This window comes from Escherichia sp. MOD1-EC5433, from assembly GCF_002966005.1.
GTDB lineage: Bacteria > Pseudomonadota > Gammaproteobacteria > Enterobacterales > Enterobacteriaceae > Escherichia > Escherichia ruysiae.
Genome location: NZ_PTRL01000002.1, coordinates 1 through 57,671 on the forward strand (window position 1 = coordinate 1; position 57,671 = coordinate 57,671).

At 51.3% G+C, this 57,671-nt stretch carries 55 protein-coding genes and 1 other RNA gene (1 of these 56 running past the window's edge); 29 read left to right on the top strand and 27 right to left on the bottom strand.

All coding sequences use genetic code 11. The features are described 5' to 3' along the window. The 6 genes from nrdR to pgpA all read left to right on the top strand — a co-directional run. Positions 1–350 (top strand): transcriptional regulator NrdR (nrdR, locus tag C3D30_RS04510; RefSeq protein WP_097363765.1); only part of this gene is annotated, 350 nt, incomplete at its 5' end. 3 nt (positions 351–353) lie between these two features. Then, positions 354–1,457 (top strand): bifunctional diaminohydroxyphosphoribosylaminopyrimidine deaminase/5-amino-6-(5-phosphoribosylamino)uracil reductase RibD, encoded by a 1,104-nt coding sequence (gene ribD, locus C3D30_RS04515; protein WP_105286530.1) that lies wholly within the window; start codon positions 354–356, stop codon positions 1,455–1,457. A gap of 88 nt (positions 1,458–1,545) precedes the next feature. After that, on the top strand, positions 1,546–2,016 hold the full coding sequence (gene ribH / locus C3D30_RS04520; RefSeq protein WP_001021161.1) for a 6,7-dimethyl-8-ribityllumazine synthase: 471 nt from the start codon (positions 1,546–1,548) through the stop codon (positions 2,014–2,016). Between the two features lie 19 nt (positions 2,017–2,035). Continuing rightward, a complete protein-coding gene (nusB, locus tag C3D30_RS04525) occupies positions 2,036–2,455 on the top strand; it encodes a transcription antitermination factor NusB (RefSeq protein WP_000801125.1) in 420 nt (139 codons plus the stop codon). A 77-nt stretch (positions 2,456–2,532) separates the two neighbouring features. Continuing rightward, positions 2,533–3,510: a thiamine-phosphate kinase gene (thiL, locus tag C3D30_RS04530; RefSeq protein ID WP_105282601.1), complete on the top strand. Its 978-nt coding sequence runs from the start codon at positions 2,533–2,535 to the stop codon at positions 3,508–3,510. After that, positions 3,488–4,006: a phosphatidylglycerophosphatase A gene (pgpA, locus tag C3D30_RS04535; RefSeq protein ID WP_000154039.1), complete on the top strand. Its 519-nt coding sequence runs from the start codon at positions 3,488–3,490 to the stop codon at positions 4,004–4,006. The genes thiL and pgpA overlap by 23 nt, the downstream gene beginning before the upstream one ends. 85 nt (positions 4,007–4,091) lie before the next feature. Here the strand turns inward: pgpA and yajO are convergent, their stop codons facing one another. The 4 genes from yajO to xseB are packed head-to-tail and all read right to left on the bottom strand — an operon-like array spanning position 4,092 to position 8,149. Next, positions 4,092–5,066, bottom strand: coding sequence for a 1-deoxyxylulose-5-phosphate synthase YajO (yajO, locus tag C3D30_RS04540; protein ID WP_105286531.1), 975 nt, complete (start codon positions 5,064–5,066; stop codon positions 4,092–4,094). Positions 5,067–5,120: 54 nt separating this feature from the next. Beyond that, positions 5,121–6,983 (bottom strand): 1-deoxy-D-xylulose-5-phosphate synthase, encoded by a 1,863-nt coding sequence (gene dxs, locus C3D30_RS04545; protein WP_021550339.1) that lies wholly within the window; start codon positions 6,981–6,983, stop codon positions 5,121–5,123. A gap of 24 nt (positions 6,984–7,007) precedes the next feature. Continuing rightward, positions 7,008–7,907 carry a (2E,6E)-farnesyl diphosphate synthase gene (gene ispA / locus C3D30_RS04550; RefSeq protein WP_105286532.1) on the bottom strand — a complete coding sequence of 300 codons (900 nt, stop codon included), beginning with the start codon at positions 7,905–7,907 and terminating at the stop codon, positions 7,008–7,010. After that, positions 7,907–8,149 (bottom strand): exodeoxyribonuclease VII small subunit, encoded by a 243-nt coding sequence (xseB, locus tag C3D30_RS04555; RefSeq protein WP_001124935.1) that lies wholly within the window; start codon positions 8,147–8,149, stop codon positions 7,907–7,909. Before xseB ends, ispA begins: the two co-directional genes overlap by 1 nt. Before the next feature lie 205 nt (positions 8,150–8,354). Between xseB and thiI the strand changes: the two genes are divergently transcribed. After that, complete coding sequence (gene thiI, locus C3D30_RS04560) at positions 8,355–9,803, top strand: tRNA uracil 4-sulfurtransferase ThiI (RefSeq protein WP_000668671.1); 1,449 nt, start codon at positions 8,355–8,357, stop codon at positions 9,801–9,803. Positions 9,804–9,856: 53 nt separating this feature from the next. Here the strand turns inward: thiI and yajL are convergent, their stop codons facing one another. Together yajL and panE are read right to left on the bottom strand one after the other, a co-directional pair. Next, entirely contained in the window at positions 9,857–10,447 is a 591-nt protein-coding gene (gene yajL, locus C3D30_RS04565; RefSeq protein ID WP_001276327.1) for a protein deglycase YajL, read from the bottom strand. Then, entirely contained in the window at positions 10,410–11,321 is a 912-nt protein-coding gene (panE, locus tag C3D30_RS04570) for a 2-dehydropantoate 2-reductase (protein WP_000705824.1), read from the bottom strand. The genes yajL and panE overlap by 38 nt, the downstream gene beginning before the upstream one ends. A 167-nt stretch (positions 11,322–11,488) precedes the next feature. On the opposite strand from panE, the gene yajQ reads away from it, so the two are divergent. Beyond that, entirely contained in the window at positions 11,489–11,980 is a 492-nt protein-coding gene (yajQ, locus tag C3D30_RS04575; protein ID WP_001138897.1) for a nucleotide binding protein YajQ, read from the top strand. A gap of 138 nt (positions 11,981–12,118) precedes the next feature. Here the strand turns inward: yajQ and C3D30_RS04580 are convergent, their stop codons facing one another. The 8 genes from C3D30_RS04580 to C3D30_RS04620 all read right to left on the bottom strand — a co-directional run bounded on the left by C3D30_RS04580 (position 12,119) and on the right by C3D30_RS04620 (position 20,985). After that, entirely contained in the window at positions 12,119–13,483 is a 1,365-nt protein-coding gene (locus C3D30_RS04580; RefSeq protein WP_001000995.1) for an MFS transporter, read from the bottom strand. Positions 13,484–13,633: 150 nt separating this feature from the next. Next, positions 13,634–14,524, bottom strand: coding sequence for a heme o synthase (cyoE, locus tag C3D30_RS04585; RefSeq protein WP_000971333.1), 891 nt, complete (start codon positions 14,522–14,524; stop codon positions 13,634–13,636). 11 nt (positions 14,525–14,535) lie between these two features. Further along, on the bottom strand, positions 14,536–14,865 hold the full coding sequence (locus tag C3D30_RS04590; protein WP_000019801.1) for a cytochrome o ubiquinol oxidase subunit IV: 330 nt from the start codon (positions 14,863–14,865) through the stop codon (positions 14,536–14,538). Further along, positions 14,865–15,479 (bottom strand): cytochrome o ubiquinol oxidase subunit III, encoded by a 615-nt coding sequence (locus C3D30_RS04595; protein WP_000179822.1) that lies wholly within the window; start codon positions 15,477–15,479, stop codon positions 14,865–14,867. The genes C3D30_RS04590 and C3D30_RS04595 overlap by 1 nt, the downstream gene beginning before the upstream one ends. Continuing rightward, positions 15,469–17,460 carry a cytochrome o ubiquinol oxidase subunit I gene (cyoB, locus tag C3D30_RS04600; RefSeq protein WP_000467154.1) on the bottom strand — a complete coding sequence of 664 codons (1,992 nt, stop codon included), beginning with the start codon at positions 17,458–17,460 and terminating at the stop codon, positions 15,469–15,471. The genes C3D30_RS04595 and cyoB overlap by 11 nt, the downstream gene beginning before the upstream one ends. A gap of 21 nt (positions 17,461–17,481) precedes the next feature. Further along, positions 17,482–18,429, bottom strand: coding sequence for a cytochrome o ubiquinol oxidase subunit II (cyoA, locus tag C3D30_RS04605; protein ID WP_001239436.1), 948 nt, complete (start codon positions 18,427–18,429; stop codon positions 17,482–17,484). Positions 18,430–18,887: 458 nt separating this feature from the next. After that, positions 18,888–20,363 (bottom strand): muropeptide MFS transporter AmpG, encoded by a 1,476-nt coding sequence (ampG, locus tag C3D30_RS04615; RefSeq protein ID WP_105286534.1) that lies wholly within the window; start codon positions 20,361–20,363, stop codon positions 18,888–18,890. A 43-nt stretch (positions 20,364–20,406) separates the two neighbouring features. Next, entirely contained in the window at positions 20,407–20,985 is a 579-nt protein-coding gene (locus tag C3D30_RS04620) for a lipoprotein (protein WP_000473500.1), read from the bottom strand. A gap of 304 nt (positions 20,986–21,289) precedes the next feature. Between C3D30_RS04620 and bolA the strand changes: the two genes are divergently transcribed. From bolA to fadM, 9 genes are all read left to right on the top strand, one after another. Then, a complete protein-coding gene (bolA, locus tag C3D30_RS04630; protein WP_000973458.1) occupies positions 21,290–21,607 on the top strand; it encodes a transcriptional regulator BolA in 318 nt (105 codons plus the stop codon). Positions 21,608–21,948: 341 nt separating this feature from the next. Further along, a complete protein-coding gene (gene tig / locus C3D30_RS04640) occupies positions 21,949–23,247 on the top strand; it encodes a trigger factor (RefSeq protein ID WP_001198386.1) in 1,299 nt (432 codons plus the stop codon). A gap of 246 nt (positions 23,248–23,493) precedes the next feature. Continuing rightward, positions 23,494–24,117: an ATP-dependent Clp endopeptidase proteolytic subunit ClpP gene (gene clpP, locus C3D30_RS04645; RefSeq protein WP_000122253.1), complete on the top strand. Its 624-nt coding sequence runs from the start codon at positions 23,494–23,496 to the stop codon at positions 24,115–24,117. 125 nt (positions 24,118–24,242) lie between these two features. Next, positions 24,243–25,517 (top strand): ATP-dependent protease ATP-binding subunit ClpX, encoded by a 1,275-nt coding sequence (clpX, locus tag C3D30_RS04650; RefSeq protein WP_000130305.1) that lies wholly within the window; start codon positions 24,243–24,245, stop codon positions 25,515–25,517. A 187-nt stretch (positions 25,518–25,704) separates the two neighbouring features. Continuing rightward, complete coding sequence (lon, locus tag C3D30_RS04655) at positions 25,705–28,059, top strand: endopeptidase La (protein WP_001295325.1); 2,355 nt, start codon at positions 25,705–25,707, stop codon at positions 28,057–28,059. Between the two features lie 190 nt (positions 28,060–28,249). Continuing rightward, positions 28,250–28,540 (top strand): nucleoid-associated protein HU-beta, encoded by a 291-nt coding sequence (gene hupB, locus C3D30_RS04660; RefSeq protein WP_254892905.1) that lies wholly within the window; start codon positions 28,250–28,252, stop codon positions 28,538–28,540. A 191-nt stretch (positions 28,541–28,731) separates the two neighbouring features. Further along, the gene (gene ppiD, locus C3D30_RS04665) at positions 28,732–30,603 is read left to right on the top strand and encodes a peptidylprolyl isomerase (RefSeq protein ID WP_000969347.1); all 1,872 of its coding nucleotides are present in this window, start codon (positions 28,732–28,734) and stop codon (positions 30,601–30,603) included. Positions 30,604–30,753: 150 nt separating this feature from the next. Beyond that, the gene (locus C3D30_RS04670; protein WP_000680286.1) at positions 30,754–31,125 is read left to right on the top strand and encodes a helix-hairpin-helix domain-containing protein; all 372 of its coding nucleotides are present in this window, start codon (positions 30,754–30,756) and stop codon (positions 31,123–31,125) included. 105 nt (positions 31,126–31,230) lie between these two features. Then, positions 31,231–31,629: a long-chain acyl-CoA thioesterase FadM gene (gene fadM / locus C3D30_RS04675; protein WP_001194524.1), complete on the top strand. Its 399-nt coding sequence runs from the start codon at positions 31,231–31,233 to the stop codon at positions 31,627–31,629. Between the two features lie 51 nt (positions 31,630–31,680). On the opposite strand, the gene queC is transcribed toward fadM, so the two are convergent. Together queC and C3D30_RS04685 are read right to left on the bottom strand one after the other, a co-directional pair. Next, positions 31,681–32,376 carry a 7-cyano-7-deazaguanine synthase QueC gene (queC, locus tag C3D30_RS04680; protein ID WP_000817223.1) on the bottom strand — a complete coding sequence of 232 codons (696 nt, stop codon included), beginning with the start codon at positions 32,374–32,376 and terminating at the stop codon, positions 31,681–31,683. 64 nt (positions 32,377–32,440) lie between these two features. After that, entirely contained in the window at positions 32,441–34,141 is a 1,701-nt protein-coding gene (locus C3D30_RS04685) for an SgrR family transcriptional regulator (protein ID WP_105286535.1), read from the bottom strand. A 99-nt stretch (positions 34,142–34,240) separates the two neighbouring features. Here C3D30_RS04685 and cof point away from each other — a divergent pair, with 99 nt between their 5' ends. The 6 genes from cof (at position 34,241) to amtB (ending at position 41,081) form a co-directional block, all read left to right on the top strand. After that, positions 34,241–35,059: an HMP-PP phosphatase gene (gene cof, locus C3D30_RS04690; RefSeq protein WP_010354098.1), complete on the top strand. Its 819-nt coding sequence runs from the start codon at positions 34,241–34,243 to the stop codon at positions 35,057–35,059. Positions 35,060–35,211: 152 nt separating this feature from the next. Beyond that, complete coding sequence (decR, locus tag C3D30_RS04695) at positions 35,212–35,670, top strand: DNA-binding transcriptional regulator DecR (RefSeq protein ID WP_000884589.1); 459 nt, start codon at positions 35,212–35,214, stop codon at positions 35,668–35,670. 29 nt (positions 35,671–35,699) lie between these two features. Then, the gene (locus C3D30_RS04700) at positions 35,700–37,472 is read left to right on the top strand and encodes a SmdA family multidrug ABC transporter permease/ATP-binding protein (RefSeq protein WP_105286536.1); all 1,773 of its coding nucleotides are present in this window, start codon (positions 35,700–35,702) and stop codon (positions 37,470–37,472) included. After that, a complete protein-coding gene (locus C3D30_RS04705; RefSeq protein ID WP_105286537.1) occupies positions 37,465–39,246 on the top strand; it encodes a SmdB family multidrug efflux ABC transporter permease/ATP-binding protein in 1,782 nt (593 codons plus the stop codon). Before C3D30_RS04700 ends, C3D30_RS04705 begins: the two co-directional genes overlap by 8 nt. A 180-nt stretch (positions 39,247–39,426) precedes the next feature. Next, complete coding sequence (gene glnK, locus C3D30_RS04710; RefSeq protein ID WP_000780338.1) at positions 39,427–39,765, top strand: P-II family nitrogen regulator; 339 nt, start codon at positions 39,427–39,429, stop codon at positions 39,763–39,765. Between the two features lie 29 nt (positions 39,766–39,794). Then, entirely contained in the window at positions 39,795–41,081 is a 1,287-nt protein-coding gene (gene amtB, locus C3D30_RS04715) for an ammonium transporter AmtB (protein ID WP_000685029.1), read from the top strand. Positions 41,082–41,129: 48 nt separating this feature from the next. Here the strand turns inward: amtB and tesB are convergent, their stop codons facing one another. Then, the gene (gene tesB / locus C3D30_RS04720) at positions 41,130–41,990 is read right to left on the bottom strand and encodes an acyl-CoA thioesterase II (protein ID WP_105286538.1); all 861 of its coding nucleotides are present in this window, start codon (positions 41,988–41,990) and stop codon (positions 41,130–41,132) included. A 217-nt stretch (positions 41,991–42,207) separates the two neighbouring features. Here tesB and C3D30_RS04725 point away from each other — a divergent pair, with 217 nt between their 5' ends. Further along, positions 42,208–42,780, top strand: coding sequence for a YbaY family lipoprotein (locus C3D30_RS04725; RefSeq protein ID WP_105286539.1), 573 nt, complete (start codon positions 42,208–42,210; stop codon positions 42,778–42,780). Positions 42,781–42,810: 30 nt separating this feature from the next. Here the strand turns inward: C3D30_RS04725 and C3D30_RS04730 are convergent, their stop codons facing one another. Then, complete coding sequence (locus tag C3D30_RS04730; protein ID WP_000409909.1) at positions 42,811–43,122, bottom strand: MGMT family protein; 312 nt, start codon at positions 43,120–43,122, stop codon at positions 42,811–42,813. A gap of 162 nt (positions 43,123–43,284) precedes the next feature. On the opposite strand from C3D30_RS04730, the gene ffs reads away from it, so the two are divergent. Further along, an RNA gene (gene ffs, locus C3D30_RS04735) (signal recognition particle sRNA small type) lies at positions 43,285–43,381 on the top strand. A gap of 118 nt (positions 43,382–43,499) precedes the next feature. Next, complete coding sequence (locus C3D30_RS04740; protein WP_000878148.1) at positions 43,500–43,853, top strand: DUF1428 domain-containing protein; 354 nt, start codon at positions 43,500–43,502, stop codon at positions 43,851–43,853. A gap of 38 nt (positions 43,854–43,891) precedes the next feature. Here C3D30_RS04740 and pdeB read toward each other — a convergent pair whose 3' ends face one another. The 7 genes from pdeB to acrA form a co-directional block, all read right to left on the bottom strand. Then, positions 43,892–45,442, bottom strand: coding sequence for a cyclic di-3',5'-guanosine monophosphate phosphodiesterase PdeB (gene pdeB / locus C3D30_RS04745; RefSeq protein ID WP_105286650.1), 1,551 nt, complete (start codon positions 45,440–45,442; stop codon positions 43,892–43,894). A 162-nt stretch (positions 45,443–45,604) separates the two neighbouring features. Beyond that, positions 45,605–46,075, bottom strand: coding sequence for a YlaC family protein (locus C3D30_RS04750; RefSeq protein ID WP_010351650.1), 471 nt, complete (start codon positions 46,073–46,075; stop codon positions 45,605–45,607). A 78-nt stretch (positions 46,076–46,153) separates the two neighbouring features. After that, on the bottom strand, positions 46,154–46,741 hold the full coding sequence (gene maa / locus C3D30_RS04755; RefSeq protein WP_105286540.1) for a maltose O-acetyltransferase: 588 nt from the start codon (positions 46,739–46,741) through the stop codon (positions 46,154–46,156). 171 nt (positions 46,742–46,912) lie between these two features. Further along, the gene (gene hha, locus C3D30_RS04760) at positions 46,913–47,131 is read right to left on the bottom strand and encodes a hemolysin expression-modulating protein Hha (RefSeq protein ID WP_001280991.1); all 219 of its coding nucleotides are present in this window, start codon (positions 47,129–47,131) and stop codon (positions 46,913–46,915) included. 4 nt (positions 47,132–47,135) lie between these two features. After that, on the bottom strand, positions 47,136–47,531 hold the full coding sequence (gene tomB / locus C3D30_RS04765; RefSeq protein ID WP_000344801.1) for an Hha toxicity modulator TomB: 396 nt from the start codon (positions 47,529–47,531) through the stop codon (positions 47,136–47,138). Between the two features lie 555 nt (positions 47,532–48,086). Continuing rightward, positions 48,087–51,236, bottom strand: a complete 3,150-nt coding sequence (gene acrB, locus C3D30_RS04770) for an efflux RND transporter permease AcrB (RefSeq protein WP_001132458.1) — start codon at positions 51,234–51,236, stop codon at positions 48,087–48,089. A 22-nt stretch (positions 51,237–51,258) separates the two neighbouring features. Beyond that, on the bottom strand, positions 51,259–52,452 hold the full coding sequence (gene acrA / locus C3D30_RS04775) for a multidrug efflux RND transporter periplasmic adaptor subunit AcrA (protein WP_010347661.1): 1,194 nt from the start codon (positions 52,450–52,452) through the stop codon (positions 51,259–51,261). Positions 52,453–52,593: 141 nt separating this feature from the next. On the opposite strand from acrA, the gene acrR reads away from it, so the two are divergent. After that, entirely contained in the window at positions 52,594–53,247 is a 654-nt protein-coding gene (gene acrR, locus C3D30_RS04780; protein WP_105286541.1) for a multidrug efflux transporter transcriptional repressor AcrR, read from the top strand. A 121-nt stretch (positions 53,248–53,368) separates the two neighbouring features. Then, complete coding sequence (gene mscK / locus C3D30_RS04790; RefSeq protein ID WP_000177767.1) at positions 53,369–56,731, top strand: mechanosensitive channel MscK; 3,363 nt, start codon at positions 53,369–53,371, stop codon at positions 56,729–56,731. Positions 56,732–56,762: 31 nt separating this feature from the next. Here the strand turns inward: mscK and rsmS are convergent, their stop codons facing one another. Together rsmS and priC are read right to left on the bottom strand one after the other, a co-directional pair. Beyond that, positions 56,763–56,930, bottom strand: a complete 168-nt coding sequence (gene rsmS, locus C3D30_RS04795; protein WP_000051150.1) for a pleiotropic regulatory protein RsmS — start codon at positions 56,928–56,930, stop codon at positions 56,763–56,765. 13 nt (positions 56,931–56,943) lie between these two features. Continuing rightward, on the bottom strand, positions 56,944–57,471 hold the full coding sequence (priC, locus tag C3D30_RS04800) for a primosomal replication protein N'' (protein WP_000858964.1): 528 nt from the start codon (positions 57,469–57,471) through the stop codon (positions 56,944–56,946). Positions 57,472–57,540: 69 nt separating this feature from the next. On the opposite strand from priC, the gene C3D30_RS04805 reads away from it, so the two are divergent. Next, on the top strand, positions 57,541–57,671 hold the 5' end (the start) of the coding sequence (locus C3D30_RS04805; RefSeq protein ID WP_001188909.1) for a DUF454 family protein. 247 nt of this gene lie beyond the right edge of the window; only the first 131 of its 378 coding nucleotides appear in the window; the start codon lies at positions 57,541–57,543; its stop codon lies off the right edge, out of view.

A 57,671-nucleotide genomic window follows, 5' to 3' on the forward strand; every position in this document is an offset into this window, starting at 1 on the left:
GTAATGAACGTTTCACCACCTTTGAAGTGGCGGAACTGGTTATGCCGCGCGTTGTAAAAAGCAACGACGTGCGTGAACCGTTTAATGAAGAGAAATTGCGCAGCGGAATGCTGCGGGCGCTGGAAAAACGTCCGGTGAGTTCCGATGACGTCGAAATGGCAATCAATCATATTAAATCGCAGCTGCGCGCCACCGGTGAGCGCGAAGTGCCGAGCAAGATGATTGGCAATCTGGTGATGGAGCAATTGAAAAAGCTCGATAAAGTCGCCTATATCCGTTTTGCCTCTGTCTATCGCAGTTTCGAAGATATCAAAGAATTTGGCGAAGAGATCGCGCGCCTGGAGGATTAAACCGTGCAGGACGAGTATTACATGGCGCGGGCGCTAAAGCTGGCGCAACGAGGACGTTTCACTACTCACCCAAACCCAAATGTTGGGTGTGTCATTGTGAAAGATGGCGAAATTGTCGGAGAAGGTTACCATCACCGTGCGGGTGAACCACATGCCGAAGTACACGCGTTGCGTATGGCGGGTGAAAAAGCCAAAGGTGCGACTGCTTATGTCACTCTCGAACCTTGCAGTCATCATGGTCGAACGCCGCCGTGCTGTGACGCACTCATCGCCGCTGGCGTAGCGCGCGTGGTCGCTGCGATGCAGGATCCGAACCCGCAGGTCGCCGGGCGTGGGCTTTACCGCCTGCAACAGGCTGGCATTGACGTCAGCCACGGGCTGATGATGAGTGAAGCCGAGCAATTGAATAAAGGCTTTCTCAAGCGGATGCGCACCGGCTTTCCTTATATTCAGTTAAAACTTGGCGCATCGCTTGATGGTCGCACGGCGATGGCGAGCGGCGAAAGCCAGTGGATCACTTCGCCCCAGGCGCGGCGTGATGTACAACGACTGCGCGCGCAAAGTCATGCCATTTTAACCAGCAGCGCCACGGTGCTGGCGGATGATCCAGCCTTAACGGTACGTTGGTCTGAACTGGATGAACAAACTCAGGCGCTCTATTCGCAAGAAAATCTGCGCCAGCCGGTGCGCGTCGTCATTGACAGTCAGAATCGCGTGACGCCAGAACACCGCATTGTGCAACAGCCGGGCGAGACCTGGTTTGCCCGAACGCAGGATGACGTCCGCGAGTGGCCGGAAACAGTGCGCACCTTGCTGATCCCGGAACATAACGGGCATCTGGATTTGGTTGTGCTGATGATGCAACTGGGCAAGCAACAAATTAATAGTGTGTGGGTAGAGGCGGGGCCAACGCTCGCTGGCGCACTGCTACAGGCTGGTTTAGTCGATGAGCTGATTGTCTATATCGCACCTAAACTTTTAGGTAGCGACGCCCGTGGATTATGTACGCTGCCAGGGCTTGAGAAATTAGCTGACGCCCCCCAATTTAAATTCAAAGAGATACGTCATGTAGGCCCGGATGTTTGCCTGCATTTAGTGGGTGCATGATCTCCCGGCTCGAAAGGGAAGCAGCGCACGAAATATTATGCTAAAATCCGCCCCCCTGCGGGGCCATACTCGAACCCGAAGGAAAAAAATGAACATTATTGAAGCTAACGTTGCTACCCCGGACGCTCGCGTCGCCATCACCATTGCGCGTTTCAACAACTTTATCAATGACAGCCTGCTGGAAGGTGCGATTGACGCACTGAAACGTATTGGTCAGGTAAAAGATGAAAATATTACCGTTGTTTGGGTGCCAGGTGCTTATGAGCTGCCGCTGGCGGCGGGTGCACTGGCTAAAACCGGTAAATACGACGCGGTGATCGCGCTGGGTACGGTTATTCGTGGTGGCACTGCCCACTTTGAATATGTCGCTGGTGGTGCAAGCAACGGCCTGGCGCATGTTGCCCAGGACAGCGAAATTCCGGTTGCTTTTGGGGTTCTGACCACTGAAAGCATTGAACAAGCGATCGAACGTGCTGGTACCAAAGCTGGCAACAAAGGTGCAGAAGCTGCACTGACCGCGCTTGAAATGATTAATGTATTGAAAGCCATCAAGGCCTGAAATTAGTAAGGGGAAATCCGTGAAACCTGCTGCTCGTCGCCGCGCTCGTGAGTGTGCCGTCCAGGCGCTCTACTCCTGGCAGTTGTCCCAGAACGACATCGCTGATGTTGAATACCAGTTCCTGGCTGAACAGGATGTAAAAGACGTTGACGTCCTGTACTTCCGTGAGCTGCTGGCCGGGGTGGCGACTAACACCGCATACCTCGACGGACTGATGAAGCCATATCTGTCCCGCCTGCTGGAAGAGCTGGGTCAGGTAGAAAAAGCAGTACTGCGCATTGCGCTGTACGAGTTGTCTAAACGTAGCGATGTGCCGTATAAAGTGGCCATTAACGAAGCGATCGAACTGGCAAAATCGTTCGGCGCAGAAGACAGCCATAAGTTCGTCAACGGCGTACTCGATAAAGCAGCACCTGTGATTCGCCCTAACAAAAAGTGATATCCAGGCCGGCAGAGTAACGGAAAGCATTTCCGTACTCTCCGGCCTTTTCTTTTTTACCTGCTGAGGCATAACGTATGGCATGTGGCGAGTTCTCCCTGATTGCCCGTTATTTTGACCGTGTAAGAAGCTCTCGTCTTGATGTCGAACTTGGCATCGGTGACGATTGTGCACTTCTCAATATCCCCGAGAAACAGACCCTGGCGATCAGCACCGATACGCTGGTGGCGGGCAATCACTTCCTCCCTGATATCGATCCTGCGGATTTGGCATATAAAGCACTGGCAGTAAACTTAAGCGATCTGGCGGCGATGGGCGCCGATCCGGCCTGGCTGACGCTGGCATTGACTTTACCGAACGTAGACGAAGCGTGGCTTGAATCTTTCAGCGACAGTCTTTTCGAGCTGCTTAATTATTACGATATGCAACTCATTGGCGGCGATACCACGCGTGGGCCATTATCAATGACGTTGGGTATCCACGGCTTTGTTCCGATGGGACGAGCCTTAACTCGCTCTGGGGCTAAACCGGGTGACTGGATCTATGTGACCGGTACACCGGGCGATAGCGCCGCCGGACTGGCGATTTTGCAAAACCGTTTGCAGGTTGCCGATGCTAAAGATGCTGACTACTTGATCAAACGTCATCTCCGTCCATCGCCGCGTATTTTACAGGGGCAGGCACTGCGCGATCTGGCGAGTTCAGCCATCGATCTCTCTGACGGTCTGATCTCCGACCTCGGGCATATCGTGAAAGCCAGCGACTGCGGCGCACGCATTGACCTGACATTGTTGCCATTCTCTGACGCACTTTCACGTCACGTCGAACCGGAACAGGCGCTGCGTTGGGCGCTGTCTGGCGGTGAAGATTACGAGTTGTGTTTCACTGTACCGGAACTTAACCGAGGCGCGCTGGATGTGGCTTTGGGACATCTTGGCGTACCGTTTACCTGTATCGGGCAAATGACCGCCGATATCGAAGGGCTTTGTTTTGTTCGTGACGGCGAACCTGTCACGTTAGACTGGAAAGGATATGACCATTTTGCCACGCCATAAAGATGTCGCGAAAAGTCGCCTGAAAATGAGTAACCCATGGCACTTATTGGCTACGGGGTTCGGGAGTGGGTTAAGTCCGATTGTCCCTGGTACGATGGGCTCGCTGGCGGCGATTCCATTCTGGTATCTGATGACCTTTTTGCCCTGGCAGCTTTATTCGCTGGTGGTGATGCTGGGGATCTGTATCGGCGTCTATCTTTGCCATCAGACGGCGAAAGATATGGGCGTGCACGATCACGGCAGCATTGTCTGGGACGAATTTATCGGCATGTGGATCACCCTGATGGCGCTGCCGACCAATGACTGGCGGTGGGTTGCCGCCGGGTTTGTGATTTTCCGTATTCTGGATATGTGGAAACCGTGGCCGATCCGTTGGTTTGATCGCAATGTGCATGGCGGCATGGGGATCATGATCGATGATATCGTCGCCGGGGTTATTTCCGCTGGAATACTCTATTTTATCGGCCATCACTGGCCGCTGGGTATTCTGTCGTAGGCCGAATAAGGCGTTCACGCCGCATCCGGCGGTTGCGCACTGATGCCTGATACGACGCTTGTTGCGTCTTATCAGGCCTGGATTTCTATTTAAATCCCACCACCGGATGCGGTTTATACGGTGTTTCCAGTTCGGCAATTTGTTCCGGCTTCAGGGTGATATCCACCGCATTCAGTAACTCATCTAGCTGTTCTTCCCGCGACGTTCCGATAATCGGTGCGGCAATGCCCGGTTTGCTCAATAACCACGCCAGAGCCACTTGTGCCCGCGTAGCACCCAATTCTTCACTCACGCCCGTTAATCGTTCTGCAATCCGCGCGTCATTTTCGTCGCTTTCGTTGTAGAGATTTTTTCCTACTTCATCGGAAACCAGTCGTGCAGTGGTCTCTCCCCACGGACGAGTCAGACGTCCCCGCGCCAGCGGACTCCACGGGATCACCGCGATGCCCTCCTGATAACATAGCGGCAGCATCTCGCGCTCTTCTTCACGATAAATCAGATTGTAGTGATCCTGCATACTGACAAACTGCGCCCAGCCGTGCTGTTTTTGTAGATCCAGCGCCTGAGCAAACTGGGAGGCGTGCATGGATGACGCGCCGATATAACGCGCTTTCCCGGCTTTTACCACGTCATTCAGGGCTTCAAGCGTCTCTTCGATCGGCGTGTTGTAATCCCAGCGATGAATTTGCAGGATATCGACATAATCCATACCGAGACGACGCAGGCTGTCATCAATAGAGCGCAAAATTTGTGTGCGGGATAATCCTTCTGGTAAATCACCAACGCGATGGAATACTTTGGTGGCAACGACCACATCTTCACGGCGGGCGAAGTCCCGCAATGCGCGACCGACGATCTCTTCGCTGCTGCCGTCAGAATAACTGTTGGCGGTATCAAAGAAATTTATGCCGCCTTCCAGCGCCCGTTTGATGATTGGACGGCTGCTCTCTTCCGGCAGAGTCCATGCGTGATTACCGCGATCTGGCTCGCCAAAGGTCATACAGCCGAGGCAAAGTCGGGAAACGCGAAGGTCGGTTTTTCCTAAGGGGTTGTATTGCATGTTGCCACTCCTGCCATGAATAATCTTTTAAGCATAGCAGGAGTGGAGTAGGGATTATGCCAGCCAGGCCTTGATTTTGGCTTCCATACCGGCGGCATCGAGGCCGAGTTCGGCGCGCATTTCTTCCTGAGTTCCTTGCGGAATAAAGAAATCCGGCAGGCCAATGTTCAGCACGGGTACTGGTTTACGATGAGCCATCAGCACTTCGTTCACGCCACTGCCCGCGCCGCCCATAATGGCGTTTTCTTCAACGGTAACCAGCGTTTCATGGCTGGCTGCCATTTCCAGAATTAACGCTTCATCAAGTGGCTTAACAAAACGCATATCAACTAGCGTAGCGTTCAGCGATTCGGCGACTTTCGCCGCTTCTGGCATCAATGTACCAAAATTGAGGATCGCCAGTTTCTCACCACGACGCTTCACAATACCTTTGCCAATCGGCAGTTTTTCCAGCGGCGTCAGCTCCACGCCGACGGCATTGCCGCGCGGGTAGCGCACCGCTGACGGCCCCTCGTTATAGTGATAACCGGTATAGAGCATCTGGCGACATTCGTTTTCATCGCTCGGGGTCATAATGACCATTTCCGGAATACAGCGCAGATAAGAGAGATCAAAAGCGCCCTGGTGGGTCTGACCATCAGCACCAACAATGCCCGCACGGTCGATGGCGAACAGGACCGGAAGCTTTTGAATTGCCACGTCATGCAGTACCTGATCGTAGGCACGTTGCAGGAAAGTGGAGTAGATCGCCACGATTGGTTTGTACCCACCAATCGCCAGACCCGCAGCAAAGGTCACTGCGTGTTGCTCGGCAATTGCCACGTCGAAGTAGCGATCCGGGAATTTACGTGAAAACTCGACCATGCCAGAACCTTCGCGCATCGCCGGTGTAATCGCCATCAGCTTGTTGTCTTTCGCTGCCGTTTCGCACAACCAGTCGCCAAAGATTTTTGAATAGCTTGGCAAACCGCCACTGCTTTTGGGCAGGCAACCGCTGGAGGGATCAAATTTAGGTACGGCGTGGAAGGTGATTGGGTCTTTTTCTGCCGGTTCATAACCACGACCTTTTTTGGTCATGATATGCAGGAACTGCGGGCCTTTCAGGTCGCGCATGTTCTTTAGCGTAGTGATAAGCCCCAGCACATCGTGACCGTCAACCGGGCCGATGTAGTTAAAGCCCAGCTCTTCAAACAACGTGCCAGGCACCACCATGCCTTTAATATGTTCTTCGGTACGTTTGAGCAGCTCTTTAATTGGCGGCACGCCAGAGAAAACTTTTTTCCCGCCTTCGCGCAGAGAAGAGTAAAGCTTACCGGAAAGCAGCTGCGCCAGATGGTTGTTGAGCGCGCCGACATTTTCGGAAATCGACATTTCATTGTCGTTGAGGACTACCAGCATATCAGGACGGATATCACCCGCATGGTTCATCGCTTCAAACGCCATGCCAGCGGTAATCGCGCCGTCGCCAATTACACAGACGGTGCGGCGATTTTTGCCTTCTTTCTCGGCAGCAACCGCAATACCAATTCCGGCACTGATGGAGGTTGATGAATGCCCGACGCTTAATACGTCATATTCGCTTTCACCGCGCCACGGGAACGGGTGCAGACCACCTTTCTGACGGATGGTGCCGATTTTGTCGCGGCGTCCGGTCAAAATTTTATGCGGATAAGCCTGATGTCCCACATCCCAAATCAATTGGTCAAACGGGGTGTTATAGACGTAGTGCAGCGCCACGGTCAGTTCGACCGTGCCCAGCCCGGAGGCGAAGTGCCCGCTGGAACGGCTCACGCTGTCGAGTAAATAGCGGCGCAGTTCGTCGCAGAGTTTCGGTAAACTCTCTTTTGGCAACAGTCGTAACTCCTGGGTGGAGTCGACCAGTGCCAGGGTCGGGTATTTGGCAATATCAAAACTCATCAGGGGCCTATTAATACTTATTGTTTATTTATTACGCTGGATGATGTAGTCCGCTAGCGCTTCCAGTGCCGAGGTATCGAGTGACTGTTCAGCCAGTTGTTTCAGCGACTGGCGGGCATCGTCGATCAGATCCCGGGCTTTCTTCCGGGCTTGCTCAAGACCCAGAAGTGCAGGGTAGGTGCTTTTACCAAGTTGCTGGTCGGCACCCTGGCGTTTTCCCAACGTTGCAGTATCTCCCACCACATCCAGGATGTCATCCTGAACCTGGAAGGCAAGGCCGATGCTCTCTGCATACTTGTCGAGTACTGGCAGTGCATTTCGTCCTTTATCTCCGGCGCTTAATGCACCAAGGCGAACGGCGGCGCGAATCAATGCGCCGGTTTTATGGCGATGAATACGCTCGAGTGCGTCCAGAGGTACGTGTTTGCCCTCCGCGTCTAAATCTAATGCCTGACCGCCGCACATACCGGCAATACCGCTAGCGTTCGCCAGTTCAGAAATCATCGCAATTCTGTCGCGATCTGACACTTCCGGCATATCGGCATCGCTTAAAATCGAGAACGCCAGCGTTTGTAAAGCATCGCCAGCGAGAATCGCGTTCGCTTCACCAAATTTCATATGGCAGGTCGGCAATCCGCGACGCAGATCGTCATCATCCATTGCCGGTAAATCATCATGAATTAATGAGTAAGCGTGGATACACTCTACGGCGGCAGCGGGTGCGTCTAACGTGTTTATGCTAACGCCGAGCATTTGACCAGTAGCATAAACCAGGAACGGTCGCAGGCGCTTACCACCTAATAATGCGCCATACTGCATGGTTTCTACCACGGGAGTGTTCTGAAAGGGCAGTGGGGCGATAAAACGGCTCAGCGCCTGGTTGGCCTGCTTAACACAGGCTTCGAGTTGCTGCGGAAAGTCCATTACTCATTGTCCGGTGTAAAAGGTGTAAGAGAGGCGTCTTCGTTGTCAGACAGCAGGATTTGTACGCGCTGTTCGGCTTGTTGTAATTTGGCCTGCCCTTGACGTGCCAGCTGCACGCCACGTTCGAACTCGTTCAGTGCCTCTTCCAGCGGCAGGTCGCCACTTTCCAGACGGGTCACAATCTGTTCCAGCTCGCTTAGCGCCTTTTCAAAGCTGGCGGGCGCCTCATTTTTCTTCGGCATAATGAATGTCTGACTCTCAATATTTTACGCCCCGCCATGGTAACGGACTCAGGGCAAATAGCAAATAACGCGCAATGGTAAGGTGATGTGCGCAGCAAAGCGATGTTAGTGGTATACTTCCGCGCCTGGATGCAGCCGCAGGTGTGGGCTGCTGTATTTTTCCCTATACAAGTCGCTTAAGACTTGCCAACGAACCATTGCCGCCATGAAGTTTATCATTAAATTGTTCCCGGAAATCACCATCAAGAGCCAATCTGTGCGCTTGCGCTTTATAAAAATCCTTACCGGGAATATTCGTAACGTTTTAAAGCACTATGATGAGACGCTCGCTGTCGTCCGTCACTGGGATAACATCGAAGTTCGCGCAAAAGATGAAAACCAGCGTCTGGCCATTCGCGACGCCCTGACCCGTATTCCGGGTATCCACCATATTCTCGAAGTCGAAGACGTGCCGTTTACTGACATGCACGATATTTTTGAGAAAGCGTTGGTTCAGTATCGCGATCAGCTGGAAGGAAAAACCTTCTGCGTACGCGTGAAGCGCCGTGGCAAACATGATTTTAGCTCGATTGATGTGGAACGTTACGTCGGCGGCGGTTTAAATCAGCATATTGAATCCGCGCGCGTGAAGTTGACTAACCCGGATGTGACAGTCCATCTGGAAGTTGAAGACGATCGTCTGCTGCTGATCAAAGGGCGCTACGAAGGTATTGGTGGTTTCCCGATCGGCACCCAGGAAGATGTGCTGTCGCTGATCTCCGGCGGTTTTGACTCCGGCGTTTCCAGCTATATGTTGATGCGTCGCGGCTGCCGCGTGCATTACTGCTTCTTTAACCTCGGCGGCGCGGCGCATGAAATCGGCGTTCGTCAGGTGGCACATTATCTGTGGAACCGCTTCGGTAGCTCTCACCGCGTGCGTTTTGTCGCCATTAACTTCGAGCCGGTAGTCGGGGAAATTCTTGAGAAAATCGACGACGGTCAGATGGGGGTTATCCTCAAACGTATGATGGTGCGTGCCGCGTCTAAAGTGGCTGAACGTTACGGCGTACAGGCGCTGGTCACCGGCGAAGCACTGGGCCAGGTGTCCAGCCAGACGCTGACCAACCTGCGCCTGATTGATAACGTCTCTGATACGCTGATCCTGCGTCCGCTGATCTCTTACGACAAAGAGCACATCATCAACCTGGCTCGCCAGATTGGCACCGAAGACTTTGCTCGCACGATGCCGGAATATTGCGGTGTGATCTCCAAGAGCCCGACGGTGAAAGCGGTTAAATCGAAGATTGAAGCGGAAGAAGAGAAGTTCGACTTCAGCATTCTCGAGAAAGTGGTTGAGGAAGCGAATAACGTTGATATCCGCGAAATCGCCCAGCAGACCGAGCAGGAAGTGGTTGAAGTGGAAACCGTCAATGGCTTCGGTCCGAACGACGTGATCCTCGATATCCGTTCTATTGATGAACAGGAAGATAAGCCACTGAAAGTCGAAGGGATTGATGTGGTTTCTCTGCCGTTCTATAAACTGAGCACCAAATTTGGCGATCTCGACCAGAACAAAACCTGGCTGTTGTGGTGTGAGCGCGGAGTGATGAGCCGCCTGCAGGCGCTCTATCTGCGCGAACAGGGCTTTAACAATGTGAAGGTGTATCGCCCGTAATTTGTAGTTTTAACGTCGCATCTGGTCAGATGCGACGCTTACCGCATCCGACACTACTCGTAATAATTATAAATCCCTGCCGCCATCACCAGTTGTGATGCCACCTCATGGGCTTTCTCGCGCCCAACCAGCAGGTCGATAATTTTCAGACCAAAATCAATAGCCGTGCCCGGCCCCTGGCTGGTCAGCAATTTTACCCGTGCATCCCAGACGACGCGCTTGTCCTGCCATTGTTCTGCGGGAATCTTGTCTTTCAGCGTCGGGAAGCCGGTCATATTGCCAATCGGGAAGATATCGTGCGGCACCAGCACGGTAGCTGGCGTGGCGCAAATAGCGGCAACGATACGCCCGGAACGGTGGAACTGTGTAACAGTTTCGACCAGCAGGGTGCTATCGCGAAAACACTCCGCGCCTTTAATGCCGCCAGGCAGCACGATCACGTCATAATCACCATCCGCCACTTCGACCAGGGGCGCATCTGCCAGCAGCTTTACGCCGCGCGAGCAGGTAATCGCCAGGTTGCCATCGCTGGCGACGCTGGCAGTGGTGACATTAATGCCACCGCGAACCAGCAGATCGATAGTGGTGACCGCTTCGGTTTCTTCACTACCAGGGGCGAGGCAAACCAGTGCTGATGCGCTCATATTCACTCTCCTTTCTTTTTACCATTTCAAACAGGCGGGTGTTTTCCGGTACAGCAATCCCATGCGCGCGGGCGCGGCGTAAGAGAAAACCATTGATATAGTCGATTTCTGTATGGCGCATTGCGCGGATGTCCTGCAACATTGACGAAATGTTTTCTGCTGTGGCATCAATCACCTGCATCACGTAATCACGTAAATCTTCCGCTGAAGTATGATGCCCTTCGCGTTCGATTACCGCCGCGACTTCTTCGCATATCTGCATAATATCTTGCGGGTGATGACGTAATTCACCGTTCGGGCAATTCCAGATGGCAGTGAGCGGATTAATCACACAGTTTACCGCCAGCTTTCGCCACAGCTCGGCGCGAATATTGTTATGCCAGGCAACGTCAGGCAACACGGTTTGCAAAATATCCGCCAGATAACTGTAATCACCGTCCTGTTGCCGTGCCGGGCCGATATGTGTGATACCGTTTGCCACGTGAATGATGACGTTGCCGTCGCGGCGCGCTGCATGGGTGGTCGTGCCCATCAGTAACGGTTGCCCGATGTTCTGTAACTCTTCAATGGTGCCCATGCCGTTGTGGATCAGCAAAATTGGCGTGGTTACAGGTAGCGTCGACGCCAGGCTTTTGACGGCATCAGACACCTGCCAGGCTTTCAGCGTCACCAGTAGTAGATCGCTGGTGGCCAGAAAATCAGGATCATTGGCGGTCAGCGATTCGTTAAATATCGAACCGTCTGTCTCCACCAGATTCACGCTACAATAAGGTTGCGGTACACGCAGCCAGCCCTGAACCTCGTGACCCTGTTTGCAAAATGCTGTAAGCCATAATTGCCCTAAGGCACCGCATCCCAATACGGTAATTTTCATTGTTCCTCCTCACCCGCAACCACACCGGGTGTTCAATAAGGCTATCCCTTAATTGTGCATGGTGTTGTGACCATGCACAATTAAGGGATACGTCCTGGCGCAGGACTGTCTGTTATTTAACTTTGCAGGTATTATGCTTCGCATCAAAAATGAAGGGAGAGAAAAAGATGCCATCTTTCGATATTGTCTCTGAAGTTGATCTTCAGGAAGCGCGTAACGCGGTCGATAACGCGAGTCGCGAAGTAGAGTCTCGTTTTGACTTCCGTAACGTTGAAGCGTCGTTTGAGCTGAACGACGCCAACAAAACTATCAAAGTGCTGAGCGAGTCCGATTTCCAGGTCAATCAGTTGCTGGATATTCTGCGTGCCAAACTGCTCAAACGCGGCATTGAAGGCAGTTCGCTGGATGTGCCGGAAAATATCGTTCATAGCGGTAAAACCTGGTTTGTGGAAGCGAAACTGAAGCAGGGCATTGAGAGCGCGACTCAGAAGAAAATCGTCAAGATGATCAAAGACAGCAAACTGAAAGTGCAGGCGCAAATTCAGGGCGATGAGATCCGCGTAACTGGCAAATCCCGTGACGATTTGCAGGCTGTGATGGCGATGGTTCGCGGTGGCGATCTCGGTCAGCCGTTCCAGTTCAAAAACTTCCGCGATTAATCTCGACAACGTGCGCTCTGTTCATGCCGGATGCGGCGTGAACGCCTTATCTGGCCTGCAATAGTTTGTGATTTCAAAAGATTACAGCAACTTTGTAGGCCTGGTAAGCGTAGCGCATCAGGCAATTTAGCCTCGTTTTTATGCCTGGCGAATTGCCTGTTCAACCTCAAAGCGATTCGTCACTTTGCTGTCGATTTTCACGTAAGCCGAATGTTCTTCTTCTGCAATCAACACTTCTTTGACGCCTTCAGTTTCCAGCAAACGCACTTTTAACGCCTCGTTTGCGGCAATGTCCGCCGGGATTTCAATGCGTAAGCTGCTGACATATGGCGGTTCTTTCATGGTACTGGCGACTGCCAGCCACACCGCAGCCAGCATTGCACCAGCGAGAAATACGCCCTGACCGTCAAACATGCCGTCAATCCAGCCGCCCAGCGAACCGCCAATCGCCACGCCAAGAAACTGGCTGGTGGAGTAAACGCCCATCGCCGTGCCTTTGTAACCTGCTGGCGACTCTTTACTGATAAGTGAAGGCAGAAGGGCTTCCATCAAATTAAACGCCACAAAGAAAAGCTGCACGCCGACCACCAGTTGCCAGAACTGCGTTTGTGCGTTCCACAACACAATTTCCGCAACCACGATCAACCCGACGCAGAAGACAAAAACTTGCTTCATCTTGCGCTTAACTTCGGCGTAGATAATGAAAGGCACAACCGAGCCAAAGGCGATTAACATCGTCGCCAGATAGACCTTCCAGTGTTCAGCCGCCGGAAAACCCGCGTTAGCCAGTTGCCCAGGTAGAGCAACAAACGTCGACATCAGCAACATGTGCAGACACATAATGCCGAAGTTGAGTTTCAGCAGGCGTGGTTCCGCCAGCACTTTACTGAAACTGCCTTTCACCATCCCGGACTCACGATTAAGTACGTGCGTGCGGCTGTTAGGCACAACCCAAATGGTCAACGCAATGCCGGTCGTTGCCAGAATAGCGATCATCCAGAAGAGCGCGTGTAGCCCAAGTTTGTGAGTGATGATCGGGCCAAGCACCATTGCAATGGCGAAGGTAATGCCAAAACTGACACCGATAAAGGCCATCGCTTTGGTACGGTTTTGTTCACGAGTGAGATCGGAAAGCAGCGCCATAACGGCGGCGGCAATCGCACCGGAGCCTTGTAACGCCCGACCCAGAATGATCCCCCAGATGGAGTCGGAAAGCGCGGCAATCACGCTACCCGCGACAAACACAGCTAACCCGCCAACGATAAGCGGTTTACGGCCTATGCGGTCGGAAAGCAGGCCAAATGGAATCTGAAAAACGGCCTGAGTCAGACCATAAATGCCAATTGCAATACCGATCAACGCTTCACTGGCGCCTTGCAGAGCCATGCCGTACGTGGTCAGAACCGGCAGAACCATAAACATGCCCAGCATACGCAATGAAAATACGGTTCCTAAACCCCAGGTCGCGCGCCGCTCGCCTGGCGTCATTTTATAATCGTTCATTACCACCTCTGTTTTAAATTCGCGACTAGTGTAAAGCGGCAAACGAATGGGGTAAACATGCGGATTTTTTAGTAAATATTTCGTGAGGGATATGTTTCTAATGCTAAGAAAAAAGGTGCCGTAGCACCTTTTTTAACAGGGAAGTTGCAGTTACCAAACTGCAGCCAGCAGCGTATGCGAGTCCGGCACCATAAAATCAACGGACATCATTACCGAAAGGGCAGTGATGGCGATGATAGAGAAGCCGAATAGCTTGCGCGCCCAGATTCGGTCATCAGCAACTTTATAACCGCGCAGAGCCATACCTAACCACCAGACGCTGACTGCCGCAGCGACCACCAGATATTTGTATCCAGCGTAACCGCCAAGAGAGAGCATCAGCGTGGCAACAGCAAAGGCGATGATGTACAGCGTGATGTGGTTCTTCGCTACCGAAATGCCTTTCACCACCGGCAGTACCGGAATGTTCGCCGCCTGATAATCCTTAAAGCGGAAAATGGCGATGGCATAAGAGTGGGGCATTTGCCACAGGCTGAAGATAGCCAGCAGGATTGCTGCACCGCTATCGAAGTCGCCTGTCACTGCACAGTAGCCAATCACCGGCGGCGCTGCGCCGGAGAGAGAACCAATCAACGTGCCGTAGACAGAGTGGCGTTTCATGTACAGGCTATAAACGCCGACATAAACCACAAAGCCCATCACCCCCAGCCAGCAGGCCAGCGGATTCGCGCCAAACCACAGCAGCATAAAGCCAGCAATACCCAGCAAGGTGGCGTACACCAGCGAGACAGCAGGAGAGATCAGGCCTTTAACCAGCACCCGATTCTTCGTCCTTTCCATCTTTCTGTCGATATCCCTGTCGATGTAGTTGTTAAACACACAACCCGACGCCACAACCAGTGACACCCCAACCAGCGTGTAGATAAACAGGGGATAATCAATGCTGCCCTTTGAGGCCAGCAGGAATCCCCCTATCACCGAGATCAGGTTGCCAAAGATGATGCCTGGTTTCGTTACTTGCAGGTATTGCTTAAACATCATAACCGCCGCTCTTAGTGCATCATCATGTTGTAGTTAAGGTTCCACATGATCCAGATGGAGCCTACAACCAGGATAGCGATGATTAGCACGGTGAAGACAAACGCCGTCATGTTCCAGCCTTCATCTGATTTGGTATTCATGTGCAGGAAGCACACCAGATGCACCAGAACCTGTACCACTGCCATTGCCAGGATTGTTCCCAGAATTACGGCCGGAGAGGCAGAACCTGACATCACCATCCAGAACGGAATCACCGTCAGAATGATCGACAGGATAAACCCTGTCATATAGGTTTTTACGCTGCCATGGGATGCGCCGCCGCTCACGTTAGAATGACTCATTACATCGCCCCCATCAGATAAACAACAGTGAACACACAGATCCACACCACATCCAGGAAGTGCCAGAACAGGCTCAGACACATGATGCGGGTACGGTTAGTGCTGGTCAGGCCGCGACGGGCGATTTGCACCATCAGCACCGCCATCCAAATAAGACCGGAAGTGACGTGCAGACCGTGTGTCCCGACCAGCGCAAAGAACGCTGACAGGAAGCCGCTGCGATCCGGGCCCATGTCGTTAACAATCAGGTGATGGAATTCATAGAGTTCCATCCCGATAAATCCGGCACCAAACAACCAGGTCAACGCCAGCCAGGAGATAACCTGGCTTTTGTTGTTTTTGTACATGGCGATAGCCGCCATGCCGTAGGTGATGGAGCTGAACAACAGCAAGAAGGTTTCAACCAGAACGAACGGCAGTTCGAAAATGTCCTTACCTGTCGGGCCGCCTGCGGTGCCGTTCACCAGAACGGCATAGGTAGCAAACAAGATGGAGAACAGAATGCAGTCGCTCATCAGGTAGATCCAGAATCCGAAGATTTTGGTTCCGCCTGCATCGTGGTGCCCGTGTTCGTGCGCGTGGGCAGTCGCGTGCGTCAAAGTATCAGTTGCCATTTTTCAGCCCTGCCTTAGTAATCTCATCGAAATGCTGGTTTTCCAGTTTTTCGATTTCTGCCACCGGCACGTAGTAATCCACGTCCTCGTCGAAGCTTTTCACGATCCAGGTGATGATCATGCCTGCGAAGCCAACAATCGCCAGCCACCAGATATGCCAGATCATGGCGAAACCGAAGATGGTGGAGAAAGCCGCAATGACGATACCGGCACCGCTGTTTTTCGGCATATGAATTTCTTCATAGTGGTCAGGCTTTTTGTACGCTTCGCCTTTCTCTTTCATTTCCCAGAATGCATCACGCTCGTGAACGTGCGGCACAACGGCAAAGTTATAGAACGGAGGCGGGGAAGAGGTTGCCCACTCCAGCGTACGGCCACCCCACGGGTCGCCAGTCAGGTCACGGTTCTGGTCGCGGTCGCGAATAGAAACGTACATCTGAATCACGAGGCAGAGAATACCCAGCGCAATCAGTACCGCACCGCTGGCTGCAATCATCAGCATAGTGTGGAACTGCGGGTCAATCTGCTGGCTCAAACGACGGGTCATACCCATAAAGCCCAGCGCATACAGCGGCATAAAGGCAACGAAGAAGCCGATGATCCAGAACCAGAACGCGCGTTTACCCCAGGTTTCGTTCAGTTTGAAACCGAACGCTTTAGGCCACCAGTAGGTCATCCCTGCGAAGCAGCCGAAGACCACGCCGCCGATGATAACGTTATGGAAGTGCGCAATCAGGAACAGGCTGTTATGCAGAACGAAGTCCGCGCCCGGTACTGCCAGCAGCACGCCAGTCATACCGCCCACCGAGAAGGTGACGATAAAACCGATGGTCCACAGCATCGCGGAATGGAACACGATGCGACCCTGGTACATGGTGAACAGCCAGTTGAAGATCTTCACCCCGGTCGGGATGGCGATAATCATTGTGGTGATACCAAAGAAGGCGTTTACGTTCGCGCCCGCACCCATCGTAAAGAAGTGGTGCAGCCAGACGATGAACGACAGCACGGTGATACAGACGGTTGCCCATACCAGCGAGGTATAACCAAACAGACGTTTACGCGAGAAGGTTGCCGCAATTTCGGAGAACACACCGAAAACAGGGAGGATCAGGATGTAAACTTCCGGGTGTCCCCATGCCCAAATCAGGTTGATGTACATCATCATGTTGCCACCCATATCGTTGGTAAAGAAATGGGTGCCCAGATAGCGATCCAGGGTCAACAACGCGACGGTAACCGTCAGAATTGGGAAGGAAGCAATAATCAGAATGTTCGCGCACAGTGATGCCCAGGTAAATACTGGCATCTTGAACATGGTCATGCCCGGTGCGCGCATCTTCAGAATGGTAACGAAGAAGTTGATACCGGTTAGCGTCGTACCAATACCGGATAGCTGGAGACTCCATATCCAGTAATCGACACCGACCCCCGGACTGTACTCTATTCCCGATAGCGGTGGATAGGCCAACCAGCCGGTCTGCGCAAATTCGCCCACGCCGAGAGAAACGTTAACCAGAATCACACCAACAACGGTAAACCAGAAGCTTAAGTTGTTGAGGAACGGGAACGCAACGTCACGCGCGCCGATCTGCAGCGGAACCACCAGGTTCATCAGACCGATAACGAAAGGCATCGCCACGAAGAAGATCATAATCACGCCGTGCGCGGTGAAGATCTGATCGTAGTGGTGAGGCGGCAGGAAGCCAGCTTCGCCCGCCGAGGCAAGGGCCTGCTGGCTACGCATCATAATGGCGTCAGCAAAACCACGCAGCAGCATCACAATTGCCACGATGATATACATGATACCAAGGCGTTTATGGTCGACGGAGGTCAGCCACTCTTTCCACAGGTAGGTCCACTTACCGAAGTAAGTGATCAGGCCAACGAGCGCCAGACCTCCCAAAATAATGGCAGCGATCGTAACCATGACGATAGGTTCATGGAACGGGACTGCATCAAGTGATAATTTTCCGAACATCTTTATTCTTCCTCAACCCCTTTAATGGGCGGATTCCGCGTGGCTCATGTCCATGCCTTCCATACCTTCGTGTGCGCTGTGCTCACCTTCTGGCTGGGTCATGTCCATGCTCTTACCGTGAGCCATAAACTTGTTAATCACATCGGCAAACAAATCTGGTTTCACGTTGGAGAAATATTCCACCTGGTTGTATTCGCTAGGCGCGGCCAGTTTTTCGAACGCAGCCATGTCAGACATGGTGTTCGGCGACTGTTTGGCTTTAGCGACCCATTGGTCGAATGCGGCACGATCCGGCGTTGCGATAGCTTTGAACTTCATGCCTGAGAAGCCCGGGCCGCTGTAGCTGGCGGAGATACCGTCATAAGTACCGGGTTCGTTGGCGATCAGATGCAGGCGAGTCTGCATACCGGCCATGGCATAAATCTGGCTACCCAGACGCGGAATAAAGAAGGAGTTCATCACGGAGTTGGAGGTCACTTTGAAGTACACCGGAGTGTTCGCCGGGAAAGCGATTTCATTCACGGTTGCAATGCCCTGTTCCGGGTAGATGAAGAACCATTTCCAGTCCATGGAAACCACTTCGATGGTAATGGGCTTCTCGTCGTGTGCCAGCGGCTTGCTAGGCTCAAGAGCGTGAGTGGTTTTCCAGGTCAGTACCGCAAGGAAGATGATAATTAAGATAGGCACCGTCCAGACCACAGCTTCCACTTTATTGGAGTGTGACCAGTTCGGGCTGTACTTAGCATCTTTATTGCTCGCACGGTACTTCCAGGCGAAACCAACAGCCATCAAGATTGCGGGAATAACGACAATCAACATCAGGCCAAATGCCGTCAGTATCAGTGAACGTTGCTCCAGACCAATCTGTCCTTTGGGATCTAACAGCGCAGAATTACAACCACTGAGCAATACAGTGCCTGCAAATAATGACAACCATCCCAAACTTTTATTGTATTTCCTGAGTCTCATTTAACGACCTCAATTCCACGGGATCTGGTGGCGTTTAAAGTGTGTGGGCATTTTACGGGAAGGTTACATTACTGTAAACATGATTAAATTCCTGTTACTTGGATTTGGCTGTCAGGTCACATATGTTGCAAAACATATCAGGTTGATTTTAAGAAGCTGTTGCAAAAGGGCGTTATAACAAAAGGGGAGTGCAGAAGGAGTCTGGGCGGGCAATTGGTATAACCAATGCGAAATAAAACAATTATTTAACAAATAATTATCATGAAAGTGACAAGGCAGGCGTGGAAAAATAAAGAGTCATTAGCTGAATCGTGTAAAAAAATAAAACATATAAATTACGTCAATAATTTCCGAAATCTAAGCCGCACAAAAGAACAAATATTATTAAGCGATGCTGATGCTTATTTAGCCGTAATAATTACGTCGTGTGATTACTACAGCTACATTATATTCACAGATTACGTCAGATGCGTTTTTCGTAGCGCCAGATAATCCAGAAAACCGCCAAGCACGACGCCGCCCAGGGCGACTAAAACGCCGACTTCCAGCAGAGCTGGCAGGAAAGAGAAGTGCGTCAAATCCAGCGCGTCCAGCGTCAACAACAGTAACCACACGGCTAACAGACTGACGCCCGCCGCCAGTGTCCACATGGCAAAAGCATAACCTGACGGATATTCGGTACGTGGGATAAAGTTGTCGTTGACCCGTATATATTCAAGCGTCTGGCGGCAAACCAGCAGTAAAATAAGCCCAGGTACGGCGGCGGCGACGGAGAAAAGATAGAATGTCGACCAGCCGTGTGACTCAACAAACCAGCCCGCCACGGGGCCGACATAAACCCGTCCGACAGCGGAAAGCGCCGAGAGCAGGGCAAACTGAGTAGCGGAGAATGACTTATTACACAGCGTCATTAACAGCGCCACAAATGCCGATGTGCCCATCCCGCCACACAGGTTTTCGAAAAAGACGGCTGCGCCCATGCTGTAGAGATGCTTATCAGTCACCGAAAGCAGCCAGTAACCGGCGTTGGACGCACCTTGTAAAAGGCCGAAAATCAGTAATGCACGGAACAGCGAAAGACGCTGCATCAGAATACCACCGTACAACGCGCCGACGATGGTCGCCAGCAGACCGAGCGTTTTGTTAACCACGCCTACTTCACCGGCATCAAACCCGACGCCGCGAATCAAAAAGGTGGTAGTCAGACTCATGGCGAAAGCATCGCCCAGCTTATACAGCACGATTAAAAGCAGAATCAGCCATGCGTTATTGCGGCCAAAGAAATCACGCAACGGTGCTACAACGGCTTGTTCCAGCGTTTTGGGTACAGGAATGGTGTCGGTTGGTTCTGGCGCAAGCAACGTTGCGATAATGCAGGGGATCAGCAGAGCCGCCATCAACCAGTACATGCCTTGCCAGCCCAGCCATTTATCTGCCAGCCATAAGGCTAAACCACCAGAAACCAGCATCCCTAAACGGTAACCCAGCACGCTGATTGCTGCACCTGCGCCGCGTTCTTCCGCAGGAAGTACATCCGTTTTCCACGCATCAAAGACAATATCCTGAGAAGCGGAGCAAAAAGCGATAACCACCGCCAGTGCCGCCATCCAGCGAAGTTGCTTACCTGGTTCGAGAAAACCCATCGCCGCAATCGCCAGTAACAGCAACGCTTGCGTAGCGAGCAGCCATCCGCGTCGACGTCCGAGGAACGGCGGGGTATAGCGGTCCATCAGCGGCGACCAGAGAAATTTAAATACGTAAGCCTGGCCCACCAGAGAGAAGAAACCAATGGTTTTAAGATCGATATTCTCGACTGTCATCCACGCCTGTAACGTGCCGGATGTCAGGGCGAGCGGCAGCCCGGAAGCAAAACCCAGGATCAGCAAAATAGCTGAACGTGGCTGTTGGAAAATACGTAAATATTGACTGGACATGGGCGTCTACAGGCCCGATTTACACCGGGCCAGAGGGCAGAAATTAACGTGCGTTCTGCTTGATAAATTCGTGGATGCTGGTGTCCTGAGACATATCAGCAATGGTGTCGGTCAGCACACTGTTAACCGCATCAGCGATGTTTTTGTTGGAGGCCTGGAACGCACCTTCAACATTGTAGCTGGCACGATAGTTTTTAGTCATTTTGTTGCCATTCTGCGCGGTGGCAATGATGGCGATATCTGCTTTGGTAGCAATGTTGTAGCGCACGTTGCCCTGGGACACGTCGGCATACAGTTGGCTAACGATGATTTGCAGATTAACCGGGCCATTCGGGCCAACCATATAACCGCGTGCGGTCATCTGTTTTTCCAGCACTTCTTGCAGCAGGAAACGCAGATCGCGGGAAGCGGTCAGGGTAACGATTTGATTATCGCGGGTGACTTTTGCCAGCGCCTGATCGGTACGCTGATCGGCACCATTAATGCTAACGGTGATGCCCATCAGGCTTGGATCTTGCTGTGGCAGCGTCATCGTCGGAGAAACTTCAATTGTTGTTGGCGGTTTTGCACATCCTGCAAGCATAAACAGAGCAACTAACGGGAAGAGGATTTTTTTGAACATGTTCTGGCTCTCAGAGACTTTTTAGCGTGTTTGGTAAAGATTCCCGCCATCATAACATCGCCAACGACGAGGGGAAGTGGGTAAGACATGTAAATTCATTATGTTGACGAAATAATCGCCTTGGGTAAAAGAAACACCGATGTGAAGCCTGTGAATCAATCTTTAAATCAGTAAACTTCATACGCTTGACAGAAAAAACAGGATGAAAGCTAATTATTTGTTGTTAAGCTGTAATGGAAACGGTTAAAGCGGCTAGTATTTAAAGGGATGGGTGACATCTCAGCGTTGTCGGAGGAGATATTTCATGATGATACGTGAGCGGATAGAAGAAAAATTAAGGACGGCGTTCCAACCCGTATTCCTCGAAGTTGTGGATGAAAGCTATCGTCACAATGTCCCAGCCGGCTCTGAAAGCCATTTTAAAGTTGTGCTGGTCAGCGATCGTTTTATGGGTGAACGTTTTCTGAATCGTCATCGAATGATTTACAGTACTTTAGCGGAGGAACTCTCTACTACCGTTCATGCGCTGGCTCTGCATACTTATACCATTAAAGAGTGGGAAGGATTGCAGGATACCATCTTTGCTTCGCCTCCCTGTCGTGGAGCAGGAAGCATTGCCTAAACGCATTTGCAACAGTTAGCGTTTTTCCAGTATGTTGTTAAAGATTTTATGAAAAACGGCCTGCGGGCCGTTTTGTTTTGTCTGGATTTTGCGCTTTTTGCCCAGCATTCAGACGAAAATTACCTGGGAATTGTGAAAAAATACGCGGCAGCGCGCAATAACCGTTCTCGACTCATAAAAGTGATGCCGCTATAATGCCGCGTCCTATTTGAATGCTTTCGGGATGATTCTGGTAACAGGGAATGTGATTGATTATAAGAACATCCCGGTTCCGCGAAGCCAACAACCTGTGCTTGCGGGGTAAGAGTTGACCGAGCACTGTGATTTTTTGAGGTAACAAGATGCAAGTTTCAGTTGAAACCACTCAAGGCCTTGGCCGCCGTGTAACGATTACTATCGCTGCTGACAGCATCGAGACCGCTGTTAAAAGCGAGCTGGTCAACGTTGCGAAAAAAGTACGTATTGACGGCTTCCGCAAAGGCAAAGTGCCAATGAATATCGTTGCTCAGCGTTATGGCGCGTCTGTACGCCAGGACGTTCTGGGCGACCTGATGAGCCGTAACTTCATTGACGCCATCATTAAAGAAAAAATCAATCCGGCTGGCGCACCGACTTACGTTCCGGGCGAATACAAGCTGGGTGAAGACTTCACCTACTCTGTAGAGTTTGAAGTTTATCCGGAAGTTGAACTGCAGGGTCTGGAAGCGATCGAAGTTGAAAAACCGATCGTTGAAGTGACCGACGCTGACGTTGACGGCATGTTAGATACTCTGCGTAAACAGCAGGCGACCTGGAAAGAAAAAGACGGCGCTGTTGAAGCAGAAGACCGCGTAACCATCGACTTCACTGGTTCTGTAGACGGCGAAGAGTTCGAAGGCGGTAAAGCGTCTGATTTCGTACTGGCGATGGGCCAGGGTCGTATGATTCCGGGCTTTGAAGACGGTATTAAAGGCCACAAAGCGGGCGAAGAGTTCACCATCGACGTGACCTTCCCGGAAGAGTACCACGCAGAAAACCTGAAAGGTAAAGCAGCGAAATTCGCTATCAACCTGAAGAAAGTTGAAGAGCGTGAACTGCCGGAACTGACTGCTGAATTCATCAAACGTTTCGGCGTTGAAGATGGTTCCGTAGAAGGTCTGCGCGCTGAAGTGCGTAAAAACATGGAACGCGAGCTGAAGAGCGCCATCCGTAACCGCGTTAAGTCTCAGGCGATCGAAGGTCTGGTAAAAGCTAACGACATCGACGTACCGGCTGCGCTGATCGACAGCGAAATCGACGTTCTGCGTCGTCAGGCTGCACAGCGTTTCGGTGGCAACGAGAAACAAGCTCTGGAACTGCCGCGTGAACTGTTCGAAGAACAGGCTAAACGCCGCGTAGTTGTTGGCCTGCTGCTGGGTGAAGTTATCCGCACCAACGAGCTGAAAGCTGACGAAGAGCGTGTGAAAGGCCTGATCGAAGAGATGGCTTCTGCATACGAAGATCCGAAAGAAGTTATCGAATTCTACAGCAAAAACAAAGAACTGATGGACAACATGCGCAATGTTGCTCTGGAAGAACAGGCTGTTGAAGCTGTACTGGCGAAAGCGAAAGTGACTGAAAAAGAAACCACTTTCAACGAGCTGATGAACCAGCAGGCGTAATTTAAGCAGCATAACGCGCTAAATTCGCACAAAGGCCCGTCACCGCCAGGTGGTGGGCTTTTTTTTTGTCATGAATTTTGCATGGAACCGTGCGAAAACCCTCTTTCGGTGTTAGCGTAACAACAAAAGATTGTTATGCTTGAAATAGGATGATGCCGTACCCATAACACAGGGACTAGCTGATAATCCGTCCATAAGGTTACAATCGGTACAGCAGGTTTTTTCAATTTTATCCAGGAGACGGAAATGTCATACAGCGGCGAACGAGATAACTTTGCACCCCATATGGCGCTGGTGCCGATGGTCATTGAACAGACCTCACGCGGTGAGCGCTCTTTTGATATCTATTCTCGTCTACTTAAGGAACGCGTCATTTTTCTGACTGGCCAGGTTGAAGACCACATGGCTAACCTGATTGTGGCGCAGATGCTGTTCCTGGAAGCAGAAAATCCAGAAAAAGATATCTATCTGTACATTAACTCCCCAGGCGGGGTGATCACTGCCGGGATGTCTATCTATGACACCATGCAGTTTATCAAGCCTGATGTCAGCACCATCTGTATGGGCCAGGCGGCCTCGATGGGCGCTTTCTTGTTGACCGCAGGGGCAAAAGGTAAACGTTTCTGCCTGCCGAATTCGCGCGTGATGATTCACCAGCCGTTGGGCGGCTATCAGGGCCAGGCGACCGATATCGAAATTCATGCCCGTGAAATTCTGAAAGTTAAAGGGCGCATGAATGAACTTATGGCGCTTCATACGGGTCAATCATTAGAACAGATTGAACGTGATACCGAGCGCGATCGCTTCCTTTCCGCCCCTGAAGCGGTGGAATACGGTCTGGTCGATTCGATTCTGACCCATCGTAATTGATGCCAGAGGCGCAACTGTGCCGCTATACTTATTCAGGGCGGCACAACGCTGTAAGCGGCTTGCGCCTGAGAATGGCATTTGCGTCGTCGTGTGCGGCACAAAGAACAAAGAAGAGGTTTTGACCCATGACAGATAAACGCAAAGATGGCTCAGGCAAATTGCTGTATTGCTCTTTTTGCGGCAAAAGCCAGCATGAAGTGCGCAAGCTGATTGCCGGTCCATCCGTGTATATCTGCGACGAATGTGTTGATTTATGTAATGACATCATTCGCGAAGAGATTAAAGAAGTTGCACCGCATCGTGAACGCAGTGCGCTACCGACGCCGCATGAAATTCGCAACCACCTGGACGATTACGTTATCGGTCAGGAACAGGCGAAAAAAGTGCTGGCGGTCGCGGTATACAACCACTACAAACGTCTGCGCAACGGCGATACCAGCAATGGTGTCGAGTTGGGCAAAAGTAACATTCTGCTGATCGGTCCGACCGGTTCTGGTAAAACGCTGCTGGCAGAAACGCTGGCGCGCCTGCTGGACGTTCCGTTCACCATGGCCGACGCGACCACGCTGACCGAAGCCGGTTATGTGGGCGAAGACGTTGAAAATATCATTCAGAAGCTGTTGCAGAAGTGCGACTATGACGTACAGAAAGCGCAGCGCGGGATTGTCTACATCGATGAAATCGACAAAATTTCTCGTAAGTCGGACAATCCTTCTATTACCCGAGACGTTTCCGGTGAAGGCGTACAGCAGGCACTGTTGAAACTGATCGAAGGTACGGTTGCCGCCGTTCCACCGCAGGGCGGGCGTAAACACCCGCAGCAGGAATTCTTGCAGGTTGATACCTCTAAGATCCTGTTTATCTGTGGTGGTGCGTTCGCTGGTCTGGATAAAGTCATTTCCCATCGTGTAGAAACCGGCTCCGGCATTGGTTTTGGCGCGACGGTAAAAGCGAAATCCGACAAAGCAAGCGAAGGCGAGCTGCTGGCGCAGGTTGAACCGGAAGATCTGATCAAGTTTGGTCTGATCCCTGAGTTCATCGGTCGTTTGCCAGTTGTCGCAACGCTGAATGAACTGAGCGAAGAAGCCCTGATTCAGATCCTCAAAGAGCCGAAAAACGCCCTGACCAAGCAGTATCAGGCGCTGTTTAATCTGGAAGGCGTTGATCTGGAATTCCGTGACGAGGCGCTGGATGCTATTGCTAAGAAAGCGATGGCGCGTAAAACCGGTGCCCGTGGTCTGCGTTCCATCGTAGAAGCTGCGCTGCTCGATACCATGTACGATCTGCCGTCCATGGAAGATGTCGAAAAAGTCGTTATCGACGAGTCGGTAATTGATGGCCAAAGCAAACCGTTGCTGATTTATGGCAAGCCGGAAGCTCAGCAGGCATCTGGTGAATAATTAACCATTCCCATACAATTAGTTAACCAAAAAGGGGGGATTTTATCTCCCCTTTAATTTTTCCTCTATTCTCGACGTTGAATGTGGGGGAAACATCCCCATATACTGACGTACATGTTAATAGATGGCGTGAAGCACAGTCGTGTCATCTGATTACCTGGCGGAAATTAAACTAAGAGAGAGCTCTATGAATCCTGAGCGTTCTGAACGCATTGAAATCCCCGTATTGCCGCTGCGCGATGTGGTGGTTTATCCGCACATGGTCATCCCCTTATTTGTCGGGCGGGAAAAATCTATCCGTTGTCTGGAAGCGGCGATGGACCATGATAAAAAAATTATGCTGGTCGCGCAGAAAGAAGCTTCAACGGATGAGCCGGGTGTAAACGATCTTTTCACCGTCGGGACCGTGGCCTCTATATTGCAGATGCTGAAACTGCCTGACGGCACCGTCAAAGTGCTGGTCGAGGGGTTACAGCGCGCGCGTATTTCTGCGCTCTCTGACAATGGCGAACATTTTTCTGCGAAGGCGGAGTATCTGGAGTCGCCGACCATTGATGAGCGGGAACAGGAAGTTCTGGTGCGTACCGCAATCAGCCAGTTCGAAGGCTACATCAAGCTGAACAAAAAAATCCCACCAGAAGTGCTGACGTCGCTGAACAGCATTGACGATCCGGCGCGCCTGGCGGATACCATTGCCGCGCATATGCCGCTGAAACTGGCTGACAAACAGTCCGTTCTTGAGATGTCCGACGTTAACGAACGTCTGGAATATCTGATGGCGATGATGGAATCGGAAATCGATCTGCTGCAGGTTGAGAAACGCATTCGCAACCGCGTTAAAAAGCAGATGGAGAAATCCCAGCGTGAGTACTATCTGAACGAGCAAATGAAAGCTATTCAGAAAGAACTCGGTGAAATGGACGACGCGCCGGACGAAAACGAAGCCCTGAAGCGCAAAATCGACGCGGCGAAAATGCCGAAAGAGGCAAAAGAGAAAGCGGAAGCAGAACTGCAGAAGCTGAAAATGATGTCTCCGATGTCGGCAGAAGCGACCGTGGTGCGTGGCTATATCGACTGGATGGTGCAGGTGCCGTGGAATGCGCGTAGCAAGGTCAAAAAAGACCTTCGTCAGGCGCAAGAAATCCTTGATACCGACCATTATGGTCTGGAGCGCGTGAAAGATCGCATCCTTGAGTATCTTGCGGTTCAAAGTCGTGTCAACAAAATCAAGGGGCCGATCCTTTGCCTGGTTGGGCCGCCGGGGGTAGGTAAAACTTCTCTGGGGCAGTCCATCGCCAAAGCTACCGGACGTAAATATGTCCGTATGGCGCTGGGCGGCGTGCGTGATGAAGCGGAAATCCGTGGTCACCGCCGTACTTACATCGGTTCTATGCCGGGTAAATTGATCCAGAAAATGGCGAAAGTGGGCGTTAAAAACCCGCTGTTCCTGCTCGATGAGATCGACAAAATGTCTTCTGACATGCGTGGCGATCCGGCCTCCGCACTGCTTGAAGTGCTGGATCCAGAGCAGAACGTGGCGTTCAGCGACCACTACCTGGAAGTGGATTACGACCTTAGCGACGTGATGTTTGTCGCGACGTCGAACTCCATGAACATTCCGGCACCGCTGCTGGATCGTATGGAAGTGATTCGCCTCTCCGGTTATACCGAAGATGAAAAACTGAACATCGCCAAACGTCACCTGCTGCCGAAGCAGATTGAACGTAATGCGCTGAAAAAAGGTGAGTTGACCGTCGACGATAGCGCCATTATCGGCATTATTCGTTACTACACCCGTGAGGCGGGCGTGCGTGGTCTGGAGCGTGAAATCTCCAAACTGTGCCGTAAAGCGGTTAAGCAGTTACTGCTCGATAAGTCTCTAAAACATATCGAAATTAACGGCGATAACCTGCATGACTACCTCGGTGTTCAGCGTTTCGACTATGGTCGCGCGGATAACGAAAACCGTGTCGGTCAGGTAACGGGTCTGGCGTGGACGGAAGTGGGCGGCGACTTGTTGACCATTGAAACCGCGTGCGTCCCGGGCAAAGGTAAACTGACCTATACCGGATCGCTTGGTGAAGTAATGCAGGAGTCCATTCAGGCGGCGTTAACGGTGGTTCGTGCGCGTGCGGAAAAACTGGGGATCAACCCTGATTTTTACGAAAAACGCGACATCCACGTTCACGTACCGGAAGGTGCGACGCCGAAAGATGGTCCGAGTGCCGGTATTGCCATGTGCACTGCGCTGGTTTCTTGCCTGACCGGTAACCCGGTTCGCGCCGATGTGGCGATGACTGGCGAGATTACTCTGCGTGGTCAGGTGTTGCCAATCGGTGGTTTGAAAGAAAAACTGCTGGCGGCGCATCGCGGCGGGATTAAAACAGTGTTAATTCCGTTCGAAAATAAACGCGATCTGGAAGAGATTCCGGACAACGTGATTGCCGATCTGGACATTCATCCTGTGAAGCGTATTGAGGAAGTTCTGACTCTGGCGCTGCAAAATGAACCGTCTGGTATGCAGGTTGTGACTGCAAAATAGTGACCTTGCGCAAATTGCACTAATAAAAAAAGGGCTGGCGGGCCAATTCGGACTTGCCAGCCTTTTTTTGTCTCGTTAAGTTAGAGGGCGGATTAGGCTTGCCCTTATTAAGGGGTGTTGTAAGGGGATGGCTGGCCTGATATAACTGCTGCGCGTTCGCACCTTGAAGGATTCAAGTGCGAGATAAATTATAAAGAGGAAGAGAAGAGTGAATAAATCTCAATTGATTGACAAGATTGCTGCAGGGGCTGATATCTCTAAAGCTGCGGCTGGCCGTGCGTTAGATGCTATTATTGCTTCCGTAACTGAATCCCTGAAAGAAGGGGATGATGTAGCACTGGTAGGTTTTGGTACTTTTGCCGTTAAAGAGCGTGCCGCCCGTACTGGTCGCAACCCGCAGACCGGTAAAGAGATCACTATCGCTGCAGCTAAAGTACCGAGCTTCCGTGCAGGTAAAGCACTGAAAGACGCGGTAAACTAAGTGTTGTCCCCATTGGGGATGTGACGAAGTTCAAGGGCGCATCTACTGATGTGCCTTTTTTATTTGTATTCCGTGACTTTCTGCGCATTGTGGGCTGACAATTGCCCCCGTTTCTTGTCACAATAGGCCTTTGCGCGCAGCGATATGTTGCGTGAGGTACACAGTCATCTACAGCGGAGTGTTGTTACACCATGATGGACAGCTTACGCACGGCTGCAAACAGTCTCGTGCTCAAGATTATTTTCGGTATCATTATCGTGTCGTTCATATTGACCGGCGTGAGTGGTTACCTGATTGGCGCAGGCAATAACTACGCCGCAAAAGTGAATGACCAGGAAATCAGCCGTGGGCAGTTCGAGAACGCCTTCAACAGCGAGCGTAATCGTATGCAGCAACAGTTGGGCGATCAATACTCTGAGCTGGCGGCGAACGAAGGCTATATGAAAACCCTGCGTCAACAGGTGCTGAATCGTCTGATCGACGAGGCGCTGCTGGATCAGTACGCTCGTGAACTAAAACTGGGTATCAGCGATGAGCAGGTTAAACAGGCGATTTTCGCAACTCCGGCTTTCCAGGTTGACGGCAAGTTCGATAACAGCCGCTACAACGATATCCTTAACCGAATGGGAATGAGTGCCGATCAATACGCGCAGGCGCTGCGTAACCAGCTCACCACCCAACAGCTGATTGCTGGCGTTGCCGGCACCGACTTTATGTTGAAAGGTGAAACCGACGAACTGGCGGCACTGGTAGCTCAACAACGTGTAGTGCGTGAAGCGACTATCGACGTTAACGCGCTGGCAGCTAAACAAGCTGTGACCGAACCAGAAATCACCAGCTACTACGAGCAAAACAAAAACAATTTCATGACTCCGGAACAGTTCCGCGTGAGCTACATCAAGCTGGATGCCGCCACGATGCAGCAACCGGTTAGCGATGCGGATATCCAGAGCTACTACGATCAGCATCAGGATCAATTCACCCAGCCACAGCGTACCCGCTACAGCATCATCCAGACTAAAACTGAAGATGAAGCGAAAGCAGTACTTGAGGAGCTGAATAAAGGTGGTGATTTTGCTGCGTTAGCAAAAGAAAAATCTGCCGATATTATCTCTGCCCGTAACGGCGGCGATATGGGTTGGTTAGAAGATGCCACTATCCCGGACGAACTGAAAAATGCCGGTCTGAAAGAAAAAGGCCAACTGTCTGGTGTCATCAAATCTTCGGTCGGTTTCCTGATTGTACGTCTGGACGACATTCAGCCAGCGAAAGTGAAATCGTTAGACGAAGTACGTGACGACATTGCGGCGAAAGTGAAACACGAAAAAGCCCTCGATGCGTACTACGCGCTGCAGCAGAAAGTGAGCGATGCGGCAAGCAACGACACCGAATCTCTGGCTGGTGCAGAGCAGGCTGCGGGCGTTAAAGCCACTCAGACTGGCTGGTTCAGCAAAGATAACCTGCCGGAAGAGTTAAACTTCAAGCCGGTGGCAGACGCTATCTTTAACGGCGGTCTGGTAGGTGAAAACGGTGCGCCGGGCATCAACTCTGACATCATCACCGTAGACGGCGACCGCGCATTCGTACTGCGCATCAGTGAGCACAAACCGGAAGCGGTGAAACCGCTGGCAGATGTTCAGGAACAGGTTAAGGCGCTGGTTCAGCACAACAAAGCTGAGCAACAGGCGAAAGTAGATGCTGAAAAACTGCTGGTTGATTTGAAAGCGGGTAAAGGTGCGGAAGCTATGCAGGCTGCCGGTCTGAAATTTGGCGAGCCGAAAACCTTAAGCCGTTCCGGTCGTGACCCGATTAGCCTGGCGGCGTTTGCACTGCCACTGCCAGCGAAAGACAAACCGAGCTACGGTATGGCGACCGATATGCAAGGCAATGTCGTTCTGCTGGCGCTGGACGAAGTGAAACAAGGTTCTATGCCGGAAGATCAGAAAAAAGCGATGGTGCAGGGCATCACCCAGAACAACGCACAAATCGTCTTTGAAGCTCTGATGAGTAACCTGCGTAAAGAGGCGAAAATCAAAATTGGCGATGCGCTGGAACAGCAATAATCTGGAAGCCGCCTCGCAAAAAAATGCTTTGCAGCTGTAACAAGAAAAGGTCGCTTTCGCGGCCTTTTCCATTTCTGAACATTGCCATTTGTTTACTGTTTTCACTGCCGTTAAGGTGATTCCACTGTTAACAAACAAGGAGAAAACAGTATGAAACACGGAATTAAAGCATTGTTCATTACCCTGTCCCTGGCCTGTGCCGGAATGTCTCATAGTGCGCTGGCAGCAGCTCCTGCGGCGAAACCGGCAGCGGTAGAAACCAAAGCGGAAGCTCCTGCAGCACAAAGCAAAGCGGCAGTACCGGCAAAAGCCAGTGACGAAGAAGGCACCAGGGTCAGCATTAATAATGCCAGCGCGGAAGAGTTAGCCCGCGCGATGAATGGCGTTGGCCTGAAGAAAGCGCAGGCAATTGTCAGTTATCGCGAAGAGTACGGCCCGTTTAAAACGGTGGAGGATCTAAAACAGGTGCCGGGAATGGGCAATTCGCTGGTGGAACGTAATCTGGCGGTATTAACCCTGTAATTAATTTGCATAGTGGCAATTTTTTGCCAGACTGAAGAGGTCATACCAGTTATGACCTCTGTACTTATAACAGTTCTTATAACAACAACGTAAGGTTATTGCGCTATGCAAACACAAATCAAAGTTCGTGGATATCATCTCGACGTTTACCAACACGTAAACAACGCCCGCTACCTTGAATTTCTCGAAGAAGCCCGCTGGGATGGGTTGGAAAATAGCGACAGCTTTCACTGGATGACGGCCCATAACATCGCCTTCGTGGTGGTGAATATCAATATTAACTATCGTCGCCCGGCGGTATTAAGCGACCTGTTAACCATTAACAGTCAGTTGCAGCAATTAAACGGTAAAAGCGGCATCTTAAGTCAGGTCATTACTCTTGAGCCGGAAGGGCAGGTGGTGGCAGATGCGCTTATCACGTTTGTTTGTATCGATCTCAAAACGCAGAAAGCATTAGCTCTGGAAGGGGAACTGCGCGAAAAACTGGAGCAGATGGTTCAGTAAAAATTTTGTTGTGCCGGATGCTCAAGCCGCATCCGGCGAGACCCCGAATAATTACTGCAATCCGGTTTTCTGCTTCATCGCTGCCATCACCGCCGGCTTATCAGCCAGATAATGATTCAAACCGTTGGCGCGTAAATTACACGCTGCACAATGACCGCAACCGTCGCCTTTAATGCCGTTATAGCAGGTTAGCGTTTCGTTACGTACTAAATCCAGCTTGCCGTAATAATCCGCCAGCGCCCAGGTTTCCGCTTTATCAATCCACATTAGCGGCGTTTCAAAACGAATATCTTTCGCCATACCCAGACTGACGGCATGGTTCAGTGCTTTCACAAACTCATCACGACAATCCGGGTAGCCGGAGAAATCCGTTTCGCAGACGCCGGTGATCACTGCTTCTGCTTTAACCTGATACGCATATATCGCCGCCAGCGTCAGGAACAAAATATTACGCCCAGGGACAAACGTATTCGGGATACCATCGGCTTCAGGTTCATAATCAGGCACCGGAATGCTGTCACGCGTCAGGCTGCTGACCGCCAGCTCGTTGAGTAGCGTCACATCCAGCACCTTATGCGCGCGTGCACCCAGTTTCAATGCCAGTTCGCGTGCCACGTCAATCTCTGCGCGATGGCGCTGACCGTAATCGAACGTCACGCAATGGACTTCATCATATTGCTGCAATGCCTGTACCAGACAGGTGGTTGAATCCTGACCTCCACTAAACACAACGACGGCACGTTTCATAGATAATCCTGCTAAATCGATAAAAACGTTATGGTAACGCCTGCGGTTAACCCCGACCAGTGCTTCATTGCGACGGCGCGGGAAGCCAGGCTTCGGTAAATTCAAACCAGCCGCGCGGTGTCAGTCGCACACCATTTACTCCAGGCGGGGCGCTAATGCGATAGTGATAATTGAACAGCGGCGTCAGCGTTGCTTCTACCATTAACTGGCTAAACACGGTTTTCAGCGCGTTATTCCGCTTTTCTTCATCAGCCATCAACTGCACGGTATCCAGTGTCGATTGCAGATGTGCATATGCTGGAGCGTCGAAAACATATGACCAGAGTGGATCGCAACGCAGCCATTGCTCCAGGGTATATTCCGGCGCTTCGCCAATTAACCTGTCGCCCATCATCAAATCTGCCTGTGCCAGTGGGGTAGTGTCGTCCCAGTTTTTCGCGTTATGAAAAACAGTCGTTAATTCGCAACCTTCTGCTGCCAGCGTCGTTCGTAATTGTTCTGCCATTGCATGAAGTTCCACTGGCAGGTGATAAACCAACGTTAATGTTTCTGGTAGTTTGACCTCATTCGGTACATCCCATTGTGGAATAGCCCAGCCAGGCAGCAATGCATTACTGGCAGTGATCAGATTTTCTCCGACTTCTAACGTTTGTAGTAAACCGGATTGATGGATAATGGAGATCACTTTTCGCGCCTGCCAGAGGGACAGTCGGGGACTTTTGCGCAATGTTAAATAGCAAAAACCTAAACTGATGCCGCTACTGACCTGGCTGACCCGTGGCAACTCTTCAGGTTTACCGATGGTGATTTGTACTGGATGCTGACAACTGGTTCCCAAATCTTTTTCAAAAAGTGGTGGGGTTATCCAGTACTCAACCGCTTTTAGCAGTGGGTGATGTAAATGGTAATAATCATGGCTTTCGAGTCGCACCAGTTCCGCTGTGAATTTTGTTAAGCGAAAAGGGCCGGTTCCCACCAGCGATAATTGCGGATGCGCCAGATGGCTACAATAGCTCGCCAGCCGGTGAGCAAGCCAGTAATCACGGCGATGTAAAAAGAAGGTCAGACACTGCGGATGGGTGACTTCAATACGTTTCACGCTAGTCAATAATTTCCCCAACGCTGGCAGTTGTAGCAGCATCAATAATCGCAGGTGTAGTTGCGTTGCTTTTACCACATCGCCGTTATGCCAGTGCAGCGTTGAACGAAGATAAAAATCCCAGCGTAGCCCATCAGCAGAGATTTCCCAGTGATGCGCTAAATCGCCAATCGGGCGCTGGGTATTATTATCGAAGCGGGTCAGGCCGGAAAATATCTGTCCGGCGAGATGCTGCTCGGCACGGCCGGGCAAAAAGCCCGGTTGTAGCGGTTCGAGCGGGCGATAATAGGGAATACGCAACGTCGGCGTATCGTTTTGCCATTGTCCACCCATAAACGGCTGTAACAGAGTGCGCAGCTCTCCTGGGGCCAGTTGCGCCAGCTCCAGCACATCTTGCTGCTTTCCCGTTTCCAGTGCCTGTTCCATCATCGCATTACGCAGGGATCCCGGTGTCACCAGAAAACGCAGTTGCCCGCGCTTTCCTCGTCCTGACTGCGCCTGCCACTCCAGCCATCCCGACTCCTGAGCCTGACGTAATAGTGTACGCACATGGCGTTCGCTGCAAAAACAGCGTTCGGCCAGTTCGCTGACGGTGACGGATTGCGGCTCTCCGGCAGAAGGTTGCCACAGACGTTGATACTGGTTAAGACGGTTAAGCAGTCGCATATAAACCCGGAACAATATTATTTAACTATTCACTATTACTTCCGTATATATCAGGTGATACTCAATCACCATTAACCGTGTCACAGAGTGGAGAAAGAAATGGCTCGTCTGGCAGCATTTGATATGGACGGCACTTTATTGATGCCTGATCACCATTTAGGTGAGAAAACCCTCTCGACTCTGGCGCGTCTGCGTGAACGTGATATTACCCTCACTTTTGCTACAGGTCGCCATGCGCTGGAGATGCAGCATATTATCGGGGTGCTATCGCTGGATGCGTATTTAATTACCGGCAACGGTACGCGCGTGCACTCTCTGGAAGGCGAACTTTTACATCGTGATGATTTGCCTGCGGACGTGGCGGAATTAGTGCTCTACCAGAAATGGGATACCCAGGCCAGTATGCATATCTTCAATGACAATGGCTGGTTTACCGGGCAAGAGATCCCAGCATTGTTGCAGGCATTTGTGTATAGCGGTTTCCGTTATCAGATTATCGATGTCAAAAAAATGCCGCTCGACAGCGTCACCAAGATCTGTTTCTGTGGCGATCACGACGATCTTATGCGCTTGCATACCCAACTAAACGAAGCATTAGGCGAGCGCGCACATTTGTGTTTTTCGGCAATTAATTGCCTGGAAGTGCTGCCGGTGGGGTGTAATAAAGGCGCGGCGTTGGCGGTGCTGACCCAACATTTAGGTTTTTCACTGCGCGACTGTATGGCCTTTGGTGATGCGATGAACGATCGCGAAATGTTAGGCAGCGTCGGTAGCGGATTTATTATGGGCAATGCGATGCCGCAACTGCGCGCGGAACTCCCTCATTTACCAGTGATTGGACATTGCCGAAATCAGGCGGTCTCTCACTATTTGACGCACTGGCTGGACAATCCACATCTACCTTATTCCCCCGAATAACGAGATCTCTTCCAGCGCCGGGCAATAGCCCGGTTTTTTTTACTTTGAATTTGTCATTTTGTGCAGTGTCGTTTAAACCGCACAGAATAAATTGTCGGTATTTCGCCTTTAAAATAGAATTAAAAGAGAAAATAATTCTCTGTGGATTGGCGATGTTAGATAAAATTGACCGTAAGCTGCTGGCCTTACTACAGCAGGATTGCACCCTCTCTTTGCAGGCACTGGCAGAAGCCGTTAATCTGACGACCACGCCTTGCTGGAAGCGTCTGAAACGGCTGGAGGATGACGGTATCCTTATCGGCAAAGTCGCCCTGCTGGATCCGGAAAAAATTGGCCTTGGGCTGACTGCTTTTGTGCTGATTAAAACGCAACATCACAGCAGCGAATGGTATTGCCGCTTTGTCACGGTGGTAACGGAAATGCCAGAAGTGCTGGGGTTCTGGCGCATGGCCGGGGAATATGATTATCTGATGCGTGTTCAGGTTGCCGATATGAAACGCTATGACGAGTTTTATAAGCGTCTGGTCAACAGCGTTCCAGGGCTGTCGGACGTTACTTCCAGCTTCGCGATGGAACAGATTAAATACACCACTTCTTTACCCATCGAATAAATATCCAGAATCAGGTCAGGACACAACGCGTGCGATTATTTGCTCAACTAAGCTGGTATTTTCGTCGGGAATGGCGTCGCTATCTCGGGGCTGTGGCCTTGCTTGTCATTATCGCGATGCTGCAACTGGTTCCGCCGAAAGTGGTCGGTATTGTTGTCGATGGAGTGACGGAACAACACTTTACTACCGGGCAGATCCTGATGTGGATCGCCACCATGGTGCTGATTGCAGTCGTGGTTTATCTCCTGCGTTACGTCTGGCGCGTACTGCTGTTTGGCGCGTCTTATCAACTGGCTGTTGAACTGCGTGAAGATTATTACCGCCAGCTAAGTCGCCAGCATCCAGAATTTTACCTGCGTCATCGCACGGGCGACCTTATGGCTCGTGCGACCAATGACGTCGATCGCGTCGTGTTTGCCGCCGGAGAAGGGGTGCTGACGCTGGTGGATTCACTGGTAATGGGCTGCGCTGTGTTGATTATGATGTCTACGCAAATTAGCTGGCAGTTGACCTTATTCGCACTATTACCGATGCCAGTGATGGCAATCATGATTAAGCGCAACGGCGATGCCTTGCATGAACGCTTTAAGCTGGCGCAGGCGGCATTTTCTAGTCTCAACGATCGCACCCAGGAGAGCCTCACCAGTATCCGCATGATCAAAGCCTTTGGTCTGGAAGATCGCCAGTCGGCGCTATTTGCCGCAGATGCTGAAGACACTGGCAAGAAAAACATGCGTGTGGCGCGTATTGATGCCCGTTTTGATCCGACAATCTATATCGCGATTGGCATGGCGAATTTGCTGGCGATTGGCGGGGGAAGCTGGATGGTGGTGCAGGACAGCTTAACGCTGGGGCAGCTCACCAGTTTTATGATGTATCTGGGGTTAATGATTTGGCCGATGCTGGCGCTGGCCTGGATGTTTAACATTGTGGAACGCGGCAGCGCGGCATATAGCCGTATTCGGACGATGCTGGCTGAAGCGCCGGTGGTGAATGATGGTAGCGAACCAGTGCCGCAAGGGCGTGGCGAACTGGATGTAAATATTCGCCAGTTTACTTATCCACAAACTGATCATCCTGCGCTGGAGAATGTCAGTTTCGCACTCAAACCCGGTCAGATGCTGGGTATTTGCGGACCGACCGGTTCTGGCAAAAGTACTCTGCTGTCACTCATTCAGCGTCATTTCGACGTCAGCGAGGGGGATATCCGCTTTCATGATATTCCTCTGACGAAGTTACAACTCGATAGCTGGCGTAGCCGCCTGGCGGTGGTCAGCCAGACGCCATTCCTTTTTTCCGACACCGTGGCGAACAACATCGCGCTGGGTTGCCCGAATGCCACCCAGCAAGAGATTGAACACGTAGCGCGGTTAGCCAGCGTACATGACGATATTTTGCGTCTACCGCAAGGTTACGACACAGAAGTGGGCGAGCGCGGTGTGATGCTTTCCGGTGGACAAAAGCAGCGCATATCCATTGCTCGTGCGTTATTAGTCAACGCAGAAATCCTTATCCTTGATGATGCGCTTTCGGCGGTGGACGGACGCACAGAGCATCAGATTCTGCATAACCTGCGCCAGTGGGGGCAGGGGAGAACGGTGATTATCAGCGCCCATCGACTTTCTGCACTGACAGAAGCCAGTGAAATAATTGTGATGCAACACGGACACATCGCCCAGCGTGGCAATCATGATGCGCTGGCGCAACAAAGCGGCTGGTATCGCGATATGTATCGCTATCAACAACTGGAGGCGGCGCTCGACGACGCTCCGGAAATTCGCGAGGAGGCCGTCGATGCGTAGTTTTAGCCAACTGTGGCCGACTCTCAAGCGCCTGTTAGCGTATGGTTCGCCGTGGCGTAAACCGCTGGGGATTGCGGTTCTGATGATGTGGATTGCGGCGGCGGCAGAAGTCAGTGGACCGCTACTCATCAGCTATTTCATCGATAATATGGTGGCGAAAAATAATCTGCCGTTGAAAGTGGTTGCCGGTCTGGCGGCGGCGTATGTTGGGCTGCAACTGTTTGCCGCTGGACTGCACTACGCACAGTCGCTGCTGTTTAATCGGGCGGCGGTTGGCGTGGTACAACAGTTGCGAACGGATGTGATGGATGCCGCATTGCGCCAGCCATTAAGCGAGTTTGATATCCAGCCGGTTGGACAGGTGATTTCCCGCGTCACTAATGACACTGAAGTGATCCGCGACCTCTACGTTACCGTAGTGGCAACTGTCCTGCGCAGCGCCGCACTGGTGGGTGCGATGCTGGTGGCAATGTTCAGTCTCGACTGGCGAATGGCACTGGTGGCGATAATGATTTTCCCGGTTGTGCTGGTGGTGATGGTGATATACCAGCGTTACAGCACTCCGATTGTCCGCCGTGTTCGCGCCTATCTGGCGGATATCAACGACGGCTTTAACGAAATTATCAACGGCATGAGCGTTATCCAGCAATTCCGTCAGCAGGCGCGATTTGGCGAACGTATGGGTGAGACCAGTCGTTCACACTATATGGCGAGGATGCAAACCCTGCGCCTCGACGGTTTTCTGCTGCGTCCGCTGCTGAGTCTGTTTTCATCGCTCATTCTTTGTGGCTTGTTAATGCTGTTTGGCTTCTCCGCCAGCGGCACCATTGAAGTGGGCGTGCTGTATGCGTTTATCAGCTATCTTGGGCGGCTTAACGAACCCTTAATCGAACTGACCACGCAACAGGCGATGCTGCAACAGGCTGTGGTGGCGGGTGAACGCGTGTTCGAACTGATGGATGGGCCGCGTCAGCAATATGGCAATGATGATCGCCCGTTACAGAGTGGCACCATCGAAGTCGATAACGTGTCATTTGCTTATCGCGATGACAATCTGGTACTGAAGAACATTAATCTCTCTGTGCCTTCGCGTAACTTTGTGGCGCTGGTGGGGCATACCGGCAGCGGTAAAAGTACCCTCGCCAGTTTATTGATGGGCTATTACCCGCTAACGGAAGGTGAGATTCGTCTCGACGGTCGTCCATTAAATTCGCTAAGTCACAGCGCATTACGCCAGGGTGTGGCGATGGTGCAGCAAGATCCGGTGGTGCTGGCGGATACTTTCCTCGCCAACGTGACGCTGGGGCGCGATATCTCCGAAGCGCGCGTCTGGCAGGCACTGGAAACCGTGCAACTGGCGGATCTGGCGCGCAGCATGAGCGACGGTATTTATACGCCGCTGGGCGAGCAGGGGAATAACCTTTCCGTCGGGCAGAAGCAACTGCTGGCGCTGGCGCGCGTGCTGGTGGAGACGCCGCAAATCCTGATCCTTGATGAGGCAACCGCCAGTATCGATTCCGGTACTGAACAGGCGATCCAGCACGCACTGGCGGCGGTGCGTGAACATACCACGCTGGTGGTGATTGCTCACCGCTTATCGACCATTGTCGATGCCGACACCATTCTGGTGCTCCATCGTGGTCAGGCGGTGGAACAGGGGACGCACCAGCAACTGCTGGCAGCCCAGGGGCGCTACTGGCAGATGTATCAATTGCAACAGGTGGGCGAGGAGCTGGCTGCCAGCGTACGTGAAGAGGAATCATTGAGCGCCTGATTAGCGCAAAAATTCACCAATGGTGCAAAAATGTAACGCACTGTGCACTGTTATAGTGCGTTTTCATTTTCAATCTTCTTAACTTCCTGCTCTCTTTCTCGTTTTTCATTTCTGGCATACCGCTTGCAATACCTTCTTCGTGTAGCAGAACCATTACCGAATTCTGACCGGAGGGGATCTATGAAGCTGGTGACCGTGATAATCAAACCATTCAAGCTGGAAGACGTTCGTGAAGCGTTATCTTCCATTGGTATTCAGGGCCTGACCGTCACCGAAGTGAAAGGTTTCGGGCGTCAGAAAGGACATGCCGAGCTGTACCGGGGGGCGGAATACAGCGTCAATTTCCTGCCAAAAGTAAAAATTGATGTGGCGATTGCTGATGACCAACTCGATGAAGTAATCGATATCGTCAGCAAGGCGGCTTACACCGGAAAAATTGGCGACGGCAAAATCTTCGTCGCTGAATTGCAACGCGTCATTCGTATTCGTACCGGCGAAGCCGACGAAGCGGCGCTGTAATCTCTGGCACACAGCAACAGGAACGAAAAATGAAGATAGCGACGATAAAAACTGGGCTTGCTTCACTGGCGATGCTGCCGGGACTGGTAATGGCTGCACCTGCGGTGGCCGATAAAGCCGACAATGCGTTTATGATGATCTGTACTGCGCTGGTGCTGTTTATGACTATTCCGGGGATTGCCCTGTTTTACGGTGGGTTGATTCGCGGCAAAAACGTGCTGTCGATGCTGACGCAGGTGACGGTGACGTTTGCACTGGTCTGTATTCTCTGGGTGGTTTACGGTTACTCGCTGGCGTTTGGTGAGGGCAACAACTTCTTCGGGAACATTAACTGGCTGATGCTGAAAAACATCGAACTGACGGCGGTGATGGGCAGCATTTATCAGTATATCCACGTAGCGTTTCAGGGATCGTTTGCCTGCATTACCGTAGGCTTGATTGTTGGGGCGCTGGCGGAACGAATCCGCTTCTCAGCTGTGTTGATTTTCGTGGTGGTATGGCTGACGCTCTCTTACATTCCGATTGCGCATATGGTGTGGGGCGGTGGTTTGCTGGCTTCTCACGGTGCGCTGGATTTCGCGGGTGGCACGGTGGTGCACATTAACGCCGCAATCGCCGGTCTGGTGGGCGCGTATCTGATAGGAAAACGCGTGGGCTTCGGCAAAGAGGCGTTTAAACCGCACAACCTGCCAATGGTCTTTACCGGTACTGCCATTCTCTATATCGGTTGGTTTGGCTTTAACGCCGGGTCAGCGGGCACGGCGAATGAAATCGCGGCACTGGCATTTGTGAATACTGTGGTCGCAACGGCGGCGGCAATTCTTGGCTGGATCTTCGGTGAATGGGCGCTGCGCGGTAAGCCTTCACTGCTGGGGGCGTGTTCTGGCGCGATTGCCGGTCTGGTCGGCGTGACGCCTGCCTGTGGCTACATTGGTGTTGGCGGCGCGTTGATTATCGGCGTGGTAGCCGGTCTGGCGGGCTTGTGGGGCGTTACCATGCTCAAACGCCTGCTGCGGGTGGATGATCCCTGCGATGTCTTTGGGGTACACGGCGTTTGTGGCATCGTCGGCTGTATCATGACCGGGATTTTTGCCGCCAGTTCGCTGGGTGGTGTGGGCTTCGCCGAAGGTGTGACGATGGGGCATCAGCTGCTGGTACAGCTGGAAAGCATCGCCATTACGATTGTCTGGTCTGGTGTGGTGGCGTTTATCGGCTACAAACTGGCGGATTTGACAGTTGGCCTGCGTGTACCAGAAGAGCAGGAGCGCGAAGGACTGGACGTTAACAGTCACGGCGAAAATGCTTATAACGCGTAACAAGCACTGCAAAAAATAGCCGGACGGTTTTCACCTCCGGCTGTTTTTTTAATTGTGATTACGCATAACCCCTTCCTGAACTGTCGAGGCAACCAGCACGCCGTCCCGGGTATAAAACTCTCCGCGCACAAAGCCGCGTGCGCTGGAAGCAGATGTGCTCTCCACGCTATACAACAGCCATTCGTTCAGATTAAACGGACGATGGAACCACATCGAATGGTCGATGGTGGCAATCTGGATCCCCGGCTCGAGAAAACCGATGCCGTGCGGCTGCAGGGCAACAGGCAGGAAGTTAAGATCAGAAGCGTAACCGAGTAAGTACTGATGAACGCGCAGATCATCCGGCACGCTACCATTTGCGCGGATCCATACCTGACGATGAGGTTCTGCGACGTGACCTTTCAGCGGGTTATGAAATTCCACCGGACGGACTTCCAGCGGACGATCGCAGATGAATTTATCTTTCAGCACTGGCGGCAGCAGGTGCGCCAGCGATTGGGCGATTTGCGTTTCCGAAGGCAGGCCATCAGGCGCTGGCGCGGATGGCATTGTTTTTTGGTGCTCGAATCCGGTCTCTGGTGCCTGGAAAGAGGCCGTCATATAAAAAATCGGTTTACCGTTTTGAATAGCAGCAACCCGACGGGCGCTGAAGCTGTTACCGTCACGCAGCGTTTCAACATCATAAATAATCGGCTTTTTACTATCGCCTGGGCGAAGAAAGTAGCTGTGAAACGAATGTACCAGACGCTCTTCAGGGACAGTTTCTTTTGCAGCATACAAGGCCTGACCCACAACCTGGCCACCAAAGACCTGGCGTAAACCTAAATCTTCACTCTGGCCGCGAAAGAGTCCTTCCTCAATTTTTTCCAGATTTAACAATGTCAGTAAATTTTTTAGCGCCTGACTCATATAACTCTCCAGTAACAAAGCTGCCGCAGCAAGCCAAAGTGAGTTGAGTATAACGCAATTTTGGTACTGGTCCGATGGGTGCAATGGTCTGAATTACGGGCTAAATGCAGGCGTTAATACGTGACATGTGCCACACTTATTGACGTTACTATTTTGTTAACCACTCTTCCGGCGAGGAAAGTTAGCCCGCTGGTGCATTGATAATAAGGAGAAGTGAATGAAACTCGTGCACATGGCCAGTGGTTTAGCGGTTGCGATTGCGTTGGCGGCTTGCGCGGATAAAAGCGCGGATATCCAGACGCTAGCACCGGCTGCAAATACGTCTATTGCAGCGACACAGCAACCTGCTATACAACAACCGAATGTTTCCGGTACGGTCTGGATCCGTCAGAAAGTCGCACTGCCGCCTGATGCCGTGCTGACCGTGACACTTTCTGACGCGTCGTTAGCGGATGCGCCTTCTAAAGTTCTGGCGCAGAAAGCAGTACGTACCGAAGGTAAACAGTCACCGTTCAGTTTTGTTCTGCCATTTAACCCGGCAGACGTTCAACCGAACGCACGTATCCTGTTGAGTGCGGCGGTTACCGTGAACGACAAACTGGTGTTTATCACCGATACCGTTCAACCGGTGATCAATCAGGGCGGAACCAAAGCTGACCTGACATTAGTGCCGGTTCAGCAAACCGCCGTGCCGGTTCAGGCCAGCGGTGGTGCGACGACTACCGTACCTTCGACTTCACCAACTCAGGTGAATCCGTCTTCGGCAGTTCCGGCCCCTACGCAATACTAAGCGCCATTAACCCTCTCCGCCTGGAGAGGGTTAGTAATCCCAGCGATAACGCTGTAAGTCGATTTGCCCGCTTCCCGATACCATCACGCCTTCTGCCAGTAATGCCTGCCGTTGACGCTGCAAATCCGGGCCGGTTAACGAAATTGTGCCGTGACGATTAACCACCCGATGCCAGGGGAGGGTGCTGCCTTCGGGTAGACGCTTTAATACTCCACCGACCTGGCGTGCGGCGCGGGGTGATCCCGCCAGTTTCGCGACATCGCCGTAAGTGGTGACGTAGCCTTCGGGAATAGCGGCGACGATTTGCCAGACGCGTTGGGGAAATGAATCTTCTTTTTCCATCTTTTCTTCCTGAGGTAATTTTTCAGCATAATCTGGAAAAACGCCAGAGTGAAGCCGCATTGCGCAAGAAACCAGCATCCGGCACGCAATGGGTTGCAATTAGCAGGGGCAGCAGTGATAATGCGCCTGCGCGTTGGTTCTCAACGCTCTCAATGGGGGCTCTGTTGGTTCTCCCGCAACGCTACTCTGTTTACCAGGTCAGGTCCGGAAGGAAGCAGCCAAGGCAGATGACGCGTGTGCCGGGATGTAGCTGGCAGGGCCCCCACCCATTTCTGCTCCCGCCGTTTCGTCAAAAAATCCTAATATGGCTAAACTTTAACCACGACTGACGCCGCAAGAATTGTCTGGCTGCGCAGTACGCTTCGGAGGTATTTCTGATGAAGTATGTTGATGGTTTTGTGGTTGCTGTTCCTGCCGAAAATAAAGATGCCTATCGAGAAATGGCCGCAAAGGCCGCGCCACTGTTTAAAGAGTTTGGCGCGCTTCGCATTGTTGAATGTTGGGCCAGCGATGTGCCAGACGGCAAAGTGACCGATTTTCGCATGGCAGTGAAAGCGGAAGAGAATGAGGAAGTGGTGTTTAGCTGGATTGAATATCCTTCAAAAGAGGTCCGCGACGCTGCCAATCAAAAAATGATGTCTGACCCACGAATGAAAGAGTTCGGCGAATCAATGCCGTTTGATGGCAAACGGATGATTTACGGTGGGTTTGAGTCAATCATCGACGAGTAGCGTGACGGGCTGTGCGGCGTGCCGCCAGCCCCCAAAATTTACAGATGGTATTCTGCCCAGCGTATGAAATCTTCTTTTGGCAACGCTTTGCTGTACAGCCAACCCTGACCGTAATGCACGCCATGCTGACGTAGCCACTCTTTCTGTTTACCCGTTTCGATCCCTTCCGCCACCATTTTCAGTTTCAACGTTTTTGCCATTTCGATGATATGCGGCGTGACGTTTTTATATTCCAGCGCATCAACGAAGGATTTATCGATCTTCAGAATGTCGACATCCAGATCCTGTAAATAACTTAAACTTGAATACCCCGTACCAAAATCATCGAGATAAATTTCATGGCCCGCCTCCCGGTAGCGAGAAATTATCGGGGCGCTGGTTTTCGGAGCGGCAAACTCACGTTCAGTGAGTTCAAGAGCGATCTGTTTGGGGTTAACCTGGTAGTGATTGATCATATCTCGCAGCAGTTGCGGAATTTTTTCCGAGGCGAGCACTGTGGATTCAAGATTGATGGAAATATGTTGTTCCGGGTGCTGTCGCAGCCAGTCGCCCATATCTTCAAACACGTTTCTTATAATCAGCAGCGTCAGTGGCTCAGAAAGACCCGTTTGCTGTGCCAGCGGAATAAAACTATCTGGCGACAACCAACTACCGTCTGTCTGCGGCCAGCGCGCCAGTGCTTCAGCTCCGACAATTTTGCCATTGGCTAAGGAGACAATCGGCTGGTAGTGCACGCAAATATCACGATTTTCGATGGCATCCTGCAGGCGATGATGCGGAGACTGGATACGGCGCAAAATGCGCAACACAAACATTGCTGCCAGCAGGCCAATTAACAACCCTACAGGCAACCAGATAAAGACCTGCCGATGCCAGCCTTTTTGCAACATTTTCGTTGAAGCCCAGGTGATGATGGAAATATTCATCTCCGGGAAGGGCAGAATATCGTAAATGATCCCATTATTTTCGATATGCTCACCGGGGGTTTTTTGCAGTTGGGTAATAATACCCCGGGCAATTTCGTCGCTGCTAGTTATGACAATATTATGGGCATTGCCAATAATGGCGGCATCAATTTGCCATGAGCTATAAGGAATCACGTCGATAAAGGAAGCGGGGTCGATCATCACTACATAATGTGCGGTTCCCATAGCAACCATGTAACGGGTAATACCTAAGTCATTGTGTGAGGTTAACCAGACCCGATAACCATCTTTTGAAATCTTCCCCGGCTCCGGGAAGGTATCCGGTGGGCTTTCATGTTCCAGAGAAGAGCATTGGGGAACGTTGTTATCGATATAAACCACTTCCTGAATATAGCGATAGCTGTATGAAACCCGGCGCATTTCCATGAGATGCTCTTCACTACAGGCTCCGCCTTGCCATCTTTCCAGCTCTTGTAGTGCATCTTTTCCTTGCGTCGCCACTTTATTGGCCCGAATAGCGACGCGGGAGGAATAGGTATTCAGCTCTTCAACAAACGACGCTTCTACCTGCTGATGGGCCAGCCAGATGCTTAAGCCGACAGGCAGCAGTACTGAAAGAATCAGTACTCCCGAAATCAGGCCGACCAGATGTCGTGTTCTCACCAGCATGTCCTTATTAACACAGTGTAGGGAAAGTATATCTGATTGTGAAAAAAGGCTGGCAGGAGATAAGTGGGTAAGGTCAGTATTTCATGAAATGATGGGTGGCAACGATCATTGTCAATTGACCAGGCGCAGAGCTTACGCCTGGTGTGAAATCCTGACTTAAGATGTTGATTCGGCGCGAGCCAGGGTGAAAATATCGTAAAAAGACAGCTCACCTTTACGGGCGATCATTTTTTGCAACTGTTCTTTGTGGATATTCGCGACACGCGGCGAGTTCAGTATGGTTTCAACCAGCGCAGCAGGGACAAAGCGCGTGTTATACCATTCGCCGTTATAGCAAACGCGAAAATCCAGTACGTCGATATCTTCGTAGCGGTAGCGTGGGTAGACATCAAAAAAGAAGAAACCGTTGAGCAGGATGAATAACACTACCAGGAGCCAGACTGAACCTGACAGCGTTTCAGACTGCAACATCACTGCCAGCGTGGCAAAAAAGGCAACGTACATGCCAATAAACAGCCCCGGATGTTTGCGGATAAAACTGATACTAAAGCGGGGCTTGTTGTCGCGTTTTTCGCGCGTATTCAGAGATTCAATTGTTTCGGTCAGCAGGCGTTGTATTTCGGTCATCTTTTGCCTTCGTGGTATCTGCAACTCTCCAGGGAACACCCTATTTTAACGTGGGAATGATATGAGAAAAGTAACAGATTAGCTACAATTTTGCATAACAGTTGCAAATTGTAGTTGCAGTTTTTTAATGATTCTGGCCGGGTTACCGCCTACGACAACATTATCAGGGACATCTTTGGTGACGACGGCTCCTGATGCCACTACGACGTTATCGCCAATAGTAACCCCCGGGTTAATGATGGCACGACCACCAATCCAGACGTTGTTACCGATAGTCACCGGTTTCCCTAGTTCAGCACCGCTATTACGTGCTACGGGATCGACAGGATGGGTCGCGGTATAAATATGGACGCCAGGCGCCAGCATACAATTATCGCCTATACGAATAGGGCAGACATCAAGCATCACGCAATCGAAGTTCGCGTAAAACCCTTTACCGAGAAAAATGTTATAGCCATAGTCGCAGCGAAAGGAGGGCTCAATATACGCATCCGCAACCTGACCGAGTAAATCGGTGAGGATTTGTTGGCGTAATGATTGATCTTCCGGCAAGGAATGATTGTATTGGTGAATAAGCTGACGAGCGCGCAGGCGATCGCGAGATAAAGTCTCATCTGCCGAGCGATACAACTCACCAGCAATCATCTTTTCTTTTTCTGTGCTCATTACTGACGACCCGGTTGCTGGAAATGGGGCAACACAGTAATACGAAATGTCAGTGATGAGAACGTTCCCGTTACCTCTGTGTGACGGAGGTCACACGCGGCATGTCGTCATAGTAAAAATAAAATATGTCTAATAAACAGATGGTTATAGTTCAGGGGTTATACTGTTTAATTATCGAATAAATTTCCACACCGAGGAAGGGATTTTGTCGTAAAGCTTATTCATGGTCAATTCTGCAAGACGGTGATCTGCGGCTGAGTAAAATACCGCCAGTTCATTATCTGATAATTCGTATTTATTTTTCTCGATAACACGTTCCAGCGTGTCAATTGTCTGACAACGACGCAAACGCATCAAATAATCGGTTTTCGTTAAAGGCTTATCGGACATACTTCTACCCATGGTTGTAATAATTAGAACAAGATAAACTCGCAGGATTCTCTTTAGTGGCGTTCACAAAACAACGGAACAGTCGGTTACCTGACTTCCGCCATTTCTGGAGATCCTGCATATTAATACCATAACTACTGAACAACATAAAGGTGTCGTCCAGATATTCATCTATCTGCTCAATGAGCTTATTGTCTTCATTATACTTAATTTTGTAATTAAGTGCGAAGGTCGCAATATGCTCAATGAGTTCATTTAGCTGCAGATTGATAGCCGAGGTAGGGTCGTTAACCCAACCATGATTGCTTTCTTCAAGGTTTGCAAGACAGTCATGATACAGGGTTTCGCAGAGAAATTTAAGCTGTGCAATATCATGTCTTTTTGGTGAGTATTCATCCATAACGCGTCCCCTTCTTAGTGGTTGAACTAACGGACACCTTTCGGGGTGGGAAAACCTACTGACCTGGACTTGCCCTCACAGTTGTTAGATTAACTATAATCCACTCTATGAAGGTTTTCATCGCATTATTACGAAAAATTACAATTAGTGGGAGGAGGAGGAAAAGGCTTACTTTTTCACCCTGCATCAACCACGTAAAGGCTAAAGCAGTTTGTTTGATGCTATTCATAACGTAATCAGGATCCTTGCATCGGGGGTGATAAAATGAGACGGGAGTTTGTCACACTAATACCCAGGATTACTCTGATTATGATGTAATTGATATGAATAAATAAAGGATTGCCGCAAATAATTAAGAATAGCCTCTAGATGTCTATGGGTTATTATACCTATTGCTACCACTTAATATAAATTAACTAACAATAAGCATTTTTTATGAATTTTATGTAGCGTTAAAACTAACTTCCGTTTGTGAGCTTAGCTGTAAACATTGTTATTTTAAGATTATACGTATTAAAAAGGCCGCTTGCGCGGCCTTAGTGATTACGAGATCTATCAATGATGATCGACAGTATGGTTATGTTCGATATCTTCATTCTTGCGACTAAAGCGGCGGCGAACCACCACAAAGAACACCGGAACGAAGAAGATTGCCAGTACTGTTGCTGTCACCATCCCGCCCATTACGCCGGTCCCTACTGCGTTTTGTGCGCCGGAACCAGCACCAGTGCTGATAACCAGCGGCATAACACCGAGGATAAACGCCAGTGAGGTCATCAGGATTGGGCGTAAACGCATACGCACCGCGTCCAGAGTTGCTTCAATCAGACCTTTACCTTCTTTATCCATCAAGTCTTTGGCGAATTCGACGATAAGTATCGCGTTCTTCGCCGACAACCCAATGGTTGTAAGCAGGCCCACCTGGAAGTATACGTCATTGGTTAAGCCACGGAAGGTAGCTGCCAGCAACGCACCGATAACCCCCAGCGGAACAACCAGCATAACGGAGAACGGAATCGACCAGCTCTCATACAGCGCCGCCAGACACAGGAACACCACAATCAACGAAATTGCGTACAGCGAAGGCGCCTGGTTGCCAGAGAGACGTTCCTGATAGGACATCCCCGTCCAGTCGTAGCCAACCCCCGTAGGCAGTTTGCTCGCCAGTTGTTCCATCAACGCCATCGCTTCACCGGTACTCTTACCCGGTGCCGCCTGACCTAAGATCTCCATGGATGGCAGACCGTTGTAACGTTCCAGACGTGGCGAACCGTATTCCCAACGGGAAGAGGAGAACGCCGAGAATGGCACCATCTGACCATTAGCAGCGCGGACATACCAGTTACCGATATCTTCCGGCAACATGCGGTATTTCGCTTCTGACATCACGTAAACTTTCTTCACACGACCACGGTCGATAAAGTCGTTCACGTAGCTGCCACCCCATGCCGCACCCAGAGTGGTGTTAATGTCGTTGATAGAAACACCCAGCGCCTGAGCTTTTTCCTGGTCGATATCAATCTTAAACTGCGGCGTGTCTTCCAGACCGTTTGGACGCACGCTGGTCAGCAGATCAGGATGTTTCGCTGCTTCGCCCAGCAACTGGTTACGTGCCTGGGTCAGTTTTTCGTGACCGAGGCCGGCCTGGTCAATCAACTCAAAGTCAAAACCGGTTGCCGTACCCAGTTCCACAATCGCAGGCAGGTTAAAGGCGAACACCATCGCATCTTTAATCTGCGAGAAGGCGCGCGTTGCACGCGTGGTAATTGCTTCAACTTTGTTCTCATCACCCGGACGGTCAGCCCAGTCCTTCAACGAAACGAACGCAATACCCGTGTTCTGACCACGTCCCGCAAAGCCGAAGCCGTTAACGGCGAACACCGACTCAACGTTGTTCTTTTCTTTGGTCAGATAGTAATTCGTCACTTCGTTGAGCACTTTCTGCGTGCGTTCCTGCGTTGCGCCTGCAGGTAACTGAACCATGGTCATAAATACGCCCTGGTCTTCATCCGGCAAGAAGGAGCTTGGCAGACGCACAAACAGATAGGCCATGCCGACCACGATGATCAGATACAGCACCAGATAACGCCCCGTACTGCGCAGAATACCGCCTACGCTGTCGGTGTAGTGGTGCGTGCTCTTCTCGAACATGCGGTTAAACCAGCCAAAGAAGCCTTTTTTGCCTTCACCGTGATCGCCTTTAGCGATAGGTTTTAGCATGGTCGCACAAAGCGCCGGAGTCAGGATCAACGCCACCAGTACTGACAGTGCCATTGCCGAAACAATGGTAATGGAGAACTGACGATAGATTGCACCAGTCGAACCGCCGAAGAAGGCCATCGGTACGAATACCGCAGAGAGCACCATCGCGATACCAACCAGCGCGCCCTGAATCTGCCCCATCGATTTACGAGTGGCTTCTTTCGGCGGCAAACCTTCTTCCGCCATCACACGTTCCACGTTTTCTACGACAACGATGGCGTCATCCACCAACAGGCCGATAGCGAGCACCATCCCGAACATCGTTAGCGTGTTTATCGAGAAGCCAAAGGCTGCAAGGACCGCAAAGGTTCCAAGCAATACCACCGGAACGGCAATGGTTGGAATCAACGTCGCGCGGAAGTTCTGCAAGAACAGATACATTACCAGGAACACGAGGATGATCGCTTCAACCAGCGTTTTAACCACTTCGTGAATGGAGATTTTCACGAATGGCGTAGTGTCGTACGGGTAAACGATTTTCAGACCTGACGGGAAGAACGGCTCCATCTTCGCCAGTTCAGCACGGATAGCCGCAGCCGTATCCAGCGCGTTCGCACCGGTCGCCAGTTTGATACCCAGACCAGAAGCGGGTTGTCCGTTAAACTCTGCGATGATGTCGTAGTTCTCACCACCCAGCTCAATTTTCGCCACATCACGCAGCAGCACGCGGGAACCGTCCTGATTCACTTTCAGCAGAATTTTGCCGAACTCTTCAGTGGAGGTCAGACGCGTCTGAGCAATAATAGAGGCGTTAAGCTGCTGGCCTTTCACCGGCGGCGTACCACCGAGCTGACCGGCCGCGACCTGGGCGTTCTGTGCTTTGATAGCGGTAATGACATCAACCGGCGTTAACTGGTATTTGTTCAACTCATTCGGGTTCATCCAGATACGCATTGCATACTGTGAACCGAACAGCTGAACGTCACCGACGCCTGATGTACGGCTGATGGCATCTTTCATATTCGCCGCTACATAGTCAGAGATATCCTCCTGCGTCATGGAGCCATCGGTGTTGATAACGCCGACAACCATCAGGAAGCTACTGGAAGATTTCTCAACGCTCACCCCTTGCTGCTGTACTTCCTGCGGCAGTAATGGCATCGCCAGTTGCAGTTTGTTCTGCACCTGAACCTGCGCAATATCCGCATCAGTACCAGACTCAAAGGTCAGGGTGATCTGCACAGTACCCGTGGAGTCACTGTTGGAGGACATGTACATCAGGTTATCGATACCGTTCATATTCTGTTCGATAACCTGTGTAACAGTATCCTGCACTGTTTTTGCATCAGCGCCAGGATAGGAAGCGGAGATCGTTACTGCCGGCGGTGCAATCGTAGGATATTGCGCCACCGGCAGTTTGAGGATCGCCAGCCCCCCTGCCAACATGATGATGATAGCGATCACCCACGCAAAAATCGGGCGATCAATAAAGAAATTAGGCATGTCTTAACGGCTCCTGTTTAAGTTAAGACTTGGACTGTTCAGGCTGAGCACCGCTTGCGTCTTGCTGGTTGTTATCAGCGGTTATCTCTTGTGCTTTCACCTGGACACCAGGACGCACTTTCTGCAGCCCACTTACTACTACTCGTTCGCCTGCTTTCAGCCCCTCAGTCACCAGCCACTTATCGCCAATGGCCTGGCTTGCGACGATCGGACGAGTTTCCACTTTGTCATCCGCGCCAACGACCAGTACGGTAGCTTCGCCGCGTGGTGTACGAGTTACACCTTGTTGCGGAACTAAAATGGCGGTTGGATTAAGCCCTTCTTCCAGACGTGCGCGCACGAACATGCCCGGCAGCAGGGTGTGATCCGGGTTCGGGAAGATAGCGCGTAAAGTGATAGAACCGGTGGTCTGATCAACGGTAACGTCAGAGAACTCCAGCGTACCGTCCTGCGGGAACTTAATGCCGTCACTGGTGATCAGCGACACTTTGGCTTTACCGTTCTCTTGCTTCAGTGTGCCGTTGGCGAGTTCTTGTTTCAGACGCAGGAAATCGTTACTGGACTGAGTAACATCAACGTAGATCGGATCCAGTTGCTGCACGGTCGCCAGCGCAGTTGCCTGACCGTTTTGCACCAATGCGCCTTCCGTCACGTTCGATTTACCAATACGACCGGTAATCGGAGAGGTGACTTTGGTGTAAGCCAGATTGATGCGCGCGGTTTCAACAGCCGCTTTCGCCGCAGTGACAGCCGCATTTGCCTGTTGCGCATCAGCCAGCGCCTGATCGTACTCTTGCTTACTGATGTACTGAGTACCCAGCAGCTTCTGGTAACGATTAACAGTCAATTGCGCGATATTGGCTGCTGCCTGCGCTTTAGCCAGATCGCCTTTTGCACTGTCGTACGCCGCCTGATAGGTCGCAGGATCAATCTGATAGAGAGAGACACCTGCTTCGATGTCGCTACCTTCTTTGAAATTACGCTTCAGGATAATCCCGCTAACTTGAGGACGAACTTCTGCGATCCGGTAGGCACTGGTGCGACCCGGAAGCTCGGTTGTGATCTGCAGAGGTTCAGTTTTGACTGTTACTACCCCAACAGCGGGCATCTGCTGGCCACCTTGTTGGGCCTGTTTGTCGTCACATCCTGTAAGCGCTAAGCTGCCTGAGAGCATCAGAACGATCGCCAGAGGCGTAAACCCTCTGTTTTTGTTCATATGTAAACCTCGAGTGTCCGATTTCAAATTGGTCAATGGTCAAAAGTCGATAAACCCATTGCTGCGTTTATATTATCGTCGTGCTATGGTACATACATTCATAAATGTATGTAAATCTAACGCCTGTAAATTCACGAACATATGGCACGAAAAACCAAACAAGAAGCGCAAGAAACGCGCCAACACATCCTCGATGTGGCTTTACGTCTTTTCTCACAGCAGGGGGTATCATCCACCTCACTGGGAGAGATTGCAAAAGCAGCTGGCGTTACGCGTGGTGCAATCTACTGGCATTTTAAAGATAAGTCGGATTTGTTCAGTGAGATCTGGGAGCTGTCAGAATCCAATATTGGTGAACTAGAGCTTGAGTATCAGGCAAAATTCCCTGACGATCCACTCTCAGTATTAAGAGAAATACTAATTCATGTTCTTGAATCGACGGTGACAGAAGAGCGGCGTCGATTATTGATGGAGATTATTTTCCACAAATGCGAATTTGTCGGGGAAATGGCTGTTGTTCAACAGGCACAACGTAATCTCTGTCTGGAAAGTTATGACCGTATAGAACAAACGTTAAGACATTGTATTGAAGCGAAAATGTTGCCGGCAGATTTAATGACGCGTCGCGCAGCAATTATTATGCGCGGCTATATTTCCGGCTTAATGGAAAATTGGCTCTTTGCCCCGCAATCTTTTGACCTCAAAAAAGAAGCCCGCGATTACGTTGCAGTATTGCTGGAAATGTATCTTCTTTGCCCTACGCTTCGTACACCGGCCACCAACGAAAAATCCTGAATCAGACTCCAGGATTTTTCCTGGACATTTTCGCTGTTGCTATTCTGGCTCTCTACGCCGTGCTATTCTAGCCGCTTGACTATTTCAGGTCGTTCTTCAGGTTCAGAAACCTTCATTCATCATGACTATGTTCCAGTATTACAAACGATCACGGCATTTTGTTTTTTCAGCATTTATTGCTTTTGTTTTGGTCTTGTTATGCCAGAACACGGCCTTTGCGCGGGCGTCATCGAATGGTGATCTACCGACGAAAGCGGATCTACAGGCACAACTTGACTCGCTTAATAAACAAAAAGATCTTTCTGCTCAGGACAAACTGATTCAGCAGGATCTGACAGACACATTAGCCACTCTCGATAAAATCGACCGAGTAAAAGAAGAGACGGTTCAGCTACGACAAAAAGTGGCTGAAGCGCCAGAAAAAATGCGCCAGGCGACCGCAGCGTTAACCGCACTTAGCGATGTGGACAACGACGACGAAACGCGCAAAATTCTGAGCACGCTTTCGTTGCGCCAACTGGAAACTCGCGTTGCTCAGGCGCTGGACGATTTGCAAAACGCACAAAACGATCTGGCGTCTTATAACAGCCAGTTAGTTTCTTTACAGACGCAGCCTGAACGCGTGCAAAATGCGATGTATACAGCCTCACAGCAGCTGCAACAAATTCGCAGCCGCCTGGATGGCACGGAAGTCGGTGAGACAGCCTTACGTCCCAGCCAGAAAGTGCTGATGCAGGCGCAGCAGGCTTTGTTGAATGCCGAGATTGACCAGCAACGTAAAAGCCTTGAAGGGAACACAGTCTTACAGGATACCCTGCAAAAGCAACGCGATTACGTGACGGCGAACAGCACTCGTCTGGAACATGAACTGCAACTATTGCAGGAGGCGGTGAACAGCAAGCGTCTGACATTAACTGAAAAAACGGCGCAGGAAGCGGTAACGCCGGACGAAGCTGCGCGTATTCAGGCTAATCCGCTGGTGAAACAAGAGCTGGAAATTAACCAGCAGTTAAGTCAGCGTCTGATTAGCGCCACTGAAAACGGCAATTTGTTGATGCAGCAAAACATCAAAGTCAAAAACTGGCTGGAGCGGGCGCTGCAATCGGAACGCAATATCAAAGAGCAGATTTCTGTCCTGAAGGGCAGCCTGCTGCTGTCACGTATTCTTTATCAGCAACAACAAACGCTGCCCTCGGCGGACGAACTGGAAAATATGACCAACCGCATTGCGGATTTGCGTCTCGAACAGTTCGAAGTGAACCAGCAGCGTGACGCACTCTTCCAGAGCGATGCTTATGTCGCCAAACTGGAAGAGGGTCATGCGAATGAAGTCAACGATGAAGTTCGTGACGCATTGTTGCAAGTAGTTGATATGCGTCGCGAATTGCTGGATCAGCTTAACAAACAGTTGGGCAACCAACTCATGATGGCCATTAACCTGCAAATCAACCAGCAACAGTTAATGAGCGTATCGAAAAACCTGAAATCCATCCTGACCCAGCAGATTTTCTGGGTGAACAGTAACCGCCCGATGGACTGGGACTGGATTAAAGCGTTCCCACAAACGCTGCAGGATGAATTCAAGTCGATGAAAATTACGGTGAACTGGGAAAAAGCCTGGCCTGCCGTCTTTATCGCTTTCCTCGCTGGTTTGCCGCTGCTGCTGATTGCCGGGTTGATTCACTGGCGTCTTGGATGGCTGAAAGCGTATCAACAAAAGCTGGCTTCCGCCGTAGGTTCCCTGCGTAACGACAGCCAGCTCAACACACCAAAAGCGATCCTTATCGATCTGATCCGCGCGCTACCGGTGTGTCTGATTATTCTCGCAGTCGGTTTGATTCTGCTCACCATGCAGCTCAACATCAGTGAGCTACTGTGGTCGTTCAGCAAAAAACTGGCGATTTTTTGGCTGGTATTTGGTCTGTGCTGGAAGGTGCTGGAGAAAAATGGCGTTGCTGTTCGTCACTTTGGTATGCCGGAACAGCAGACCAGCCACTGGCGTCGGCAAATTGTCCGCATCAGCCTCGCGTTGCTGCCGATCCATTTCTGGTCTGTGGTGGCAGAACTCTCCCCACTGCATCTGATGGATGATGTACTGGGGCAGGCGATGATTTTCTTCAACCTGCTGCTGATTGCCTTTCTGGTGTGGCCGATGTGCCGCGAAAGCTGGCGTGATAAAGAGTCGCACACCATGCGTCTGGTCACCATTACTGTGTTGTCGATTATCCCGATTGCGCTGATGGTGCTGACCGCTACGGGTTATTTCTACACCACGCTGCGCCTCTCCGGGCGTTGGATTGAAACCGTTTATCTGGTGATCATCTGGAACCTGCTGTACCAGACCGTACTGCGCGGATTAAGCGTGGCGGCACGGCGTATCGCCTGGCGCCGTGCGCTGGCGCGTCGGCAGAATCTGGTGAAAGAGGGGGCTGAAGGCGCCGAACCTCCGGAAGAACCCACCATTGCACTGGAGCAGGTTAACCAGCAGACGCTGCGTATTACCATGCTGCTGATGTTTGCACTGTTTGGTTTGATGTTCTGGGCGATTTGGTCCGATTTGATCACCGTGTTCAGCTATCTCGACAGCATCACCCTGTGGCATTATAACGGCACTGAAGCCGGGGCTGCGGTGGTGAAAAGCGTCACTATGGGCAGTCTGTTGTTTGCGATTATCGCATCGATGGTTGCCTGGGCGCTGATCCGCAACCTGCCTGGTTTGCTGGAAGTGCTGGTGCTCTCGCGGTTGAACATGCGCCAGGGCGCGTCGTACGCCATTACCACCATCCTTAACTACATCATCATTGCCGTTGGTGCGATGACAGTGTTTGGGTCGCTTGGTGTGTCATGGGATAAACTCCAGTGGCTGGCTGCGGCATTATCTGTAGGTCTGGGTTTTGGTTTACAAGAGATCTTCGGTAACTTCGTTTCTGGTTTGATCATCCTGTTCGAACGTCCGGTGCGCATTGGCGATACGGTAACTATCGGTACTTTCTCCGGAACGGTCAGTAAGATCCGTATTCGTGCAACGACTATTACGGACTTCGATCGCAAAGAAGTGATCATCCCGAACAAAGCGTTCGTAACCGAGCGTCTGATCAACTGGTCGTTAACCGACACCACCACTCGTCTGGTGATCCGCCTGGGTGTGGCTTACGGTTCTGATCTGGAAAAAGTACGCAGAGTCCTGCTTCAGGCAGCGACTGAGCATCCAAGGGTGATGCACGAACCGATGCCGGAAGTCTTCTTTACTGCGTTTGGCGCCAGCACGCTGGATCACGAGCTGCGCCTGTACGTTCGTGAACTGCGCGACCGTAGCCGTACTGTCGATGAACTGAACCGTACCATCGATCAGCTGTGCCGTGAAAACGACATCAACATTGCCTTTAACCAACTTGAAGTGCATCTGCATAACGAGAAGGGCGATGAAGTGACGGAAGTGAAACGAGACTACAAAGGCGACGATCCGACGCCTGCGGTAGGGTAATAACGAAAGGGGCGGCATTTAGCCGCCCCATTTATTTTTCGCTTTGAGCCTCATCATCGTTCTGTAATTTCTTTTCATAATCACGTTTTACAATATCCAGCGCGCGCAGCACGGTACTGGCTGGGATCTGATTTTCTTCCAGCAGCACAATTAAATCGACGGCCAGCTTCACATCGTCAGGGGCATTTTCCAGTGACATACTTTCTCCATTGCTAGCGAGTTAAACGCGCTAACCTGTTTTCGATTTTTTCCAGCGCATGGCGACACCGCGCCAGACGCGCTTCGTAGGCTTCTACTTCACGATGCAGCGTTTGCTGCTCTACTAAATCGGTTGCCTGTGCCAGACGGGCTTTACGTTCCGCTACCATCTCACGTAATCGCCGTTCAAAATCCTGATGTTGAATCCTTTTTCGTTGCCAGCGGGCAATTTTTGGCGGCGCGCTGTCCCACTCGCGCAGTGACCAGGATGCCGCTTCACGGGCAATCGCTTCCAGTTGGGCGACCAGGTGTTCTGCCAGCCAGGCTACTTGCGGCAGCTGCTGCTGTTCGACTGCGTGACGAAGCGCAGCCATGTTATCGCCCGCCTCATCGAGACAAGCCTGTAACGTTGTCGCGCGAGTCTGAAAAAGATGCCTGTCGAAACGGGCGCTTAACGTGCTGAACTGCGCCACCGGGACACAACGCTGGCGCAGCGTGGCGAGCTGACCTTCCAGTTTTTCCAGCAGCAGGGTCGTTTTCACGATAAGACCTCAATGAAAATGATAATTGTTATGCTAAAGTAGCCACTCTGTAAGCTGACAACACTCAATATGCAACGAATCATTTTAATCATCATTGGCTGGCTGGCGGTAGTGTTGGGTACGCTGGGGGTGGTATTACCGGTATTACCGACTACGCCGTTTATCCTGTTGGCTGCCTGGTGCTTTGCCCGCTCTTCCCC

Bases quoted from the DNA above. Each gene is read 5' to 3' on its own strand.
- fadM (WP_001194524.1), top strand. From the start codon at position 31,231: ATGCAAACACAAATCAAAGTTCGTGGATATCATCTCGACGTTTACCAA.
- C3D30_RS04670 (WP_000680286.1), top strand. From the start codon at position 30,754: ATGAAACACGGAATTAAAGCATTGTTCATTACCCTGTCCCTGGCCTGT.
- cyoB (WP_000467154.1), bottom strand. From the start codon at position 17,460: ATGTTCGGAAAATTATCACTTGATGCAGTCCCGTTCCATGAACCTATC.
- acrA (WP_010347661.1), bottom strand. From the start codon at position 52,452: ATGAACAAAAACAGAGGGTTTACGCCTCTGGCGATCGTTCTGATGCTC.
- tesB (WP_105286538.1), bottom strand. From the start codon at position 41,990: ATGAGTCAGGCGCTAAAAAATTTACTGACATTGTTAAATCTGGAAAAA.
- pgpA (WP_000154039.1), top strand. From the start codon at position 3,488: ATGACCATTTTGCCACGCCATAAAGATGTCGCGAAAAGTCGCCTGAAA.
- tig (WP_001198386.1), top strand. From the start codon at position 21,949: ATGCAAGTTTCAGTTGAAACCACTCAAGGCCTTGGCCGCCGTGTAACG.
- C3D30_RS04730 (WP_000409909.1), bottom strand. From the start codon at position 43,122: ATGGAAAAAGAAGATTCATTTCCCCAACGCGTCTGGCAAATCGTCGCC.
- ribH (WP_001021161.1), top strand. From the start codon at position 1,546: ATGAACATTATTGAAGCTAACGTTGCTACCCCGGACGCTCGCGTCGCC.
- decR (WP_000884589.1), top strand. From the start codon at position 35,212: ATGTTAGATAAAATTGACCGTAAGCTGCTGGCCTTACTACAGCAGGAT.
- amtB (WP_000685029.1), top strand. From the start codon at position 39,795: ATGAAGATAGCGACGATAAAAACTGGGCTTGCTTCACTGGCGATGCTG.
- panE (WP_000705824.1), bottom strand. From the start codon at position 11,321: ATGAAAATTACCGTATTGGGATGCGGTGCCTTAGGGCAATTATGGCTT.
- xseB (WP_001124935.1), bottom strand. From the start codon at position 8,149: ATGCCGAAGAAAAATGAGGCGCCCGCCAGCTTTGAAAAGGCGCTAAGC.
- thiI (WP_000668671.1), top strand. From the start codon at position 8,355: ATGAAGTTTATCATTAAATTGTTCCCGGAAATCACCATCAAGAGCCAA.
- C3D30_RS04705 (WP_105286537.1), top strand. From the start codon at position 37,465: ATGCGTAGTTTTAGCCAACTGTGGCCGACTCTCAAGCGCCTGTTAGCG.
- C3D30_RS04620 (WP_000473500.1), bottom strand. From the start codon at position 20,985: ATGTTCAAAAAAATCCTCTTCCCGTTAGTTGCTCTGTTTATGCTTGCA.
- C3D30_RS04590 (WP_000019801.1), bottom strand. From the start codon at position 14,865: ATGAGTCATTCTAACGTGAGCGGCGGCGCATCCCATGGCAGCGTAAAA.
- C3D30_RS04725 (WP_105286539.1), top strand. From the start codon at position 42,208: ATGAAACTCGTGCACATGGCCAGTGGTTTAGCGGTTGCGATTGCGTTG.
- ampG (WP_105286534.1), bottom strand. From the start codon at position 20,363: ATGTCCAGTCAATATTTACGTATTTTCCAACAGCCACGTTCAGCTATT.
- C3D30_RS04740 (WP_000878148.1), top strand. From the start codon at position 43,500: ATGAAGTATGTTGATGGTTTTGTGGTTGCTGTTCCTGCCGAAAATAAA.
- rsmS (WP_000051150.1), bottom strand. From the start codon at position 56,930: ATGTCACTGGAAAATGCCCCTGACGATGTGAAGCTGGCCGTCGATTTA.
- hha (WP_001280991.1), bottom strand. From the start codon at position 47,131: ATGTCCGATAAGCCTTTAACGAAAACCGATTATTTGATGCGTTTGCGT.
- yajL (WP_001276327.1), bottom strand. From the start codon at position 10,447: ATGAGCGCATCAGCACTGGTTTGCCTCGCCCCTGGTAGTGAAGAAACC.
- C3D30_RS04685 (WP_105286535.1), bottom strand. From the start codon at position 34,141: ATGCGACTGCTTAACCGTCTTAACCAGTATCAACGTCTGTGGCAACCT.
- lon (WP_001295325.1), top strand. From the start codon at position 25,705: ATGAATCCTGAGCGTTCTGAACGCATTGAAATCCCCGTATTGCCGCTG.
- bolA (WP_000973458.1), top strand. From the start codon at position 21,290: ATGATGATACGTGAGCGGATAGAAGAAAAATTAAGGACGGCGTTCCAA.
- yajQ (WP_001138897.1), top strand. From the start codon at position 11,489: ATGCCATCTTTCGATATTGTCTCTGAAGTTGATCTTCAGGAAGCGCGT.
- C3D30_RS04595 (WP_000179822.1), bottom strand. From the start codon at position 15,479: ATGGCAACTGATACTTTGACGCACGCGACTGCCCACGCGCACGAACAC.
- acrR (WP_105286541.1), top strand. From the start codon at position 52,594: ATGGCACGAAAAACCAAACAAGAAGCGCAAGAAACGCGCCAACACATC.
- ispA (WP_105286532.1), bottom strand. From the start codon at position 7,907: ATGGACTTTCCGCAGCAACTCGAAGCCTGTGTTAAGCAGGCCAACCAG.
- queC (WP_000817223.1), bottom strand. From the start codon at position 32,376: ATGAAACGTGCCGTCGTTGTGTTTAGTGGAGGTCAGGATTCAACCACC.
- clpP (WP_000122253.1), top strand. From the start codon at position 23,494: ATGTCATACAGCGGCGAACGAGATAACTTTGCACCCCATATGGCGCTG.
- C3D30_RS04580 (WP_001000995.1), bottom strand. From the start codon at position 13,483: ATGAACGATTATAAAATGACGCCAGGCGAGCGGCGCGCGACCTGGGGT.
- maa (WP_105286540.1), bottom strand. From the start codon at position 46,741: ATGAGCACAGAAAAAGAAAAGATGATTGCTGGTGAGTTGTATCGCTCG.
- dxs (WP_021550339.1), bottom strand. From the start codon at position 6,983: ATGAGTTTTGATATTGCCAAATACCCGACCCTGGCACTGGTCGACTCC.
- yajO (WP_105286531.1), bottom strand. From the start codon at position 5,066: ATGCAATACAACCCCTTAGGAAAAACCGACCTTCGCGTTTCCCGACTT.
- tomB (WP_000344801.1), bottom strand. From the start codon at position 47,531: ATGGATGAATACTCACCAAAAAGACATGATATTGCACAGCTTAAATTT.
- glnK (WP_000780338.1), top strand. From the start codon at position 39,427: ATGAAGCTGGTGACCGTGATAATCAAACCATTCAAGCTGGAAGACGTT.
- mscK (WP_000177767.1), top strand. From the start codon at position 53,369: ATGACTATGTTCCAGTATTACAAACGATCACGGCATTTTGTTTTTTCA.
- acrB (WP_001132458.1), bottom strand. From the start codon at position 51,236: ATGCCTAATTTCTTTATTGATCGCCCGATTTTTGCGTGGGTGATCGCT.
- cyoA (WP_001239436.1), bottom strand. From the start codon at position 18,429: ATGAGACTCAGGAAATACAATAAAAGTTTGGGATGGTTGTCATTATTT.
- thiL (WP_105282601.1), top strand. From the start codon at position 2,533: ATGGCATGTGGCGAGTTCTCCCTGATTGCCCGTTATTTTGACCGTGTA.
- ppiD (WP_000969347.1), top strand. From the start codon at position 28,732: ATGATGGACAGCTTACGCACGGCTGCAAACAGTCTCGTGCTCAAGATT.
- cyoE (WP_000971333.1), bottom strand. From the start codon at position 14,524: ATGATGTTTAAGCAATACCTGCAAGTAACGAAACCAGGCATCATCTTT.
- C3D30_RS04750 (WP_010351650.1), bottom strand. From the start codon at position 46,075: ATGACCGAAATACAACGCCTGCTGACCGAAACAATTGAATCTCTGAAT.
- clpX (WP_000130305.1), top strand. From the start codon at position 24,243: ATGACAGATAAACGCAAAGATGGCTCAGGCAAATTGCTGTATTGCTCT.
- cof (WP_010354098.1), top strand. From the start codon at position 34,241: ATGGCTCGTCTGGCAGCATTTGATATGGACGGCACTTTATTGATGCCT.